The sequence below is a fragment of the Enterobacter cloacae complex sp. S1 genome (genome assembly GCF_014930525.1).
GTDB classification, from domain to species: domain Bacteria; phylum Pseudomonadota; class Gammaproteobacteria; order Enterobacterales; family Enterobacteriaceae; genus Enterobacter; species Enterobacter hormaechei_C.
Map to the genome: position 1 here is coordinate 1 of NZ_JADBRE010000034.1, position 43,236 is coordinate 43,236.

At 54.8% G+C, this 43,236-nt stretch carries 40 protein-coding genes and 4 pseudogenes; 33 read left to right on the plus strand and 11 right to left on the minus strand.

Features of this window, described 5'->3' with window-relative positions; genetic code table 11:
- Window positions 1–127: 127 nt before the first annotated feature.
- Together fabI and IM290_RS19340 are read right to left on the minus strand one after the other, a co-directional pair.
- Complete coding sequence (fabI, locus tag IM290_RS19335) at window positions 128–916, minus strand: enoyl-ACP reductase FabI (RefSeq protein ID WP_003856831.1); 789 nt, start codon at window positions 914–916, stop codon at window positions 128–130.
- A gap of 280 nt (window positions 917–1,196) precedes the next feature.
- A complete protein-coding gene (locus IM290_RS19340; protein WP_062938837.1) occupies window positions 1,197–1,598 on the minus strand; it encodes a RidA family protein in 402 nt (133 codons plus the stop codon).
- A 132-nt stretch (window positions 1,599–1,730) separates the two neighbouring features.
- Here IM290_RS19340 and IM290_RS19345 point away from each other — a divergent pair, with 132 nt between their 5' ends.
- Window positions 1,731–2,321: a TetR/AcrR family transcriptional regulator gene (locus IM290_RS19345; RefSeq protein WP_015570397.1), complete on the plus strand. Its 591-nt coding sequence runs from the start codon at window positions 1,731–1,733 to the stop codon at window positions 2,319–2,321.
- On the opposite strand, the gene sapF is transcribed toward IM290_RS19345, so the two are convergent.
- From sapF to pspF, 6 genes are all read right to left on the minus strand, one after another.
- Entirely contained in the window at window positions 2,318–3,124 is an 807-nt protein-coding gene (sapF, locus tag IM290_RS19350) for a putrescine export ABC transporter ATP-binding protein SapF (protein ID WP_193042495.1), read from the minus strand. The two genes, IM290_RS19345 and sapF, sit on opposite strands and share 4 nt — an antisense overlap.
- A 1-nt stretch (window position 3,125) precedes the next feature.
- A complete protein-coding gene (sapD, locus tag IM290_RS19355) occupies window positions 3,126–4,118 on the minus strand; it encodes a putrescine export ABC transporter ATP-binding protein SapD (protein ID WP_193042494.1) in 993 nt (330 codons plus the stop codon).
- A complete protein-coding gene (gene sapC, locus IM290_RS19360; RefSeq protein WP_003856843.1) occupies window positions 4,118–5,008 on the minus strand; it encodes a putrescine export ABC transporter permease SapC in 891 nt (296 codons plus the stop codon). Before sapC ends, sapD begins: the two co-directional genes overlap by 1 nt.
- Window positions 4,995–5,960, minus strand: coding sequence for a putrescine export ABC transporter permease SapB (gene sapB / locus IM290_RS19365; RefSeq protein WP_033486861.1), 966 nt, complete (start codon window positions 5,958–5,960; stop codon window positions 4,995–4,997). The genes sapC and sapB overlap by 14 nt, the downstream gene beginning before the upstream one ends.
- Window positions 5,957–7,597 (minus strand): ABC transporter substrate-binding protein SapA, encoded by a 1,641-nt coding sequence (gene sapA, locus IM290_RS19370; protein WP_193042493.1) that lies wholly within the window; start codon window positions 7,595–7,597, stop codon window positions 5,957–5,959. The genes sapB and sapA overlap by 4 nt, the downstream gene beginning before the upstream one ends.
- A gap of 88 nt (window positions 7,598–7,685) precedes the next feature.
- Complete coding sequence (pspF, locus tag IM290_RS19375) at window positions 7,686–8,678, minus strand: phage shock protein operon transcriptional activator (RefSeq protein WP_193042492.1); 993 nt, start codon at window positions 8,676–8,678, stop codon at window positions 7,686–7,688.
- Window positions 8,679–8,829: 151 nt separating this feature from the next.
- Here pspF and pspA point away from each other — a divergent pair, with 151 nt between their 5' ends.
- The 15 genes from pspA (at window position 8,830) to IM290_RS19450 (ending at window position 23,260) form a co-directional block, all read left to right on the plus strand.
- Window positions 8,830–9,498, plus strand: coding sequence for a phage shock protein PspA (gene pspA / locus IM290_RS19380; RefSeq protein ID WP_022651342.1), 669 nt, complete (start codon window positions 8,830–8,832; stop codon window positions 9,496–9,498).
- A 49-nt stretch (window positions 9,499–9,547) separates the two neighbouring features.
- The gene (gene pspB, locus IM290_RS19385; RefSeq protein ID WP_003856853.1) at window positions 9,548–9,772 is read left to right on the plus strand and encodes an envelope stress response membrane protein PspB; all 225 of its coding nucleotides are present in this window, start codon (window positions 9,548–9,550) and stop codon (window positions 9,770–9,772) included.
- Window positions 9,772–10,131, plus strand: coding sequence for an envelope stress response membrane protein PspC (gene pspC, locus IM290_RS19390; protein ID WP_006810819.1), 360 nt, complete (start codon window positions 9,772–9,774; stop codon window positions 10,129–10,131). The genes pspB and pspC overlap by 1 nt, the downstream gene beginning before the upstream one ends.
- 12 nt (window positions 10,132–10,143) lie before the next feature.
- Window positions 10,144–10,368, plus strand: coding sequence for a phage shock protein PspD (gene pspD / locus IM290_RS19395; protein WP_003856857.1), 225 nt, complete (start codon window positions 10,144–10,146; stop codon window positions 10,366–10,368).
- A gap of 195 nt (window positions 10,369–10,563) precedes the next feature.
- Window positions 10,564–12,261: a sugar phosphorylase gene (locus IM290_RS19400; RefSeq protein ID WP_193042491.1), complete on the plus strand. Its 1,698-nt coding sequence runs from the start codon at window positions 10,564–10,566 to the stop codon at window positions 12,259–12,261.
- Between the two features lie 13 nt (window positions 12,262–12,274).
- Window positions 12,275–13,567 carry an ABC transporter substrate-binding protein gene (locus tag IM290_RS19405; RefSeq protein ID WP_193042490.1) on the plus strand — a complete coding sequence of 431 codons (1,293 nt, stop codon included), beginning with the start codon at window positions 12,275–12,277 and terminating at the stop codon, window positions 13,565–13,567.
- Window positions 13,568–13,588: 21 nt separating this feature from the next.
- Complete coding sequence (locus tag IM290_RS19410; RefSeq protein WP_003856862.1) at window positions 13,589–14,470, plus strand: carbohydrate ABC transporter permease; 882 nt, start codon at window positions 13,589–13,591, stop codon at window positions 14,468–14,470.
- The gene (locus tag IM290_RS19415; protein ID WP_015570402.1) at window positions 14,457–15,299 is read left to right on the plus strand and encodes a carbohydrate ABC transporter permease; all 843 of its coding nucleotides are present in this window, start codon (window positions 14,457–14,459) and stop codon (window positions 15,297–15,299) included. Before IM290_RS19410 ends, IM290_RS19415 begins: the two co-directional genes overlap by 14 nt.
- A 28-nt stretch (window positions 15,300–15,327) precedes the next feature.
- Entirely contained in the window at window positions 15,328–16,380 is a 1,053-nt protein-coding gene (locus IM290_RS19420) for a zinc-binding alcohol dehydrogenase (RefSeq protein ID WP_193042489.1), read from the plus strand.
- A gap of 17 nt (window positions 16,381–16,397) precedes the next feature.
- Window positions 16,398–17,186: a sugar phosphate isomerase/epimerase gene (locus IM290_RS19425; RefSeq protein ID WP_032669698.1), complete on the plus strand. Its 789-nt coding sequence runs from the start codon at window positions 16,398–16,400 to the stop codon at window positions 17,184–17,186.
- Between the two features lie 11 nt (window positions 17,187–17,197).
- Window positions 17,198–18,256: a Gfo/Idh/MocA family protein gene (locus tag IM290_RS19430; protein ID WP_193042488.1), complete on the plus strand. Its 1,059-nt coding sequence runs from the start codon at window positions 17,198–17,200 to the stop codon at window positions 18,254–18,256.
- Entirely contained in the window at window positions 18,250–20,529 is a 2,280-nt protein-coding gene (locus IM290_RS19435) for a glycoside hydrolase family 65 protein (protein WP_193042487.1), read from the plus strand. The genes IM290_RS19430 and IM290_RS19435 overlap by 7 nt, the downstream gene beginning before the upstream one ends.
- Entirely contained in the window at window positions 20,519–21,184 is a 666-nt protein-coding gene (pgmB, locus tag IM290_RS19440) for a beta-phosphoglucomutase (protein WP_193042486.1), read from the plus strand. The genes IM290_RS19435 and pgmB overlap by 11 nt, the downstream gene beginning before the upstream one ends.
- A 13-nt stretch (window positions 21,185–21,197) precedes the next feature.
- Entirely contained in the window at window positions 21,198–22,280 is a 1,083-nt protein-coding gene (locus IM290_RS19445) for an ABC transporter ATP-binding protein (RefSeq protein WP_017383091.1), read from the plus strand.
- Window positions 22,281–22,345: 65 nt separating this feature from the next.
- Window positions 22,346–23,260 carry an OmpG family monomeric porin gene (locus IM290_RS19450; RefSeq protein ID WP_023303821.1) on the plus strand — a complete coding sequence of 305 codons (915 nt, stop codon included), beginning with the start codon at window positions 22,346–22,348 and terminating at the stop codon, window positions 23,258–23,260.
- Between the two features lie 33 nt (window positions 23,261–23,293).
- On the opposite strand, the gene IM290_RS19455 is transcribed toward IM290_RS19450, so the two are convergent.
- On the minus strand, window positions 23,294–24,304 hold the full coding sequence (locus IM290_RS19455; RefSeq protein ID WP_193042485.1) for a LacI family DNA-binding transcriptional regulator: 1,011 nt from the start codon (window positions 24,302–24,304) through the stop codon (window positions 23,294–23,296).
- A gap of 155 nt (window positions 24,305–24,459) precedes the next feature.
- Here IM290_RS19455 and IM290_RS19460 point away from each other — a divergent pair, with 155 nt between their 5' ends.
- From IM290_RS19460 to tyrR, 3 genes are all read left to right on the plus strand, one after another.
- Window positions 24,460–25,857: a YcjX family protein gene (locus IM290_RS19460; protein ID WP_023296695.1), complete on the plus strand. Its 1,398-nt coding sequence runs from the start codon at window positions 24,460–24,462 to the stop codon at window positions 25,855–25,857.
- Window positions 25,854–26,906 (plus strand): YcjF family protein, encoded by a 1,053-nt coding sequence (locus IM290_RS19465; protein ID WP_193042484.1) that lies wholly within the window; start codon window positions 25,854–25,856, stop codon window positions 26,904–26,906. Before IM290_RS19460 ends, IM290_RS19465 begins: the two co-directional genes overlap by 4 nt.
- 111 nt (window positions 26,907–27,017) lie before the next feature.
- Window positions 27,018–28,559 (plus strand): transcriptional regulator TyrR, encoded by a 1,542-nt coding sequence (tyrR, locus tag IM290_RS19470; protein ID WP_023303818.1) that lies wholly within the window; start codon window positions 27,018–27,020, stop codon window positions 28,557–28,559.
- Between the two features lie 34 nt (window positions 28,560–28,593).
- Here tyrR and tpx read toward each other — a convergent pair whose 3' ends face one another.
- On the minus strand, window positions 28,594–29,100 hold the full coding sequence (tpx, locus tag IM290_RS19475; RefSeq protein WP_003856889.1) for a thiol peroxidase: 507 nt from the start codon (window positions 29,098–29,100) through the stop codon (window positions 28,594–28,596).
- Between the two features lie 106 nt (window positions 29,101–29,206).
- On the opposite strand from tpx, the gene ycjG reads away from it, so the two are divergent.
- The gene (ycjG, locus tag IM290_RS19480) at window positions 29,207–30,172 is read left to right on the plus strand and encodes an L-Ala-D/L-Glu epimerase (RefSeq protein WP_193042483.1); all 966 of its coding nucleotides are present in this window, start codon (window positions 29,207–29,209) and stop codon (window positions 30,170–30,172) included.
- On the opposite strand, the gene mpaA is transcribed toward ycjG, so the two are convergent.
- On the minus strand, window positions 30,163–30,876 hold the full coding sequence (mpaA, locus tag IM290_RS19485) for a murein tripeptide amidase MpaA (protein ID WP_193042482.1): 714 nt from the start codon (window positions 30,874–30,876) through the stop codon (window positions 30,163–30,165). The two genes, ycjG and mpaA, sit on opposite strands and share 10 nt — an antisense overlap.
- A 183-nt stretch (window positions 30,877–31,059) precedes the next feature.
- Between mpaA and IM290_RS19490 the strand changes: the two genes are divergently transcribed.
- The 13 genes and pseudogenes from IM290_RS19490 to IM290_RS19550 all read left to right on the plus strand — a co-directional run.
- The gene (locus IM290_RS19490; RefSeq protein ID WP_193042481.1) at window positions 31,060–32,676 is read left to right on the plus strand and encodes an ABC transporter substrate-binding protein; all 1,617 of its coding nucleotides are present in this window, start codon (window positions 31,060–31,062) and stop codon (window positions 32,674–32,676) included.
- A 613-nt stretch (window positions 32,677–33,289) separates the two neighbouring features.
- The gene (gene tssB / locus IM290_RS19495; protein ID WP_193042647.1) at window positions 33,290–33,781 is read left to right on the plus strand and encodes a type VI secretion system contractile sheath small subunit; all 492 of its coding nucleotides are present in this window, start codon (window positions 33,290–33,292) and stop codon (window positions 33,779–33,781) included.
- Between the two features lie 40 nt (window positions 33,782–33,821).
- Entirely contained in the window at window positions 33,822–35,357 is a 1,536-nt protein-coding gene (tssC, locus tag IM290_RS19500) for a type VI secretion system contractile sheath large subunit (protein ID WP_023324775.1), read from the plus strand.
- 13 nt (window positions 35,358–35,370) lie between these two features.
- Window positions 35,371–36,714: a type VI secretion system baseplate subunit TssK gene (gene tssK / locus IM290_RS19505; protein WP_163293764.1), complete on the plus strand. Its 1,344-nt coding sequence runs from the start codon at window positions 35,371–35,373 to the stop codon at window positions 36,712–36,714.
- Window positions 36,711–37,385 (plus strand): type VI secretion system protein TssL, short form, encoded by a 675-nt coding sequence (gene tssL / locus IM290_RS19510; RefSeq protein WP_040117720.1) that lies wholly within the window; start codon window positions 36,711–36,713, stop codon window positions 37,383–37,385. The genes tssK and tssL overlap by 4 nt, the downstream gene beginning before the upstream one ends.
- Window positions 37,385–39,055: an OmpA family protein gene (locus IM290_RS19515; protein ID WP_193042648.1), complete on the plus strand. Its 1,671-nt coding sequence runs from the start codon at window positions 37,385–37,387 to the stop codon at window positions 39,053–39,055. Before tssL ends, IM290_RS19515 begins: the two co-directional genes overlap by 1 nt.
- A gap of 5 nt (window positions 39,056–39,060) precedes the next feature.
- Entirely contained in the window at window positions 39,061–39,552 is a 492-nt protein-coding gene (gene hcp / locus IM290_RS19520) for a type VI secretion system effector Hcp (RefSeq protein WP_193042649.1), read from the plus strand.
- A gap of 19 nt (window positions 39,553–39,571) precedes the next feature.
- Window positions 39,572–39,772 (plus strand): annotated as a pseudogene (locus IM290_RS19525) (hypothetical protein); the annotation flags it as partial.
- Window positions 39,772–39,990: pseudogene (locus tag IM290_RS19530) on the plus strand (hypothetical protein); the annotation flags it as partial. The pseudogenes IM290_RS19525 and IM290_RS19530, both read left to right, overlap by 1 nt.
- Window positions 39,987–41,480, plus strand: a pseudogene (locus tag IM290_RS19535) (type VI secretion system Vgr family protein); the annotation flags it as partial. The pseudogenes IM290_RS19530 and IM290_RS19535, both read left to right, overlap by 4 nt.
- A pseudogene (gene tssG / locus IM290_RS19540) lies at window positions 41,462–42,259 on the plus strand (type VI secretion system baseplate subunit TssG); the annotation flags it as partial. The pseudogenes IM290_RS19535 and tssG, both read left to right, overlap by 19 nt.
- A 35-nt stretch (window positions 42,260–42,294) precedes the next feature.
- Window positions 42,295–42,819 (plus strand): type VI secretion system lipoprotein TssJ, encoded by a 525-nt coding sequence (tssJ, locus tag IM290_RS19545; RefSeq protein ID WP_048974000.1) that lies wholly within the window; start codon window positions 42,295–42,297, stop codon window positions 42,817–42,819.
- Between the two features lie 4 nt (window positions 42,820–42,823).
- The coding region (locus tag IM290_RS19550) for a contractile injection system protein, VgrG/Pvc8 family (RefSeq protein ID WP_255517539.1) at window positions 42,824–43,236 on the plus strand (413 nt) is incomplete at its 3' end.

A 43,236-nucleotide genomic window follows, 5' to 3' on the forward strand; every position in this document is an offset into this window, starting at 1 on the left:
TCAATATCCTGGCGTAAGGCGGATGAGGGGAAAAATATTGTTAGGTGATAACAAATAGCAGAACGGAATAACGAGGGGCGGGGTGGGGGGGAACTCTCTTCCCTGGCGGGAAGAGAGAGTGACAAGCTTATTTGATTTCCAGCTCGTTCATTGCAGCGATGTTGAAGCCGCCGTCAACGTGAACCACTTCGCCGGAGATGCCCGCGGAAAGGTCAGAGCACAGGAATGCCGCAGAGTTACCCACATCTTCGATGGTAACGGTACGACGAATCGGGGTAACCGCTTCGCAGTGTGCCAGCATTTTACGGAAATCTTTGATACCGGAAGCGGCCAGGGTACGGATTGGACCCGCAGAAATAGCGTTAACACGCACGCCTTCAGGACCCATCGCGTTCGCCATGTAGCGCACGTTGGCTTCCAGAGACGCTTTCGCCAGACCCATAACGTTGTAGTTAGGGATAGCACGTTCTGCGCCGAGGTAGGACAGAGTCAGCAGGGCTGCGCCCGGGTTCAGCATCGCGCGGCAGGATTTTGCCATTGCAACGAAGCTGTAGGAGCTGATGTCGTGGGCGATTTTGAAGCCATCACGGGTAACCGCGTTCACGTAGTCGCCGTCCAGCTGGTCGCCAGGAGCGAAGCCGATGGAGTGAACAAAACCGTCGAATTTCGGCCATGCTTTTGCCAGTTCAGCAAACATGCCATCAATGCTTTCGTCTTGTGCAACGTCACATTCCAGAACAATGCTGGAACCCAGCTGCGCGGCAAATTCTTCAACACGGCCTTTCAGCTTGTCGTTCTGGTAGGTGAACGCCAGCTCAGCGCCTTCGCGATGCATTGCCTGTGCGATGCCGTATGCGATGGACAGTTTGCTGGCAACGCCAGTCACCAGAATGCGCTTACCGGAAAGAAAACCCATAGCTTTAATCCTTATATTCATTGCTTATTTTGCCTTGTAATTCATAGCGTTACAGGCAGTATTTCAAAATCATTCGAAATTAGCTCGAAATTATAGCCCACTCACAGCCCCTTGTGTCACGATATTTCTCGCTCATGCGCCGTGAATGGGCTCACGGAAGAGGTTGAACTGACTCTTCATCAGGCTGTTTCGTGTGTATCCCAGCAGTATATCACCGCACGCGGGGTTCGCCTCATCCAACCAGAGACTGCCCGGAGCTTCACGCTTATACAGCCGGATCTTAATTCGCTGACGAGGGGATTCTGGCGATAACCTTAATTTCGAAATCAAAACCCGCAAGCCAGTTAACGCCTATTGCTGTCCAGTTTGGGTAAGGAGCGTGGGGAAATGCCAGTTTTTTCGCCTCCATGATAACGGGGAACTGGTTTTCAGGATCGGTATGAAACGTCGTGACATCAATCAGATCGTCAAAAGTACAACCCGCGGCTGCCAGGGTCGCCCGTAAATTATCGAACGCCAGCTGCACCTGAGCGGGGAAGTCGGGTTCAGGTGTGCCATCGCTGCGGCTGCCAACCTGACCGGAAACAAATAACAGATCGCCAGAGCGGATTGCAGCTGAATAGCCATGCTCTTCATAGAGGGCATGGCGATTAGCCGGGAAAACGGGATCACGTGGATGCATGGCTTTTCCTTTTCTGTCAGGGGTATTGTTGTGCTTACGCGGTAGAAGTAACATACGCGATGTATGTGAAAAATGTAATTCACATACATCGCGTATGTCAAATTATAGTTATCGCTTAATTAAGGAAGTCCCATGGCTACAAAACGTCGCGCTGAAACGGCCCAGGAAAATCGCGAGAAAATGATTCAGGCGGCGCGAAAGGCATTTGCTGAAAAAGGCTATGCCGCAGCGTCAATGGATGAACTCACGGCAAGCGTGGGGTTAACACGCGGCGCGCTATATCATAATTTCAACGACAAGAAGGGACTACTGGCGGCGGTGGTCGCGCAGATAGACAGCGAAATGGCAGCAAACGCAAAAGCGATTGCCGCCGCCGCCGAAGATGACTGGGAGCGACTGCTGGCGGAGGGCATCGCCTATATCAAAATGGCGCTCGTTCCGGAAGTTCAGCGTATCGTCCTCCTTGACGGCCCGGCTGTTCTGGGCGACCCGGCGCAATGGCCCAGCCAGAACAGCTGCCTTGAGTCGACCCGTCAGACCATCGAAAAAATGATGGAGTGCAACGTAATCAAAAAGATGGATGCCAGAGTCGCAGCCCATCTGCTGAATGGCGCTGCTCTGAATGCGGCTCTGCTGATTGCCGCGAGTGATGAACCGCAGAAGACCCTCCCGCATGCCATAGAGGTGTTTACTCTGCTGGCAAGCGGGTTACGCAGCGGCTAACGATCTTTACGCCACGCGTCCGCCGTCAACGCTTCACCAAAGTGGCCGGCAATCAGGCGTTTTGTCAGATCGTGGAGCGGGGAGGCCAGCACGTCAGCGGTACTGCCGCGCTCAACAACTTCTCCCTGGTGCATTACCAGCACCTGATCGCTGATGTGCTTCATCATGCCCAGGTGCTGAGTCACGTAGATATACGAGATCCCCTGCTTTTCCTGTAACTCCAGCATCAGGTTAATGAGCTGCGAACGCATCGACATATCCAGCGACGCCAGCGCTTCGTCGGCGATGATGACCTTCGGGCGCAGGATCAGCGCGCGGGCCAGACCGAGACGCTGTTTTTGGCCCGGGGCCAGCATGTGTGGGTAATAGCTGACATGGTCGGGCAGGAGGCCTACCAGACGCAGGGTTTCGACAATCCGTTTGCGACGCGCTTCCGGCTCCAGGTCGGTATTCAACCGCAGCGGGAAATCCAGGATCTGGGAAATACGCTGGCGCGGGTTCAGGGACGTCGACGGATCCTGAAAAATCATCCGGATGCGCTGACTGCGAAAAGAGTAGTCCCCAAATTCCAGAGGATGATCGTCAATCAGTATTTCACCGCCGCTTGGCTCGACCATGCCCGCGAGCATTTTTGCCAGGGTCGATTTGCCCGAGCCGTTTTCACCGATAATCGCCAGCGTCTGCTTTTCGCGCAGCGTAAAGCTCAGCGGTTTTACCGCCTCGACGGTCTGACGGTGAAACAGGCCGGTACGATAGCGAAAGGTCTTACTCAGGTTACGTACTTCCAGTAAGATTTCGACCATTTCACTCTCTCTCCATGTTCAGCGGGAAATGACAGGCAAACAGATGGTTTTTCGGCCCTGTCAGGCGCGGTGTTTCAATGCATTTACGCTGAGCATACGGGCAACGCGGTCCCAGACGGCAGCCAATGGGCAGCGATTCCAGCAGCGGTATCGCGCCAGGCAGCGTATTCAGACGGCTTTTGTGCGGCATCGCGCTGCCAAAGTCCGGTATCGCCCTGATCAGCGCCTGCGTATAGGGATGATGTGGCGTCGTCACCAGGTCTTCACTTGGCGCGGTTTCTACCGTCTGGCCGCAATACATTACATCAATTTTATCCGCCCACTTGCTCAGCATTTGCAGGTCGTGGCTGATCAGCAAAATGGTGGTGTTGTTATTCTGGTTCAGACGCGTGAGCAGGCGGAAAATCTGGGCCTGGGTGGTTGGCTCCATCGCGTTCGTTGGTTCGTCCGCAATCAGCAGACGCGGCTGATTCGCCAGGGCGATGGCAATCATCACTTTCTGGCATTCACCGTCGGTCAGTTCGTAGGGGAAACTGCGCATCGCGTCTTTATGGTCTTTGATCCCGACACGGTGCAACAGCTCAATGGCACGGCGTTTACGCCAGCCGAGACGTTGCCACCAGCGGCCTTTATAGGTCCAGCCGGGGATGTTCTGCATCAGCTGTTTACCGACGCGCTCGGACGGGTCGAGACAGGATTGCGGCTCCTGGAAAATCATCGAGACGTTATGGCCCACCAGTTTACGGCGTTCGCGCGGGGAGAGACGCAACAGATCGATGTCGTCGAAACGCATACGGTCGGCGGTCACCCGCCAGTTGTCCTTTGACACGCCGCAAATGGCCTTGGCGATCAGACTTTTCCCTGAACCCGATTCGCCCACCAGCCCGCGGATTTCGCCCTCTGCGAGCGTAATACTGATGCGATCCACGGCCTTGACCCAGCCTTCGCCCGTTTTAATTTCGATCGTGAGGTTGCGGATATCGAGTAACGGCATTATTGCACCCCCGCATTGATTGCGCGGCGGATCCCGTCGCCCAGCAGGTTAACGAGCAGCACGCTCACCATGATGGCCGCGCCCGGCAGCATGACCGTCCACGGCGCAACGTAAATCAGCTCCAGCGCATCGCCGAGCATAGCGCCCCATTCCGGAGAGGGGAGCTGCGCGCCCAGGTCCAGGAAGCCCAGCGCTGCAATATCCAGAATCGCCATCGACAGGGCGCGGGTGATCTCGGTCACCAGCCCAGCGGCAATGTTAGGCAGCACGGCAAACCACAAAATATTAAACGTGGTGGCGCCATCCAGACGGGCGGCGACGACATACTCTTTCTCCAGCTCGTCGTGAACCAGGCTGTAAACCGAGCGCACCATGCGCGGCAGAATGGCCAGCCAGACGGCGAACATCGCATGTGTGAGGTGCGGCCCCGCGAAGGCCACGACGATAATCGCCAGCAGCAGCGAAGGAATAGAGAGCAGGGTATCAAGAATATGGTTAAGCACGGCCGACCGCAATCCGTGGGTTGAGCCGGCAAAAATGCCCAGCGCCAGGCCGCAGATCGCGGCAGCCAGGGTGACCACGAACGCGCCGCCTACCGTAGGTGCGGCGCCGCTAAGTAAACGACTTAGCACGTCGCGTCCGAGATCGTCAGTCCCCAGGAAGAACGAAACCTCCCCGTAGCGCGACCACGACGGCGGTAACAGCTGATAGCCAAGGAACTGCTGATCGATGCCATACGGTGCAAACCACGAACCTAAAACGCACAGCAACACGAGGCCAATGCAGCCGTAAAAGCCGATCATCGCCGTGGTGTCGCCGTAAAAATTACGCCACACGGTGCGTAGCGCACCGGGCGTGCGCTTTTCGCTGTAGACGTTATCGTAAGGCATACCATTCCTTATGCTTCAATGGGTTGGCCATGGCACCCAAAATATCGGAAATAACGTTAACAATAATGACCAGAGAGCCAATCACCATCACGCCGGCGGAGATCGCCGCGTAATCCTGCTGGCGAATGGCGTTGATCATCCAGCGCCCAAGGCCCGGCCAGCTGAAAACCATCTCGGTGATCATCGCCAGCGTCAGCATGGTTGAGAATTGCAGCCCAAGACGTGGGATTACGGGGGGCAACGCATTGTGCAGCACATGGCGACGTAGAATCGTCAGGCGAGACAGTCCGCGCGTGGCGGCGGCTTTCACATAGTTTTGATCGAAGACTTCGATAGTGCTGATGCGCATCAGGCGAATCACTTCGGTCGTCGGCGCGACGGCCAGCGTAAGCACCGGCAGCACCATGTGGCGCAGCGCGCTCACGATCATTTCGTCGCGCCAGACTGAATCAGAAAGCCAGGCGTCAACGATGGCGAAGCCGCTCACCGTTTGCACGTTATACAGCAGGTCAAAACGGCCAGATACCGGCAGCCAGCCTAACGTCAGTGAAAAGAAGAGGGTAAGCAGTAGCGCCAGCCAGAAAACAGGGATGGAAAAGCCAATTAAGGCAAGCGCGCTGATAAATTTATCCTGCCATTTATTACGATAAATTCCCGCCAGCATTCCCACCGGGATCCCCACCATGAGGGCAAAGCCAAAGGCGAGTATACACAGCTCCATGGTGGCCGGGAAAACCACTTTCAGCTGTTCGGAGATGAGCTGTCCGTTGATGCTGGACACGCCAAAATCCCAGTGCAGCAGGCCATTAAACCAGAACAGCCAGGCATCCCAGAGAGATGAGCCCTGAAGCGGGGCGTGTGGGGTAAAGTAGCTCAGGCTAAAGCCGACAAAAGTCAGGAAGAACAGGGTGACCAGCAGTAACAGCAGCCGACGCAAGGTAAATATAATCATGGTTTTTTCACCTCTTGTTCTTTCTCACGGGTCACGCCCGCGAAGGAGGCGTTACCAAACGGGCTGAGTACCAGCCCTTTAATATCGTAACGGTAGGCCTGGAGGCGCAGGGAAGAGGCAAGCGGCAACACGGGAAGTTCTCTGGCCAGAATATTTTGCGCTTCATCGTAGGCCTCAATACGTGAGGCAAGCTGTTGAGACGCCAGCGCTTTTTGCAGCACGGCATCAAATTCCCGGTTACACCAGTGGGCGTAGTTGGTCTGGGAGTTGATTGCCGCACAGCTCAGCAGCGGACGGAAGAAGCTGTCCGGGTCGTTACTGTCGGTGGACCAGCCAGCCAGCGTTAAGTCGTGATTCATGTCCATCAGACGCGCCTCCTGGAAACGGCCTTCGACAGGCACGATGATCACCTTAACGCCCACCTGCGCCATATCAGCCTGCAACAGCTCCGCCGTTTTCAGTGGGCTGGGATTCCACGCCTGAGAGCTGGTGGGCACCCACAGCTGTAGCGTCAGGTTTTCTGCCCCCAGCGCTTTAAGCTGTTCGCGCGCTTTCGCCGGATTATATTCCGTAATCTTCGCCTCGCCGTCATAGGCCCAGGAGGCGCGCGGCAGAATAGAGGCGGCGGTTTCCGCGGTACCGTAGTAAATCGACTGCATCAGACGCTGGTTGTTGATCGCTAACGCCAGCGCATGGCGCACGGCCGGATTATTCAGCGGCGGCTTATCGGTGTTAAACGCCAGATAAGCGATGTTCATGCCCGGGCGCAGGGTCAGGCGCAGGCGTGGGTCGTCGCGCAAAATGGTCAACTGGCTGGCCGCAGGCCAGGCAAGCACGTCGCACTCGCCGGTCAGCAGTTTGGAGAGTCGGCCTGTTCCTCCTGAACCCAGATCAACAATAACCTGCGGCATCAGCGGCTTGCCGCGCCAGAAACGATCGTGGCGTTGCAGGCGAATGTATTGTCCGGCGCGGTACTCTGCTAACTGGAACGGACCGGTGCCTACAGGCTCACGATCGAGACGTTCCTGACGATCCTTTTTCGTCAGCTGATCCGCGTATTCGGCTGACATGACCGAGGCGTAGTGCGTCGCCAGATGCCAGAGGAAGGAGGCATCCGGACGCGTCAGGCGAAACTCAACCGTACGGTTATCCAGTTTGCGAACGCTTTTGACCGAGTCCGCGAATTGCAGGCTATCGAAATAGGGAAAGTTCCCGCCATTAACGTTATGCCACGGATGATTACGGTTGAATATGCGCTGGAAGGTGAAAACCACGTCATCCGCGTTGAGCTTACGGGTTGGGGTAAACCACGGGGTGTGCTGAAATGCGACATCATCGCGTAGACGAAAGCGGTATGTGGCGCCGTTATCAAGCACTTCCCAACTTTCAGCAAGCTCCGGAACCAGCCGATAGGTATAAGGATCGACGTCGAGCAGGCGATCGTAGAGCTGTGCGGCCAGCGTATCGACAATCAGGCCGCTCCCCGCTTTTTGCGGATTAAAAATATCAACTTGCCCGCTGACGCAGTAGACGAAACCACTATCACGGATATCAGGAGGCACAGCGCGATCGGGCGCAGCAAAGGCCAGATTGCTGAACAAACCGAGTGCAAACAGGGACGATAAAACCAGGCGCATAGTTTTTAAGGTTTTTAGATTCGATCTGCAAAGTGTATCGCACTTACGCCTGCTTCGTAAAAATGTCTGGGGGTAAGTGCTGATAATGTCAGCGCATTTGATGTTTTTTGAGCAATGCCCTTAACTGATGGTAGGTCAGGCCCAGCAGTTCAGCCGCCCGTTTCTGATTATATTTCGCCTCTTTCAGGCTCTGCTCAAGCAGCTGTTGCTCCTGCTGATGCTGGAACTGGCGTAAATCGAGCGGCAACGTCGGAGCCTGCTGGCGCGTCGCCGGAGCCGGGGGCTGTTTATCCTCACGCCGAAACGGATCGAGAATAATGTTGTCAAGTTCGGTCTCGCTGCTGCCATGCCGGTAAACGGACCGTTCCACCACGTTTTTCAGTTCACGAATATTGCCCGGCCAGTGGTAACCGAGCAGGGTCCCGGTGGCCCGTTCGCTGAAGCCCGGAAAGAGAGGCAGACCCAGTTCCCGGCACATCTGAATGGCAAATTGATCGGCCAGCAGCATGATATCGCTGCGCCGCTCCCGCAGCGGCGGCAGCTGTACAACATCGAAAGCCAGCCTGTCCAGCAGGTCGGCGCGGAATTTGTCCTCAGCCACCATCGCGGGCAGGTCGGCGTTGGTGGCGCATACTAGGCGAACGTTGACCTGGAGGGGCTGACTGCCGCCAACGCGTTCCAGTTCACCGTACTCAATGACGCGCAGCAGTTTTTCCTGCACCAGCATCGGCGCGGTCGCCAGCTCGTCGAGAAAGAGCGTTCCGCCATCGGCGCGCTCAAAGCGTCCGGGATGGCGTTTTTGTGCGCCGGTGAAGGCGCCAGCTTCATGACCAAACAGCTCGGTGTCGAGCAGGTTTTCATTCAGCGCCGCGCAGTTAAGGGAAATAAAAGGGCCGTCCCAGCGGCCAGACAGAAAGTGCAGGCGGTTAGCGATAAGTTCTTTACCCGTTCCGCGCTCACCGATAATCAGCACCGGTTTATTCAGTGGCGCGAGGCGCGATACCTGTTCAAGCACTTCCAGGAAGCTGTTGGCCTCGCCAAGCAAATTATCTTTATATTCAGCCATGATGAAATTAACCACTCCTTAGTGATATTCACCAGGTAAGAATAGCCGCTGGCTGGATAAATATCAATCACACTCAGTAAAATCAATAAGATAAAAAGTTGGCATGGGATTTGTATTAACTACTCAGCAGGGCATCGCCCGATAACAGAACTATGAGGATTGAATTATGGGTATTTTTTCTCGTTTTGCCGACATCGTGAACGCCAACATCAACTCGCTGCTGGAGAAAGCGGAAGATCCGCAGAAGCTGGTGCGCCTGATGATTCAGGAGATGGAAGACACGCTGGTTGAAGTACGCTCCACCTCCGCCCGCGCGCTGGCAGAGAAAAAGCAGTTAACGCGTCGTATCGAGCAGGCAACTGCCCAGCTTAACGAGTGGCAGGAAAAAGCGGAACTGGCGCTGCGCAAAGATAAAGAAGATCTGGCCCGCGCTGCGCTGATTGAGAAGCAGAAGCTGACCGACATGGTTGCCACGCTCGAACACGAAGTGACGCTGGTGGATGATACTCTGACGCGTATGAAGAAAGAGATTGGTGAGCTTGAAAACAAACTCAGCGAAACCCGTGCACGTCAACAGGCGCTGGCGCTGCGCCACCAGGCTGCAAGCTCGTCCCGCGACGTGCGTCGCCAGCTGGACAGCGGCAAACTGGATGAAGCGATGGCCCGTTTCGAATCGTTTGAACGCCGTATCGACCACATGGAAGCGGAAGCCGAGAGCCACAGCATCGGTAAACAGAAAACCCTCGATCAGCAGTTTGCTGACCTGAAAGCCGATGATGAAATTAGCGAGCAACTGGCTGCGCTGAAAGCCAAAATGAAACAAGACAACCAATAATAATTCCTGCGGCACCTGAGCGTGCCGCATCGTAAGACAAGGAGTACACATGAGCGCGCTTTTTCTGGCTATACCCCTGACCATTTTCGTGCTGTTTGTTCTGCCCATCTGGTTATGGCTGCACTACAGCAACCGCTCTTCACGCGGTGAGCTGTCGCAGAGTGAACAACAGCGGCTGGCGCAGCTCTCTGCCGAGGCAAATAAAATGCGCGAACGTATTCAGGCGCTGGAAGCGATCCTGGACGCGGAACACCCGAACTGGAGGGAACGGTAATGGCTGGACTGAATCTGAATAAAAAACTGTGGCGGATCCCACAGCAGGGCATGGTTCGGGGCGTTTGCGCCGGGCTGGCGCACTATCTGGATGTTCCGGTAAAACTGGTGCGTGTGGTCACGGTATTGTCGATTTTCTTCGGCCTGGCCTTTATTACACTGGTGGCATACATCATTCTGTCGTTTGTACTCGATCCTATGCCGGAAGGTGAGCTGGATGCGGAGAACACGCCAACCAGCAGCGATCTCCTGAACGCGGTGGATGAACAACTGAGCGCAGGGGAGAAGCGATTGCGCGAGATGGAACGTTATGTCACCTCCGATACCTTTACGCTGAGAAGTCGTTTTCGTCAGCTTTAAGAGAGAACTTACATGAAACAAAACTGGCAACAGGCCGGTCAGAAGGTAAAACCCGGCCTGAAAATCGCAGGTAAACTGGTTCTGATGACGGCGTTACGTTATGGCCCGGCCGGTGTGGCGGGTTGGGCGATCAAGTCTGTTGCCCGCAAGCCGGTCAGAATGATGCTGGCGGTCGCTCTGGAGCCGCTGTTACAGAAGCTGGCAAAACGCGTTTCCCGGCGCTACCTGTCACGCTAGTTCCTCCCGCATAAGCCCTTTCTCGCCCAGAGAAGGGGCATGACTTTCCCTTCTGCGTTTCTTCTGCTTTTCTGCTTTCTTTGCGGCAGCTCACAATAATGCGTTGCGCTGCGCTGAGATTGCTGCTTTCTGCCCCCGGGTCCGTTGACAGATATTTTTCATGAGAGTAGATTGCCAATCCGTGGGACCGCTACCATGGAAAATAATGTGAACGCAAAAATTAAAAAACTTATCAATCATATTTACGGTGAATCATTTTCAGATGCACACCTTAACGTGTTATTAACTAAGCTTGAAAAGGAGGCGGTTAATATTACGGAAAAGCGTAAGTCAGGCTGGGATGAAAAAGACGTTGTGCTGATTACCTATGCCGATCAGTTCTCCGCGAAAGGGGAGAAAGCGTTGCCGGTATTTACCCGGTTCTATAAAGAATGGCTTTCTCGCACGTTTTCTCATGTCCATCTGTTACCGTTTTATCCGTGGTCGTCGGATGATGGATTTTCCGTTATTGATTATCACGAAGTTGCACCTGAAACCGGAACCTGGCGAGATGTCGCGGAATTAAAACAGTCTGCCAGCTTAATGTTTGACTTCGTTTGCAACCATATGTCAGCGAAAAGCGAATGGTTTGCTAATTATCTGGCGCAGAAGCCGGGCTACGAAGATTTCTTTATTTCTGTCGATCCCGAAACCGATTTATCGGCGGTGACGCGTCCCCGCGCATTACCGCTGCTGACGCCGTTCACGCTTAATGATGGCAGCGTTCGTCATCTGTGGACCACATTCAGCGATGACCAGATCGATCTCAATTTCGCCTCGCCGCAGGTGCTGATTGCCATGGTTGACGTTCTGCTCCATTACCTCATGGAAGGGGCGCGTTATATCCGTCTGGATGCGGTCGGGTTTATGTGGAAGATCCCGGGAACCACCTGTATCCATCTGGAACAAACCCATTGCCTTATCCAGCTGTTCCGCGCCATTACGGACGCCGTGGCGCCTGGAACGGTGATCATCACTGAGACAAATGTTCCCCACAAAGACAATATCTCTTACTTCGGTGATGGTGAAAATGAAGCCCAGATGGTCTATCAGTTTTCCTTACCACCGCTGGTGCTGCACGCCGTTCATCGTCAGGATGTTAAAGCCCTGTGCCGGTGGGCGGGCTCGCTGGCGCTGCCTTCAACTTACACCACCTGGTTTAATTTCCTGGCTTCACATGATGGTATCGGATTGAACCCATTACGCGGCATCCTTCCGGAATCAGAGATCCTTTCGCTGGTCGAAAAGCTTCAGCAGGAAGGCGCGCTGGTCAACTGGAAAAATAATCCTGACGGAACGCGAAGCCCCTATGAAATTAATGTCACCTATCTTGATGCGCTGAGTTTGCGAGACAGCTCAGATGATGAGCGCATTGCGCGGTTCATCCTGGCGCATGCTGTGTTGTTAAGTTTTCCTGGCGTACCGGCTGTATATATTCAAAGCATTCTTGGTTCGCGTAACGATTATGAAGGTGTCGAACGTCTCGGATATAATCGCGCGATAAACAGGAAGAAATACACCGCAGGTCAGGTTGATCGGGAGCTTAATAATAATAAGAGTATACGTTATCAGATTTATTCTCGTTTGAGTGAGCTTATTGCTATTCGTCGCGGCGAGAGTGCGTTCCATCCGGATAGTCAGGCTATTTTTGACGCAATCGGTGAACATATTCTTAAAATTGTTCGTATTGCTGAAAATGGCGAGCGAATGACAGCATTATTTAATTTTAGCAATACAATGCAGACCGTTTATGAACAACCGCTCTTTGGTACGGAATTACTCTCAGGACAAGATATTAGCGGTACGGAACTGACCCTCAATCCATGGCAGGTAATGTGGATTAAAGAAAACTAAAAAGGACCCTAAAATGAAAATGCCCAAAATTGTGCTGTTATCAGCACTGGTTTCGTGCGCCCTGTTATCAGGCTGTAAGGACGATAAAGCATCTCAGGTCACCATTGAGTTTATGCACTCGTCGGTAGAACAGGAGCGTCAGGCAGTTATTACGAAACTGATCGAAAAATTCGAGAAAGAGAACCCGACTATTACGGTGAAACAGGTCCCCGTTGAGGAAGATGCCTATAACACCAAGGTCATTACGTTGGCCCGTACCGGCGCGCTGCCGGAAGTGATTGAAGTCAGCCATGACTACGCCAAAGTCATGGATAAAGAGCAACTACTGGACCGTGACGCGATCGGCAACGCGATTAACGCCGTCGGTGAAGATACCTTTTATGACGGCATATTACGCGTTGTTCGCACCGAAGATGGCAAGGCATGGACGGGGGTGCCGGTTAGCGCCTGGCTGTCCGGCGTCTGGTATCACAAAGATGCGCTCGCGGCTGCGGGGATCGAAGAACCGCACAACTGGGAGCAACTGCTGAAGGCCAGTCAGGCGCTCAACGATCCGGCGAAAAAACATTACGGTATCGCGCTTCCAACCGCAGAAAGCGTCATGACCGAGCAGGCCTTCTCGCAGTTTGCGTTGTCAGGCGGAGCCAACGTCTTTGATGCAAACGGCAACGTGAAAATCGATACCCCTGAAATGTCGAAAGCGCTGGCGTTTTATCGGGCACTGGCCGCGAACACCATGCCGGGCTCCAATGATGTCATGGAGATCAAAGACGCCTTCATGAACGGCTCAGCGCCTATGGCCGTTTACTCCACCTATATCCTGCCCGCGGTCTACAAAGATGGCAATCCGGCCAACCTGGGGTTCGTGGTCCCGACGGAAAAATCATCAGCCGTGTACGGCATGATCACCTCGTTGACGATCACGACTGGCCAGACCGAAGAGGAAACGCAGGCGGCAGAAAAGTTCGTGACCTGGATGGAGCAGGCTCAAAACGCGTCTGACTGGGTGATGATGTCCCCTGGCGCGGCGCTGCCGGTGAACAAACTCGTGGTGGGCACTGAGAGCTGGAAAAACAACGACGTGATCAAAGCCTTTGGCAAACTGCCTTACGAGCTGATTGCGCAGTTCCCGAACGTCCAGGTATTTGGCGCCGTAGGCGACAAAAACTTTACCCGCATGGGAGACGTTACCGGCTCCGGCATTATCAGTTCCATGGTGCATAACGTGACGGTGGGACAAAAAGATCTCAGTGCGACGTTAAGCAACAGCCAGAAGAAACTGACTGACCTGATATCACAACGATAGGAGCGCTTTGCGAAGGGAATTATGAAGACGTTGTTTTCTGGTCGTTCAGATATGCCTTTCGCCATGCTGCTGTTGGCCCCCAGCCTGATTTTGCTGGGGGGCCTGGTGGCCTGGCCAATGATTTCCAACATTGAAATCAGTTTTTTACGTTTACCGCTGAACCCGCGTATTGATGCGGTGTTTGTCGGCCTGGATAACTACATTCGCATTCTGGGCGATGCTGCATTCTGGCACTCCCTGTGGATGACGTTCTGGTACACGGCGCTGGTCGTGCTCGGCAGCACCGGGCTGGGACTGGCAGTAGCGATCTTCTTTAACCGTGAATTCCGCATGCGGAAAACGGCACGTTCACTGGTGATTCTGTCCTACGTGACGCCGTCTATTTCACTGGTATTTGCCTGGAAATACATGTTCAACAACGGCTACGGGATTGTGAACTACCTGGGCGTTGATCTGCTGCATCTCTACGATCAGGCGCCGCTATGGTTCGATAATCCTGGCAGCAGTTTTGTCCTGGTTGTGCTGTTCGCCATCTGGCGTTACTTCCCGTACGCCTTTATCTCGTTCCTCGCGATTTTACAGACCATTGATAAATCATTGTACGAAGCGGCAGAGATGGACGGAGCAAATGCCTGGCAGCGTTTTCGTATCGTGACGTTGCCCGCCATCATGCCGGTGCTGGCCACGGTGGTCACGCTGCGAACCATCTGGATGTTCTACATGTTTGCGGATGTTTATCTGCTCACCACCAAGGTCGACATTCTGGGCGTATATCTCTACAAAACCGCCTTTGCGTTCAATGACCTGGGTAAAGCAGCCGCCATTTCCGTTGTGCTGTTTGTGATCATCTTCGCTGTCATTCTGCTGACCAGAAAAAGGGTAAACCTCAATGGCAACAAATAAACGCGTTCTGGGCCGTATCGGTTTTTATCTGGGACTGGCGCTATTTCTGATTATCACGCTGTTCCCATTTTTTGTGATGTTAATGACGTCGTTCAAAAGCGCGAAAGAGGCGATCTCGCTGCACCCGACCATTCTGCCGCAGGAGTGGACGCTACAGCACTACATCGACATCTTTAACCCGCTGATTTTCCCGTTTGTGGATTACTTTCGTAACAGCATGGTGGTGTCGCTGACCTCCTCGGTCATTGCGGTGTTTCTCGGCACGCTGGGCGCGTATGCGTTATCCAAACTGCGCTTTAAAGGGCGCACGACGATCAATGCGAGCTTCTACACCGTCTATATGTTCTCCGGGATCCTGCTGGTGGTGCCGCTGTTCAAAATCATCACCGCGCTCGGCATTTATGACACCGAACTGGCGCTGATCATCACCATGGTGACGCAGACGTTGCCTACCGCGGTCTTTATGCTGCGCAGCTATTTCGACACCATCCCGGACGAAATCGAAGAAGCCGCGATGATGGACGGCCTGAACCGCCTGCAAATCATCTTCCGCATCACCGTGCCGCTGGCGATCTCGGGTCTGGTGTCGGTCTTTGTCTACTGCTTCATGGTGGCGTGGAATGACTATCTGTTCGCCTCCATTTTCCTGTCCAGCGCCAGCAACTTCACGTTGCCGGTCGGGCTGAACACGCTCTTCAGTACGCCAGATTACATCTGGGGTCGCATGATGGCGGCATCGCTGGTGACGGCACTTCCGGTCGTCATTATGTATGCCCTGTCTGAACGTTTTATCAAAAGTGGTTTGACCGCCGGCGGCGTGAAGGGCTGAGGCGGCCGATTTTAACAAGGAGTCAGTCATGAAAAAATTAGTTGCGACAGCGCCTCGTGTAGCGGCGCTGGTGGAATACGAAGATCGTCCTGTTGCAGCACACGAGGTGAAGATTCGTGCCCGTTATGGCGCCCCAAAACACGGCACTGAAGTCGTGGATTTCCGCGCGGCAAGCCCGTTCATCGATAAAGAGTTCAACGCGGAGTGGCAGATGTTTACCCCGCGTGAAGAAGGTGCAGCGCGCGGCATCGAATTTGGTAAATTCCAGCTGGGGAACATGATCGTCGGCGACATCATCGAATGTGGTGCGGACGTGACGGAATACCAGATCGGCGACAGCGTCTGCTGCTACGGCCCGTTGCAGGAAACGGTCATTGTTAACGCGGTGAACAACTATAAGCTGCGCAAAATGCCGCAGGGCGCATCCTGGAAAAATGCCGTTTGTTACGATCCGGCGCAGTTCGCCATGAGCGGCGTGCGTGATGCTAACGTCCGCGTAGGGGATTTCGTCGTGGTTGTGGGGCTGGGCGCGATTGGCCAGATTGCGATTCAGCTGGCGAAAAAAGCCGGCGCGTCAGTGGTTATTGGTGTCGATCCTATCGAACATCGCTGTGAGATCGCCCGTCGTCACGGTGCAGACCACTGCCTGAACCCAATCGGTACCGATGTTGGTCTGGAAATTAAGAAACTGACCGGCAAGCAGGGCGCGGATGTGATCATCGAAACCAGCGGATTTGCAGATGCGCTGCAATCTGCGCTGCGCGGTCTCGCCTACGGCGGAACGATCTCCTACGTGGCCTTCGCCAAGCCGTTTGCGGCGGGCTTCAACCTTGGTCGCGAGGCACACTTCAACAACGCCAAAATTGTCTTCTCCCGCGCATGCAGTGAACCCAACCCGGATTATCCGCGCTGGAGCCGCAAGCGTATTGAAGAGACCTGCTGGGAATTGCTGATGAACGGTTATCTCAATTGCGAAGATCTGATCGACCCGGTCGTCACCTTCACCACCAGCCCGGAAAGCTATATGAAGTATGTCGATCAGCACCCGGAACTCAGTATCAAAATGGGCGTCACTTTTTAAGCTAAGGACAGCAAATCATGAAAATCGCAACACAAAACCAGGCCTTTTTCCCGACCGCTATCATGGAAAAATTCGAATACATCAAAGCGATGGGATTTGATGGCTACGAAATTGATGGCCGGCTGCTGGTGGAAAACCTCGACGAAGTAAAAGCGGCTATCAAAGCCACCGGCCTGCCGGTCACGACGGCCTGTGGCGGATACGATGGCTGGATCGGGGATTTTATCGAAGAACGCCGCCTGAACGGTCTACAGCAGATTGAACGCATTCTGGAAGCGCTGGCAGAAGTGGGCGGAAAGGGGATTATCGTTCCGGCTGCCTGGGGGATGTTTACTTTCCGTCTGCCGCCAATGACTTCGCCACGTAGCCTGGACGGCGATCGCAAAGCGGTCAGCGCTTCCCTGCGCTGGCTGGATGAGGTGGCAGCGCGCACCGGTACTACCGTCTACCTGGAGCCGCTGAACCGCTATCAGGATCATATGATCAACACCCTGGCCGATGCGCGTCGTTATATCGAAGAGAACGGCCTGAAGCACGTGCAGATCATCGGTGATTTCTACCACATGAATATTGAAGAAGACTCCCTGACGGAAGCGCTGCATCACAACCGCGACCTGCTGGGTCATGTGCACATTGCTGACAACCACCGCTATCAGCCGGGCAGCGGCAGCCTCGATTTCGCCAGCCTGTTCGATCAGCTGCGTGCCGATAACTATCAGGGTTATGTCGTGTACGAGTGCCGGGTGCGTGCCGACGATCCGGCTCAGGCCTATAAGGACTCTCTCACTTACTTGCGTGATTGCTAAGGATGACGAGCGTGATGAGTGCTTCTACACCTTTGCCTCTGCGCGTCGCCATCATTGGCGCCGGGCAGGTTGCAGACAAAGTGCATGCCTCGTATTACGCCACGCGCAGTGATGTTCAAATGGTGGCTGTCATGGACAGCCGCCTTGAGCAGGCACAGGCGTTCGCGGAACGTTATGCTATTCCATCGGCATGGCAGGACGCTCACGAGATGTTGCAGGAAGTAAAACCGGATGTGGTGAGCGTCTGTTCGCCTAACCGGTTCCATTTTGAACATGTGATGGCGGCTCTCGAAGCAGGCTGTCATGTGATGTGTGAAAAGCCGCCGGCGATGACGCCGCACCAGGCGGATGAGATGCGTCTCGTGGCGCGCAAGGCTGGAAAAGTCCTCGCGTACGATTTTCACCATCGCTTTGCCCTGGATACCCAGCTCCTGCGCGATGCGGTTATGAACGGAACGCTCGGTGAAATTTACTTCACCTCCGCGCAGGCGCTGCGTCGTTGCGGTGTGCCGGGGTGGGGCGTGTTCACCAATAAATCGCTTCAGGGCGGTGGGCCGCTGATCGATATCGGCATTCATATGCTGGATGCCGCGATGTATGTGCTGGGCTTCCCGGCCGTGAAGCGGGTAACCGCGCACAGCTTCCAGAGACTGGGGAACCGGAAACACATCGGCCAGTTTGGCGAATGGGATCCTGCGCAGTTTACCGTGGAAGATGCCCTGTTTGGCACGATTGAGTTCTGCAACGGTGGCATTCTGCGTCTGGACACCTCTTTTGCGCTTAATATCCGCGAGCAGTCGATCATGAACGTCTCTTTCTGCGGTGAGAAGGCGGGTGCAACGCTGTTCCCGGCACACATTTATAACGACGAAGCCGGTGTTTTGCAGACGCTGATCCAGCGTGAAGAAGCTGACGATCGGAGACATCTGCGCAGTATGGACGCGTTTGTTCGCCACGTATTGGGCGAGCCGGTCATGATTGCCGATGCGGAGCAGGGGCTGGTGATCCAGCAATTAGTCGCGGCGTTATATGAAGCCGCGGAAACAGGGGAAAGCGTGACGTTATGCTGAACCAGTCTGTATTAACCGATCCGGGCTTTTGCCCGCATAGTCTGAATAAGTACGCGTCCATTATGGCCTGCGGCAATGGCTACATGGGCATGCGCGCCACGCATGAAGAAGATTACACCCAGCAGACCAGAGGCATGTATCTCGCGGGGCTGTATCATCGCGCGGGACGCAACGAAACCACTGAGCTGATCAATCTGCCGGATGTCACCGGGATTGAAGTTGAGCTGGACGGCGTCAATTTCACGCTACTTTCAGGCGAAATTCTTGAGTGGCAACGCGAGCTGGCCTTTGCTAACGGCGAACTGCATCGTAACGTTGTCTGGCGTTCGCCGGACGGAAAACGCTATCGCCTCGAGAGCCGTCGTTTTGTTTCGCTGGACCAGTTGCCCTTAGTGGCAATGCAGCTCTCGATCACACCGCTTGACGGCGCCGCTCAGGCCGTGCTGAAAACCGGCATAGATGCGACACAAACAAACAGCGGCAGGCAGCATCTGGATGAAATCTCGGTCAGGGTCTTTGACCAGCACTACATGCAGGGTGTGTATGAAACGCAGGACCGGGCGTCTGAAGTTGTTGTTTCGGCGTTTTGTCAGCTCTCCGCTAAGAGCGACAGCTGTTTCACCGCCAAAAATCGTCGCCTCAGCGTTCATCATTCTCTGACTATCTTGCAAGGTGACACTGTCACGCTTGAAAAAATCGTCTGGCTGACGAATCGCTGCGATAAATCGCTCTCGCAGGAGTCTTTCGCCCGCAACGCGCTGGCCGATCTCAAAGTCTGCGCGGCAAGAGGCTACGATACGTTGCTTGAGAGCTCAGCGTACGCCTGGGAAGCGGTCTGGCGTGATGCTCGGGTGGAAGTGACTTGTGCAGAACAGCAGGATCAGCTGGCGCTGGATTACGCCGTCTGGCATCTGACGACAATGACGCCTGCTCATGATGAGCGAAGCAGTATTGCGGCGAAAGGGCTGACGGGTGAGGGGTATAAGGGACACGTCTTCTGGGATACCGAAATTTTCCTGCTGCCGTTCCATCTGTTTACCCGTCCACAGATTGCCCGCAGTCTGCTGCGCTATCGCTGGCTCAATCTTTCGGGCGCGCGTGAAAAAGCACGCCGTAACGGTTGGCCGGGCGCGTTGTTCCCGTGGGAAAGCGCCGCCAGCGGACAGGAAGAGACGCCAGAATTCGCGGCCATTAACATCCGCACCGGGGTTCGCCAGAAGATCGCCTCCGCACTCGCTGAACACCACATCGTGGCAGATATTGCCTGGGCCGTTGTCGCTTACTGGCAGGCAACACACGACGATGCCTTTATGCGCAATGAGGGCCTGACGCTGCTGATGGAAACCGCTTCGTTCTGGATGGGACGCGCGACGGAAATTAATGGTCGTCTTGAGATCCATGACGTGATCGGACCGGATGAATACACCGAGCATGTCAACAACAACGCCTACACCAACTATCTGGCCTGGCACAACGTTGCCTGCGCGCGTCAGTTTATGGCGATGTTTGGGCGTGAAGATGCGCGTTTTACGGAGAATGCCGGGACGTTTCTGGCGCGCCTGTGGCTGCCAGAGGCCGACGCAGAGGGTGTGATCCCGCAGGATGATACCTTCATGGCAAAACCTGCCATCGATCTGAGCCGCTATAAAGCCAAAGCGGGTAAGCAAACCATTCTGCTTGATTACTCTCGCGCGGAAGTGAACGAGATGCAGATCCTGAAGCAGGCCGACGTGGTGATGCTTAACTACCTGCTGCCGGAACGGTTTACGCCGCAGCAATGTGCCGCCAATCTGGCGTTCTACGAGCCACGCACGATCCATGATTCATCCCTGAGTAAAGCCATTCACGGCATTGTGCTCGCACGCTGCGGTGACACTGACGGGGCGTATGCCTTCTGGCGCGATGGTATCGCCATTGACCTGGGAGACGACCCGCACAGCAGCGATGATGGTATTCATGCCGCCGCCACCGGTGCGATCTGGTTGGGTGCCATTCAGGGATTTGCTGGCCTGCACATTAGCGAAGGGGAGCTGCATCTTGCGCCGAAGCTGCCTGTTCACTGGCAGAAACTCGCCTTCCCGCTGCGGTGGCGGAACGCAACAATGCACGTTACCTGTGAAGATGACCAGTTAACCATTGAAACTACAGCACCTGTCACGTTGACGCTGTGGGGTAAAACGCTGCACGTATCAGGGCGAAAGGTCTGTGCGCGTAAGGACTTTCTTGCATCTGTTAATGGGACCGCTACCACGGAGGGGCGCCATGACGCTTAACGCTGTTGTATTCGATCTGGACGGGGTGATCACCGATACCGCGCATCTTCACTTTCTGGCCTGGCGCGCCGTGGCGGAGGAGATTGGTATCACCTTCGATGAAGTATTTAACGAACAGCTGAAGGGAATAAGCCGTATGGACTCCCTCCAGCGCATTCTGAAACATGGCGGGAAAGAGGGGATGTTCAGTGACGAGCAGCGCCTGGCGCTGGCGACGAAGAAAAACGCGCTTTACGTCCAGTCGCTGGCATCACTGACGCAGGATTCACTGCTGCCGGGTATTTGCGACGTGCTGGCGGATATTCGCGCCGCGAAGGTCAAAATTGGCCTGGCATCCGTATCGCTTAATGCCCCTGGGATTTTGCACGCGTTGGGTATTCATCAGGCTTTCGATTTTTGCGCCGATGCTTCGCGCATTAGCCGCTCAAAGCCAGACCCGGAAATCTTCCTTGCGGCCTGTAAAGGACTGAACGTGCGTCCTGAAGAGGCCATTGGTATCGAAGATGCCGCCGCAGGGGTAGATGCGATTAACGCCGCAGGAATGCTGTCGGTCGGGATTGGGCCTGGCCTGAACCATGCGGGATTACAACTTCATTCAACGCAGGAGCTGACCTGGGAACGTCTGACGGCGTTCTGGGCATCCCGGGCGTATTGATAAGGAATTAATAATGGCTCAACTGTCTCTGAAACACATTCAGAAAATCTATGATAACCAGGTCCACGTGGTGAAGGATTTCAACCTCGAAATTGAAGACAAAGAATTTATCGTCTTCGTCGGTCCATCGGGCTGTGGGAAATCCACGACGCTGCGAATGATTGCCGGCCTCGAGGAGATCAGCGCGGGTGAACTGATTATTGACGGGGTTTGCATGAATGATGTTCCCGCCAAATCCCGTGATATCGCGATGGTCTTCCAGAACTATGCGCTCTATCCGCATATGACGGTCTACGACAACATGGCGTTTGGCCTGAAAATGCAAAAAATTGCGCCCTCCGTCATTGAAGAACGCGTTACCTGGGCGGCACAGATCCTGGGCTTGCGCGACTATCTCCAGCGTAAACCTGGCGCGTTGTCCGGCGGTCAGCGCCAGCGCGTGGCGTTAGGCAGGGCGATAGTGCGCGAAGCGGGGGTCTTCCTGATGGATGAGCCTTTATCCAACCTCGATGCCAAACTTCGTGTGCAGATGCGCGCTGAAATCAGCAAGCTGCACCAGAAGCTTAATACCACCATGATTTACGTAACGCACGATCAGACGGAAGCCATGACGATGGCAACCCGCATCGTGATTTTAAAAGACGGCATCATTCAGCAGGTGGGCGCGCCGAAGCAGGTCTACAACGAGCCGGCGAATATGTTCGTTGCAGGGTTTATTGGCTCACCGGCGATGAACTTCATTCGTGGCGCGATCGACGACCGCTACTTTGTGACCGAAACGCTGCATCTGGAGATCCCGGAGGACAAGCTGGCCGTGCTTAATGCGCAAGGTTACCAGCGTAAAGCGGTCGTCTTTGGGATCCGTCCGGAAGATATTCTCACCCCGCAGCGAACTGGTGAAAACATCACAGCGAAGATCAGCGTTGCTGAGCTGACCGGGGCTGAATTTATGCTTTATGCCACCGTGGGTGGGCATGAACTGGTTGTCCGTGCGGGAGCGGCGGATGATTACGTTGCCGGAGAGAATATCGGCATCCAGTTCGATATGAATAAGTGCCATTTCTTCGATGCTGATACTGAAACAGCTATTAGATAAGAAAGGTGTTCGCCGGAAATGAAAGTTTCCGGTTTTTTGTGTGTTAATTATAAAGGAATATTTTAATGAGTACTCTACTAAGAAGTGCTGCGCTCGTCCTGTGCGCAGGGGTGAGCTGCGCGCAAGCAACAGAATCAGCCAAACAGTGGGAATTTAATATTGGCGCCATGTATGAAATTGAAAACGTAGAAGGTCAGGCTGACGATAAAGATGGATTATATGAACCCTCCGTGTGGTTTAATGCCACATGGGATGCCTGGACCATTTCGCTGGCTATGTATCAGGAAGGGCCGGTCGATTACAGTAGCATGACGCGCGGCACCTATTTCGATCGTCCTGAAGTAGAATTACGCTATCGTTTTATCGGCACCGATGATTTTACGTTCGGCCTGACCGGTGGCTTCCGTAATTATGGCTATCACTTTAAGGATGAGCATGGTGCTAAAGACGGTAGTGCTAATATGCAGCGCTACAAAGTTCAGCCTGACTGGGATATTAAACTAACCGACGACTGGCGTTTTGGCGGCTGGTTTGCCATGTATCAGTTTGCCAACGATCTGGAAAAAACCGGCTATTCTGACAGCCGCGTCGAGACCGAAACCGGTTTTACCTGGACAATTAACGAAACGGTCTCGGCAAAAGTTAATTACTATTTAGAGCGCGGTTTTAATATGGACGGTTCACGTAATAACGGTGAATTCTCCACTCAGGAAATTCGCGCCTATCTGCCGATTTCATTGGGTCAGACGACGTTAACGCCTTATACCCGTCTGGGACTCGATCGCTGGTCAAACTGGGACTGGCAAGACGATCCTGAGCGTGAAGGACATGATTTCAACCGTTTGGGTATGCTGTACGCCTATGATTTTAACAATGGTTTATCCATGACGCTGGAATATGCCTACGAATGGGAAAACCATGACGAAGGGGAAAGTGACCGTTTCCACTATGCTGGTATCGGCGTGAATTACGCGTTTTGATAACACTTCACCAGGGGCGTTTGCCCCTGGTTTTTAGCGTAATGAAGCTGCATCTGAAAAATGCGTTTCAACCAATATCTTATGCGGGGCCGGTTTACCCGCAATGCACCTGAACAACACATCGCAGCTCTCTTCGCCCAGCTTTCTGGTGGGGATATCAAAGCCGCCAGGCGCAGGGGTTAAAATGAGAGATAGCATTGGGTCGCTGTATCCTGCCATTGCGACCTGTTCCGGGATCGTCAGGTTTAGCTCATCCGCGGCACGATAAAGACTCAGCAATTTCATGCTGTCCGTCGCAAAAACCGCATCGGGGGGGTTGTCTGAAGAGAGTAGCTGACAGGCCGCCTGAAGCGCGCTTTCATGGGTATATCCGCCATCAATAACCCAGTCCGGATTAATTGCAATACCCTGCTTCTTAAGGCTCGATTTATAGCCCGCCAGGCGATCGATAGAAACGTGATAATCGAGCGGGGCATGCAGGCAGGCAATTTTAGTGCGACCATGTGTGATAAATGAGTCGGTTAATATGGCGCTGTCGCGGAAATTATCCGTGTCGACAGAATAGATATTCTGGTAATTGCCTTCCACTTTACCAATAACGACCACGGGCACGCCGTATTCGTCCAGCGTCGCGAAAAAAGACTCGTTCGCCGGCGAGCTTAGCATGATGATCCCCTTGATCATCTTCTGCTTTATTTTACCTACGCATTTTTGCAGATCATCTTCGCTGCTTTTGGACGTTTGTAAAATAACATCAAAACCCTCTTCTTCTGCTTTTGCCGTAATGGCATGCAGTACATCAGAGAAAAAAGGATTGCCTGCGGTGGTTTTGGTTGAACGGGTCGAAATAACCATAATGGCATCGAAGCCAGAAGAGGTGAGTGCGCGGGCAAGTTTATTCGGTTGATAATTTAATTCTTCTATCGCCTTCAACACCTTTTCGCGCGCTTCAGGAGAAATATTCGTTTGTTTATTCAGAACGCGCGACACGGTTGATTTCGAAACGCCAGCAACGCGGGCAATATCATAGATGGTGGGTGACATACACCTTACTCACTCCAGACGGACAGCAATTGCGCCCATCTTACTGGAGAGAAAACGGCAATAGCAATAATTAAGAATTGATAATCAACGATCTGCCCCAATTTACTGTATTCTGAAGTGACTTTTTTCAGGGTTCCAGGCAATGAAGGACGGCGATGAAGCGACTTAAAAACGAATTCAATTCTCTGGTGAACCGTGGCGTTGATCGCCATCTGCGTCTTGCCGTGACGGGGCTGAGCCGCAGCGGTAAGACAGCATTCATTACGGCGATGGTCAATCAGCTGTTGAACCTGCATGCAGGGGCGCGCCTGCCACTGCTTAGCGCAGTGCGCGAGGAGCGGTTGCTTGGGGTGAAACGCGTACCGCAACGTGATTTTGGCATACCCCGTTTCACCTATGATGAAGGTCTGGCGCAGTTATACGGGGAGCCTCCCGCCTGGCCCACCCCGACGCGTGGCGTGAGCGAAATCCGTCTTGCGCTTCGTTTCCGCTCGAATGAATCCCTGATGCGTCACTTCAAAGAAACGTCCACGCTCTATCTCGAAATTGTGGATTACCCGGGAGAATGGCTGCTCGATTTACCGATGCTGGCGCAGGATTACCTGAGCTGGTCCCGACAGATGACCGGTCTGTTGCAGGGGCAGCGGGCAGAGTGGTCGACCAAATGGCGCCAGCTTTGCGAAGGGCTGGATCCGCTGGCACCGGCGGATGAAAACCGTCTGGCCGTCATAGCCGAAGCCTGGACGGATTACCTGCATCAGTGCAAGCAGGAGGGGTTGCATTTTATTCAGCCGGGCCGCTTTGTTCTGCCGGGTGATTTAGCCGGTGCTCCCGCGCTACAGTTTTTCCCGTGGCCGGACGTTGACAGCATCGGTGAATCGAAACTGGCGCAGGCGGACAAGACCACCAACGCCGGTATGCTCCGCGAGCGATACAATTATTACTGTGAAAAGGTGGTTAAGGGCTTTTATAAAAATCACTTTTTACGCTTTGACCGCCAGATCGTACTGGTGGACTGCCTGCAACCGCTTAACAGCGGGCCGCAGGCGTTCAATGATATGCGGCTGGCACTTACGCAGCTGATGCAAAGCTTTCATTATGGCCAGCGTACGCTGTTTCGCCGTTTGTTCTCGCCGGTCATCGACAAGCTGCTGTTTGCCGCCACAAAAGCTGACCATGTGACGGTCGATCAGCACGCCAACATGGTATCCCTGCTACAACAGCTGGTGCAGGATGCCTGGCAGAATGCGGCCTTCGAAGGGATCAGCATGGACTGTCTGGGGCTGGCGTCCGTACAGGCTACGCAGAGTGGGTTGATTGACCTGAATGGCGAGAAAATTCCGGCCCTGCGGGGCAACCGTCTCAGCGACGGTGCGCCGCTCACGGTCTATCCGGGGGAAGTCCCGGCGCGTCTGCCGGGCCAGGCTTTCTGGCAAAGCCAGGGTTTTCAGTTCGAAGCCTTCCGTCCGCAGAGCATGAACGTTGACCAGCCATTGCCGCATATCCGTCTGGATGCCGCGCTGGAGTTTTTAATTGGAGATAAATTGCGATGACGGAACCGTTAAAACCACGCATTGATTTTACCGGCCAGCTTGAGCAGTCCCCGCATGAGGCGTTTAAAACGGCGCAAACCTTCAGCGGGCCGCAGGCCGACAACTTTGCTCCCGTGCTGGCAGACGAACCGATGGTTGAAGAGGGGCAGGCGGAAGCGGTTGTTGATGCGGCACTGCGCCCGAAACGCAGCCTGTGGCGCAAGATGGTGACCGCCGGGTTAGCCCTTTTTGGTGTGAGCGTAATCGGCCAGGGCGTGCAGTGGGGCGTCAATGCCTGGCAAACGCAGGACTGGGTGGCGCTGGGGGGATGCGCCGCCGGGGCGTTGATTGTTGGTGCGGGCGTTGGCTCAGTCGTCACCGAGTGGCGTCGCCTCTGGCGTTTGCGTCAGCGTGCGCACGAACGCGATGAAGCGCGGGATCTGCTGCACAGTCACGGCACAGGAAAAGGGCGTGCTTTTTGTGAAAAGCTTGCGGCTCAGGCCGGGATAGATCACTCTCACCCGGCGCTTCAGCGCTGGTATGCGGCGATCCACGAAACCCAGAATGACCAGGAAGTGGTCACGCTCTATGCCCACATTGTTCAGCCGGTGCTGGATGCGCAGGCTCGTCGTGAGATCAGCCGCTCGGCGGCGGAATCTACCCTGATGATCGCCGTCAGTCCGCTGGCGACGGTGGACATGGCCTTTATCGCCTGGCGCAACCTGCGCCTGATCAACCGCATCGCCAGACTGTATGGCATCGAGCTTGGCTATTACAGCCGGCTGCGCCTGTTCAAACTGGTATTGCTGAATATCGCCTTCGCCGGGGCAAGCGAACTGGTACGGGAGGTCGGGATGGACTGGATGTCGCAGGATCTTGCGGCCCGTCTCTCTGCCCGGGCGGCGCAGGGGATTGGTGCCGGTCTGCTGACGGCACGTCTGGGTATCAAAGCGATGGAGGTTTGTCGTCCACTCCCCTGGATCGATGGCGATAAGCCGCGGCTGGGGGATTTCCGTCGCGAATTGATTGGCCAGCTTAAAGAGACGCTCAATAAAAAACCTGCTCAGTGAGGTTTTGTTTACTAATCGTGCGGGCTGTCAATATTTGTTGACAGCCACCTTCCCGAATACCGTGATCTGACATATCATTTTACTGTTATTGGCTTAAACGGTGAATTTCCCATGCGTCTGGAAGTCTTTTGTGAGGACCGTCTCGGTCTGACCCGCGAGTTACTCGATCTTCTTGTTTTACGTAGCATTGATTTACGTGGCATAGAGATCGACCCTGTCGGGCGAATTTACCTCAATTTTGCCGAAATTGAATTTAATACCTTCAGTAGCCTGATGGCGGAAATCCGCCGTATCGATGGCGTTACGGATGTACGCACCATCCCCTGGATGCCGTCCGAGCGGGAACATCTTGCGCTGAGCGCGCTGCTGGAAGCAATGCCGGAGCCGTTTCTCTCTCTCGATCTGAAAAATAAAGTCGAGCGCGTTAACCAGGCCAGCTGCCAGCTGTTTGCGCAGACTCAGGAAAAACTTATCGGGCACCACGCCACGCAACTGATCACCGGTTTTAATTTCCAGCGCTGGCTGGACAGCAACCCGCAAAATACCCATAGCGAGCATGTCGTTATCAACGGACAGAATTTCCTGATGGAGATCACGCCGGTCTACCTGAAAGGGGAAAATGCCGCGCGGGTGCTCACCGGCGCGGTGATCATGCTGCGCTCCACGGTGCGGATGGGACGCCAGTTACAGAATCTTTCCAGCCAGGACGTCGGCGCATTCAGCCAGATTATTGCGGTGAGCCCGAAGATGCGTCATGTAATCGACCAGGCGCGCAAGCTGGCAAATCTTACGGCGCCGCTGCTGATTACCGGGGATACCGGTACGGGGAAAGATCTGCTGGCGCATGCTGTGCACATGGCCAGCCCGCGTGCGGCAAAACCGTATCTGGCGCTGAACTGCGCGTCTATTCCTGAAGATGCCGTTGAAAGTGAGCTGTTCGGGCATGCGCCGGAAGGTAAAAAAGGCTTCTTTGAACAGGCGAATGGCGGCTCGGTGCTGCTGGACGAGATTGGCGAAATGTCGCCACGGATGCAGGCTAAACTGCTGCGTTTTCTCAATGACGGCACGTTCCGCCGTGTGGGGGAAGATCATGAAGTGCACGTGGACGTGCGCGTCATCTGCGCCACCCAGAAAAACCTGGTGGAGCTGGTGCAGAAAGGGGTATTCCGCGAAGATCTCTACTATCGTCTCAACGTTCTGACGCTCAATATACCGCCGCTGCGTGATTGCCCGCAGGACATCATGCCGTTGACGGAACTGTTCGTGGCCCGTTTTGCCGACGAGCAGGGCGTGCCGCGTCCGAAGCTCTCTGCCGACCTGGGCACCGTGCTGACGCGTTACGGCTGGCCGGGCAATATTCGTCAGCTTAAAAATGCGGTCTATCGCGCATTAACTCAGCTTGAAGGGTATGAACTGCGTCCTCAGGATATTCTGTTGCCGGATTACGATGCCGGGACGGTCTCGGTAGGCGAAGAGGCAATGGAAGGCTCGCTGGATGACATCACCAGCCGTTTCGAGCGTTCGGTGTTAACGCAGCTTTATCGCAGCTATCCGAGCACGCGCAAGCTGGCTAAACGTCTTGGGGTGTCACATACCGCGATTGCGAATAAGCTGCGCGAGTATGGGTTAAATCAGAAGAAGGGTGACGAATAAATAAAAAAGCCTCTTTGCAGAGGCTTTTTTACGTTTAGGCTTTAAGCGCCTCAAGTGCAGCGGTGTAATCCGGTTCGGTAGTGATTTCGTTAACCAGCTCACTGAAAACAACGTTGTCGTTTTCGTCGATCACCAGTACCGCACGAGCAGCCAGACCTTTCAGCGCGCCTTCGGAAATGGCAACACCGTATTTTTCCAGGAAATCCGGGCTGCGCAGAGTGGAAAGGGTGATGACGTTGCTCAGGCCTTCAGCGCCGCAGAAGCGGGACTGGGCAAACGGCAGGTCAGCAGAAATGCACAGCACTACGGTGTTGTCCATTTCGGTCGCCAGCTGGTTGAATTTACGCACTGATGCAGCACAAACGCCAGTATCGATGCTTGGGAAAATGTTCAGGACTTTACGTTTGCCAGCAAACTGGCTCAGCGTGACGTCAGACAGATCTTTAGCCACCAGAGTAAAAGGCTGTGCTTTGCTGCCAGACTGTGGGATGGAACCTGCAACAGCAACCGGGTTGCCCTGGAAATGAACGAGTTGTGACATAGATATCTTCCTGTTTACAAATAGTTAACGTCGTGGCTAGTGTATGTCATCCGCAGTTAGCACGGCAAACCAATTTTCTGTCTTTCCGGCCTGCAAGGAGTCAGTGATGAGAAGCGTTAAGGTCTATGAAGAAGCCTGGCCATTGCACACCCCGTTTGTGATCTCGCGTGGCAGCCGTAATGAGGCCTGTGTGGTCGTGGTTGAATGTGAAGAGGACGGCGTAAAAGGCGTCGGGGAATGTACCCCTTATCCTCGCTACGGAGAAAGCCTGGCGTCAGTCATGGCGCAAATTATGACGGTAGTGCCCGAGTTGCAGGCGGGCCTGACGCGTGAGGATCTTCAGCTTCGGTTGCCGGCCGGCGCGGCACGCAACGCGATTGACTGCGCACTCTGGAGTCTGGAAGCGGCGAAACAACAAAAACCGCTGCCTGCGCTGCTGGACGTTACGCTGCCGCAATCGATCGTCACCGCGCAAACGGTGGTCATCGGTGAACCAGAGCAAATGGCCGCCAGCGCTCAGGCGTTGTATGCCACCGGTGCAACATTATTAAAGGTGAAGCTCGACGATCGTCTGATTAGCGAACGCATGGTCGCCATTCGTGCGGCGGTGCCTGATGCCACTCTTATCGTCGATGCGAACGAATCATGGCACAGCGAAGGGCTGGCAGCCCGTTGTCAGCTGCTTGCCGATCTGGGCGTTGCCATGCTGGAGCAACCCCTCCCGGCAGAAGACGATGCCGCGCTGGCGAATTTTATTCATCCGCTTCCCGTCTGTGCAGATGAAAGCTGTCATACCCGTGAGAGCCTGTCAGCTCTCGAGGGACGCTACGAAATGGTGAACATTAAGCTGGATAAAACAGGTGGGTTAACCGAGGCCCTGGCACTGGCACAAGATGCACAGGCGCAAGGCTTTACTCTGATGCTGGGCTGTATGTTGTGCACGTCCAGAGCGATCGGCGCTGCACTCCCGCTGGTGAACAGCGTGCGTTTTGCCGATCTTGACGGCCCAACCTGGCTGGCGGTTGACGTATCACCCGCCCTGAATTTTACCTCCGGCGTACTTCATCTTTGAGGCTGCCGGCGCAGGAGATCTGTCATCGCCCGCAGGTATTTTTCGCTCGCTTCATCCGAGGAGATGGGCGGAAACTCTGCGGTGATACAGTGAAGGCTAAGGTCCGCGCACCAGCTGCCAAACGACCCGGGTGTTTCATAGCCAACGCTGCTCACCATAGGTAGAGCAAACGCATCCGCCAGCCACTGCCCGAGCGCCGTATGACGAGGATCTTCAATACAGGCGAGGGGATCGTGGAAAGAGACAACCCAGGCCGGATGGATCTTATGAATAAGCTGGCACAGCGCCTGAGTCTCCGGTTCGGAACCGGGTTTGTCTCCCGTGAGCAGGACCACATCTCGCTCCTGCGCTGAACTGTTCCAGCGATACACCGTTTCACCGGCGCGCCAGTTTGCCGCCGGGAAGTTCCTGTTCAGGTCAACGCCGCGTGCATTCGCCCGTAATCCAAGCTGACAACCGTCCGGGTTGACGGTCAAAATCACATGATGACGTCGTAAATCGGGGGCCAGCGTACGTAGCGCGCACGAGAGCGTCACGACAGACGAGTTTTCATCGCCATGCGTGCCCGCAATGATTAAGCCGCTATTGCGATCGGCCTCGGGTGCCGGAAACCAGATCAGCGGCGCGCCTAAAAACGAGCGTCCATAATGTTCAGTCCCGGGCGGGAAGGCGCCGCGTTCCGTTCTTGGTCGGGTAGTTGCCATAGTAAACCCTGATGATAAAGTCACTTCTGGCAGTGTTGTGCAAAAGCCGCGCTTAATCAAATAGTTTCCGTGTGTGTGGAAAATTGCCTGACATCAACTTTCCGGAGGAAGCATTTGCATTTCTCCGTTTCGAAACAAATAATTACGCATCTGCCTGTTACCTGACATCATTAAGGGGATCGTATGAAGCATCCTGTTTCGCTTCTTTGTACTGCGCTGTGGCTGTGCGGGCTTTCTTCACTTTCATATGCCGCGGAGGTTCCCGAAGGAACGGTTCTGGCGCAAAAGCAGGAGCTGGTTCGACATATTAAAGATGAGCCCGCTTCGCTCGATCCGGCAAAAGCGGTGGGGTTGCCCGAGATACAGGTGATCCGCGACCTCTATGAAGGGCTGGTAAATCAGAACGAAAAAGGGGAGTTAGTTCCCGGCGTGGCGACGCGCTGGCAGAGCAATGACAACCGCGTCTGGACGTTCACGTTGCGGGATAACGCTAAGTGGTCTGACGGAACCCCGGTGACGGCACAAGATTTTGTCTATAGCTGGCGTCGTCTGGTTGATCCTAAAACAACGTCACCTTTCGCCTGGTTTGCGGCGCTGGCGGGCATTAACAATGCCCAGTCCATCATCGATGGCAAAGCTGCTCCGGATACGCTCGGCGTGACGGCGGTCGATGCTAAAACGCTGCGCGTGCAGCTGGACAAACCGCTACCCTGGTTCAGTAATCTGACGGCTAATTTCGCGTTTTATCCTGTTCAAAAGGCCAATGTGGAGAGCGGTAAGGAATGGACCCGCCCTGGCGCGCTCATTGGCAACGGTGCGTATGTGCTGAAAGATCGCGTGGTGAATGAAAAACTGGTGGTTGAGCCGAATTCTCATTACTGGGATAACGCCAGGACGGTGCTTAAAAAAGTCACCTTTGTGCCGATCAACCAGGAGTCCTCAGCGACCAAACGCTATCTGGCGGGCGATATCGATATTACAGAATCGTTTCCGAAAAACATGTACCAGAAGCTGCTTAAAGATATTCCGGGTCAGGTATATACACCGCCACAGCTTGGGACCTATTACTACGCGTTTAACACGCAAAAAGGCCCAACCGCGGATGCCCGCGTACGTCTCGCGCTCAGCATGACTATCGACAGACGTATCATGGCGGAGAAAGTCCTGGGGACCGGTGAGAAACCGGCCTGGCATTTTACTCCCGATGTCACTGCGGGTTTTACGCCGGAAGCCTCGCCATTTGAGCAGATGTCGCAACAGGAGCTGAATGCGCAGGCGAAAACGTTGTTGCAGGCGGCAGGCTATGGCCCACAGCGCCCGCTAAAATTAACGCTGCTGTACAACACGTCTGAAAACCATCAGAAAATTGCGATTGCCGTCGCATCCATGTGGAAGAAAAATCTGGGTGTTGACGTTAAGTTGCAGAATCAGGAGTGGAAAACCTACATCGACAGCCGCAATACCGGGAATTTTGACGTCATCCGTGCATCGTGGGTAGGGGACTACAATGAGCCGTCAACATTCCTGTCGCTGCTGACATCCTCCCATAGCGGGAATATCTCACGATTCAACGATCCTGCTTACGATAAGATTATTCATCAGGCGACGCTCGAAACTACTGAAAAAGCGCGTAATGCCGACTACAACATGGCCGAGAAGATCCTCACCGAGAAAGCACCGATTGCCCCTATTTATCAGTACACCAATGGCCGTCTCATCAAGCCATGGGTTAAAGGTTATCCGATAAATAACCCAGAGGATGTTGCGTACAGCCGTACAATGTATATTGAAAAGCACTAAAAAGAGCTCAGGGCGCTACGTGATTATGGTTAACATCCATTAACCGCATAAGCGCCCGCTCTCAGGGTTGATTGTTTTACAGCCTGGTTATTTCCGAATATTCCCTTCATATCAGCCCATCACTCATTGTCATGATGAATATCTTCAGAGACATTCTTCCTCCCGTTTATCGAAAAACGCGTAGTCATTTATTCGCCATTCCTGTAGCAGTGTAGTCATTACTGTTTTTAAGATTAAATTTGTCCGATACAGGATTTTTCATATTCATGTCGTTTATTGAATTAAAACCTTATTTCTCTGCGCTGTTACGGGCCATGTTAATAAATACATTGATGTAAATCAATTATTCAACCTCATGTAACGATAAGTTCAATATTTCCAATCAAAGCAGTCATTCCTGCCAAATTAATGTGAATAAATAGTTAATTTTTGCTGTGTGTCACATATGTATGGCATTTATGTTTGCACGAATTTAGTGGAATATTCTTAAGAAAAGTCCAATGGTAGATCTTTGATCTGATAAGTTGATTTTAAATGGTCTTTTGCTCTAATATGGTTTTGTAAAGAAACGTCACTCACTTAACATTTATTTCTTTTAAAGAAAGGGACTGCTATGGCCGATTCATTCCAGAATGAGGTGCCCAAGGCACGCATAAACTTAAAGCTGGCTCTGCATACAGGTGGCGCGCAGAAGAAAATCGAACTGCCGCTTAAACTCCTCACCGTCGGTGATTTCAGTAATGGAAAAGAGAATCGTCCATTATCGGAAAGGGAGAAAATTAACGTCAATAAAAATAACTTCAACAGCGTACTTTCGGAATTTAACCCGGAAGTGAATCTGACGATTCCTAACACAATGGCCGGGGATGGTTCGGAAGAAAGCATAAAACTGAATTTCTCCGATATTAAGGATTTCGAACCTGAACAGGTTGCCCGCCAGATCCCCCAGCTCCGCGCCATGCTGGCCATGCGTAATTTATTACGCGACCTCAAATCCAATCTCCTTGATAACGCCACTTTCAGAAAAGAACTCGAGAAAATTCTTAAAGACCCGGCGCTGTCTCAGGAATTACGCGACGAAATGAGTGCACTGGCCCCGAAATAAGCGGCATGTGTAATTTAATGGATTAACCGGGAATATGCTGATGTCTGTGAATACTGAAACCGCCTCCGCGCAGGGGCAGACCACCGTACTGGAAAAAGAGGGCGTTTACGCCTCCCTGTTTGAAAAAATCAACCTGACCCCGGCCTCCAGCCTGGGTGATATCAATGCGTTTCTGGATGACGCCGCGCTTTCTGACGCTCCGGCGGGTGAACGCCTGACGGCGGCGATGCAGGTGTTTATGGACTGCATCCGCAAATCCGGTCAGCCGGTGGAGAAGCTCGACAAAACGCTGATTGACCACCATATCGCTGAGCTGGATTTCCAGATCAGCCGTCAGCTGGATGCCGTAATGCATCACCAAGAGTTCCAGAAGGTGGAGTCCCTGTGGCGCGGCCTGAAGCAGCTGGTGGATAGCACCGACTACCGCCAGAACGTGAAAACCGAAATTCTGGATGTGTCGAAAGAAGATCTGCGTCAGGACTTTGAAGACGCGCCGGAACTTATCCAGAGCGGCCTCTACTGGCACACCTATACCGCCGAATACGACACTCCGGGCGGCGAGCCGATTGGCTCCGTGATTTCATCCTATGAATTTGACGCCAGCCCGCAGGATGTGGCGCTGCTGCGCAACATCTCTAAAGTGTCAGCTGCCGCACATATGCCGTTTATTGGCTCTGTCGGGCCGAAATTCTTCCTGAAAGACTCCATGGAAGAGGTGGCTGCAATTAAGGATATCGGCAACTACTTCGACCGCGCGGAATACATCAAGTGGAAATCGTTCCGCGACACCGACGACGCCCGCTACATCGGCCTCGTGATGCCGCGCGTGCTGGGGCGTCTGCCGTATGGCCCGGACACCGTACCTGTACGCAGCTTTAACTACGTTGAGCAGGTGAAAGGCCCGGATCACGAGAAATACCTGTGGACCAGCGCGTCGTTCTCCTTCGCGTCAAACATGGTGAAGAGCTTCATCAATAACGGCTGGTGCGTGCAGATCCGTGGCCCGCAGGCGGGCGGGGCGGTGAAAGACCTGCCTATTCATTTGTACGATCTGGGTACCGGCAATCAGGTGAAAATCCCGTCTGAGGTGATGATCCCGGAGACCCGCGAGTTTGAGTTTGCCAACCTCGGCTTTATTCCGCTCTCGTATTACAAAAACCGCGACTATGCCTGCTTCTTCTCGGCGAACTCCGCGCAGAAACCGGCGCTTTACGACACCGCAGATGCCACGGCCAACAGCCGCATCAACGCCCGTCTGCCGTACATCTTCCTGCTGTCGCGTATTGCGCACTATCTGAAGCTCATCCAGCGCGAGAACATCGGCACCACCAAGGACCGCCGTCTGCTGGAGCTGGAGCTGAATACCTGGGTGCGTAGTCTGGTGACGGAAATGACCGATCCGGGCGATGAGTTGCAGGCATCTCATCCGCTGCGTGACGCGAAGGTGGTGGTGGAAGATATCGAAGACAACCCGGGTTTCTTCCGCGTGAAGCTGTTTGCGGTGCCGCACTTCCAGGTGGAAGGCATGGATGTGAACCTGTCTCTGGTGAGCCAGATGCCGAAAGCGAAAGCGTAAGGCGGTAACAGGGATGAAAATTTATCGTCCGCTGTGGAACGAGGGGGCGTTGCTGTCCCCTCAACAATTCCAGCAACAGTCCGACTGGGAAACGTTTCGCAGCACAGGCGTGGCGGCGCTCTCCTCGCCGTTTGCGTGGGGCGTTGAGCAGGTGGAATTTGATGAAAGGCTGCTGGGTACGGGTCTGATTCAGATTACCCAACTGCGGGTCTGGCTGCCGGATGGCACGCTAGTGGATACGTCAGTCAGCGATCTGCCTCCGGAGCCGCGCGAACTGGATTTATCGCAGCATTCAGACGCGGTCACGGTGGTAATTGCCCTGCCGTTAATGCAGTCCGGACTGAATAACGTGCTTCAGGAAACGGCAGTGGCCGATCGGCCGCTCCGTTACCGTGAAGAGTGGGTGCATGTTCAGGATGCGTTTGGCAGCGAAGAGGAGTCCGTCGCTGTTGCCCGCTTTAATCTGGCGATCCGTTTTGAGCATGAGGATAACGCGTCGTGGCAGTGCTGTCCGGTTGCACGGCTGATCCGGGACGGACAGGGGAGTTGGCGTCATGATCCGGCATTCATTCCGCCTATGGCACTGTTTTCTGCCAGCCCGGCGATGCGGGAAAGGCTGGTGTTACTGAACCGCCAGCTTCGCTCCCGCCGCCAACGGTTGATGGCTATGCGTCGGGAAAGTAATGAGCGCCTGGCGGATTTTGCTGTGGCGGATGTTTCTCTTTTTTGGCTTCTCAATGCGCTTAACTCTCATGCCAGGGTACTGGTGGAGTTTGAACGTTTTCCGGCTCGCCATCCGGAACAGGTGTGGGCAGAGCTTGCGCGGCTTGCGGGCAGTATGCTGACGTTTTCTCTGGACAGCGATCTGGACGCAATCCCTGGCTATGACCACGCCCGGCCTGAAATGACGTTTCCACCGTTGTTTGAACTGATCGCCGGTTTACTGGAAGCCAGCCTGCCGTCCCGTGTGATAGCGCTGGAGATGTCCCGACCTGACGCCCAGACCTGGAAAGCCTCGCTGCACGACATTCGGCTGCGTGAAGAAGCCGATCTCTGGCTCTCTGTCCGGTCTGACGTTCCGGCCTGGCAAGTGGCGGAGAAATTCCCGGCATTATGCAAGGCGGGTTCCCCGGATGATGTGAATGCGATTTCCACCGTTGCGCTGCAGGGGATCCCACTCATTGCCGTGAATCGCGTGCCTGCTGCGTTACCGGTGCGGATGGAGAACCAGTACTTCGCGCTGGACATGGAAAGTGCTGCGGCACGGGACATGCTGGAGCAGGGGATCTGTATGTTCTATGTGCCTGCCCTGCTGGGACAGCTTGAACTTGAACTGTTTGCGGTACTGCGATCATGAGAAAAGAAACCGATATCGATGCCCTGATGGCGGAGACCTGGCTCACCGTCGCCCTGCTTAAGCAGGGGGCAACAACGCCTGACGGGAATGTGCTGTACGACACCTGCTGCAAACATGTGGAAAGCGTGCGCGAGGCGCTGGATCGTGCAGGATATGATGAAGCCAGCATCGATCATATCTCTTATGCACAGTGCGCGCTGCTTGACGAAGTGGTGATGAGCAGAAAACTGCATGACGGGGCAGATGCTGATGCGGGCCAGGTGGCCTGGCGAAAAGCGCCGCTACAGGCGCGCTATTTCGGGTCGCTGCACGCAGGTGAAGCCCTGTGGGATCGTATTGCGGAAGTATTGCGCCAGCCAGCGCCAAACATGGCCGTTCTGACCTGCTATCACCGGGTGCTCGCGCTGGGATTCCAGGGGTTGTACAGCATGGGGTCTGTCAGCCAGACCCAGCGTGAAGAGGCAATGAAAGCGCTTGCTGAGCGGGTTCCACCACTTGATGCTGGCCTTTCCCTGGTGGTTCGCAGGACCGGAAAACACCGTTACAGCCTGCTGCGCTCTGTCTGGTTCTGGATCGCGGCGGCGGTGGTAATTACCGGTGCCGTATGGTGGGGCGGTCATCTCTGGCTCCAGGCTCTGCTGTCCGCGCAGTTACCGGAGTTGCCCCATTAATGCGTAAATCGGTCATGGTTTCTCTGATATTCCACATACTGGCGGGTGCCGCGGCGCTTTTATGGCTTCTGTGGGGCTTCATTCCGGCAGGTACGCTGTTTAAAGGCGTGATGACGCTGTGCATTGTTGCGCTGGCCGTCTGGCAGATCCGGCAAAAAAGCCGTTTCAGCCAGGTTCAGGGCAATGGCGGGTCTGGTTTTGATCTGCCCGTACTTGCTGATGCGGGTCCGGTTGTTCTTGTCTGCGGAGACAGACTGGATGCCCTGTTCGGGGAGCATACTCTGCGTAAAACAGCGCAGGGCTGGTGGCTGCGGGTGAATGACGTCAGCAGGCTCACTGATATCGTGCGCGATATTCAGGAGCGGCAGCCGCGCCAGGCCGGACAGATCGCCGTTATGTATGCCTCTCACCCCGACGGGCACCAGGATGAAGCGGTGCTGCGCGCGACCCTGAAAGCGTTGCGCCAGCAGATGAAACAGCTGAGCCTGATCGCCGGATTCACACCGCCGGTGATCCTGAGCGGTGAGTTTTCCGGCCCTGAAACCCCGTGGGTTATTGTCCATGATGACAAACCGGTTGTTTACCCTGTTGATGAGACGCCACAGGCTACGGACGACTGGCAACAGGCAAATCGTCTGGCGCTGATGCCTGTACTGCGGGAAGGCTTTGCTTTTATGCGCACCCTTCTTATGGATGAACTGGCGAAAGAGGATCGGTTATTTCCGCCGGTCCACACGTTTGCTGTGGCTCTGAAAAGCGGCGGCGCTTCAGCCAGCAATACGTCTTTATGGGCACTCTGGCTTTGTCGCCTGACACACCTGCTTCTGCCGCAGACAGACGAAATGGCGGAGGCATCCGGTCGTTTTCCTGATGCGGTACTACCGTTGCTCAAGCCTTACTGTGCACCTGTTCAGGGCGGGAAGCGCACCCGCCGTCTCATTGTGTGGGTCCTGGCCTGCGTTCTTGCTGCCCTTGGTGTTTCTGCCATGAATAACGCGGCGCTGATCCGCCAGGTGGGAATGGATCTGCAGCGCTGGTATGCCATCCCTATGAACCATTATGAGCCTAAGGCGCAGTCACTTGCCGCACTGAAACAGGACGCCCTTCTGCTGGAGCGCTGGCAGCGGCAGGGGGAACCGCTCAGGTATGCGCTGGGCTATTACCCTGGTCAGAGTCTTTGGCTGGCGTTACAGAAGGCGATTGACACGTATGTGCCGCCACCGGCTCCCGCCATGGAACCGGTACCGAAAATCATCCGCCTCGACAGCATGTCGCTGTTCGATACCGGAAAGTGGGCGCTTAAACCCGCCTCAACAAAGCTGCTGGTGAACTCACTGGTGGGGATCAAGGCGAAGCCCGGCTGGCTGATTGTGGTGGCGGGCCATACCGACAGCACCGGGGATGACCAGTCCAACCAGGTGCTGTCGCTTAAGCGCGCGGAGTCGGTGCGCGACTGGATGCGGGATACCGGCGACGTGCCGGAAAGCTGTTTTGCGGTGCAGGGCTATGGTGAAAGCCGTCCTGTCGCCACCAACGACACGGCTGAAGGCCGGGCGCTGAACCGCCGTGTCGAAATCAGTCTGGTGCCGCAGGCGAATGCCTGTCAGGCGCCGGGCACGACCCATGCGTCATCGCAGGATGATGGCGCTGATAACAATGTAACGGAGTAATTAACATGGCAATTCCAGTCTATCTGTGGCTGAAGGACGACGGCGGCGCGGACATCAAAGGGTCCGTGGACGTGAAAGATCGTGAAGGCAGTATCGAAGTGGTGGCCCAGGAGCACAACCTGTACATCCCGACCGATAACAATACCGGCAAGCTGACCGGCACCCGTATCCACACCCCGTTCCTGTTCACCAAGGAAATCGACTCCTCCAGCCCGTACCTGTACAAGGCGGTGACGACCGGCCAGACCCTGAAATCGGCCGAGTTCAAATGGTACAGAATCAATGACGCAGGCCAGGAAGTGGAGTACTTCAACACGAAGCTTGAGAACGTGAAGCTGGTGAAAGTGAATCCGAAGATGCATGACATCAAGGACCCTGCTTTCGAGAAGCACAACCACCTCGAGCAGATTGAACTGCGTTACGAAAAAATCACCTGGACCTACAAAGACGGCAACATCATTCATTCCGATTCCTGGAACGAACGTCCCACTGCGTAAGTGCCCCGAGCAGACGGTCACCGCCTCTGCCCGTATCCGTATGAGCCTGGATACGGTGCCGGAGACGCTGACCCGCATGAAGGCGCAGCTCACGGCCCTTGCTATGGAGAAGCAGGCGCTGCTGGAGGATATCGCGGTGGGCAATACCGCCCACGGCGAACGTCTGGCCGCCATCGGAGAGGAAGAAGTCGCCATCATTTTGCAGCTCGACGAACGGGAAGCCTGTACGACGCGTTGACCGATGCCTGCCTGCTGCCGGACACCGGGGCCCGCAATGTTGACAGCCTGCTGAACCAGCAGATTCTGCCGGTGCTGAGCCAGCAGCTGCTGATGCATATGGCGGCGGGGCAGAAGCCGCAGCATCTTACATTGGGTTGGGATGAGGAGGAGGGGATTGTGCTGGCATTTGACGAACAAGCAGAAGGAGAAGCCTCATGAACAGTTCCCTGATCAACCAGGCAACCGATGCGGTACAACAGCTGCTGGGCCAGTCACGTTACCGGGTTGATGTGCATGGATGCGGCGATTTCCTGGATGTTCTGCGTTACAACGCGGTTGAGTCACTCAGCCAGCCATGGCGGTATGATGTGACAGTCACCTGTTCTTCTGCGGATATTGCCTGCGACACGTTACTGCTGAAACCGGCGTCATTTACTTTTCAGACCCCGATGTTTGACGGGGCACCGGCGCTGCCGGTCCGGACGGTTTATGGGGTGGTGGCGTCATTTCGCCGGATTTCCACGTCAAATGACGAGACCCGTTACGCACTGAAGATCGTTCCCCGCATCGCGCTTTTGGGTTTTACAAAGGGCAGTCAGATTTACCTCAACCAGTCGGTAACGGAAGTGGTTGAACAGGTACTGTGTAAACACGGCCTGGAAGGACCTGACTTTGAGTTCCGGCTCTCAAGGGAGTACCCGGCTCGGGAGCTCATCACCCAGTGGCGGGAAACTGACCTTGAATTTATTCAGCGCCTGCTGGCTGAAGTCGGTATTTACTGGCGTTATGAAATGGACAGCCGTCTTGAACAGGATGTGGTAATTTTTCAGGACAGCCAGCAGCAGTATGAATTTGGCCTCACGCTGCCATTGCGCAGCCAGGCCGGGATGAGTGACTGCGGCCAGGAGAGCATCTGGGGTATTCAGACCGCATACAATGTGGTGAGCGGGAGTGTGGTCACCCGTGACTACAACTACCGCGAAGCGCTGATGCCTCAGGACAGCGCCGAAAGTATTTTCAGCAAGGAAGGGATCACCACCGGGGAAACGTACCATTACGCGGAACCCTTCCTGTCAGCAGGTGATACTGAAAGTACAGAGACCGGGGCATACTTCGCTCGTCTGCGTCACGAACGCATTCTGAACGCGCAATATCGCGTCAGCGGGCATTCTTCCAGTCCGCTTCTGGCTCCGGGTCAGGTACTGGAAACGGACGGCACGTTACCCGATGCCGTCAAGGAAGGCATCGTCATCACCACGGTGCGCACTCGCGGTTCACGCAAAAGTAGCTTTACGCTGAGGTTTGAGGGTATCCCCTACAGCGAAACCGTCTGCTGGCGTCCGGCACTGCTCAGTCGTCCGGTGATATCCGGCTCGTTGCCTGCCCGGGTGGAAAGCACACAGAAAGGTGACATCTATTCCTGGCTCGACCCGGACGGGCGATACCGGGTAAAACTTGACTTTGACCGCAGTAGCACTGAACACGGTTATGCCTATTTGTGGCTGCGGCTGGCTAAACCGTATGCCGGTGATACGTACGGATTCCACTCCCCGCTTATCGACGGAACTGAAGTGGCCGTCGTTTTTGACGGTGGAGACCCGGATCGTCCCTACATCGCTTATGCCCTGCATGATTCAGAGCATCCAGATCATGTCACCAGTGACAATCATACGCGGAACGTGTGGCGTACTCCCCTCTGCCGACGTCTTATCTGGATGACATTGCGCAGCGCCGGGAAGGCTATGAGGCGGTCACCTCGTTTCTGGATATCTTCAGCCACCGCATCACCACGCAGTATTACCGGATCTGGCGAAAATACGCGTATCCGGCCACTTTCGAGGCGGGGGCGCGCGATGCCACATCGCAATGTCTGCTGGGTCTGGTGGGACTCGGTATACCGGGCACGGCTGATCAGGTGGCAACACCGGTTTCCCGTTTCCTGGCCTTGCTGGGTACCATGCGATTGCCCACCCGCAATGCTGAAGGCATCCAGGCTCTGGTGAGCCTGCTGGCACCGAATACCCGGGTATTTATCACCGAACCGGATCCGGTAAAGGTCCATATCGATAATCGCAGTGGGTTGGGTACCGGAAACCGCGTTCATCTTTCACAGCGGGCCACGCTGGGTAAAACGGGCAGGGAAGCCTGTAGCAGAGTGCTGGTGACACTGGCCACGGAAGATCCCGGCGAAGCCGAAGGCTGGTTACCCGGTGGCATCCTCCATACCGATTTGCTGGTCCTGATGCGCGTCTATCTTGGTTACCGCAGCAATGCCCGACTGCGCCTCACTGTACCTGTGTGGTTGTTGCCTGAGCCGCGCCTTGGCAAAGGCAGGCGTATTCAGCTCGGGCGTACCGGCCTGCTCGGACTGAAGGACGGCAGACTCAGCGATAACCGGGAAACACTGACCGTCAGTCTGGGCTGCTATGAAGGACTCCGGTGTTCAGCGTTCCCTCCCGCTGAAGACGGGCATTACCGCTTCGACTAAATACGTATTCACATTCTCAATAAAGGAACTTTTGAATGGCAATAGTAACCCGCTGGTGGGCGCTGACGCTTATTGCCTGTGGTCTGCTCACAGGCTGCGGTCTGACACAGACCGTCACGGACGGTACGGTTAGCATCACGAAATCCATCTTCTACAAGAAAATTAAAACGCTGCATCTGGATTTTACCCCGCGCACGGCCATAAACGCCGATGGCGCACAGACGCCGCTGGCGACGATGGTGCGGGTCTACCAGCTTAAAGACCGTAAGAATATTGATGCAGCAGACTACCAGACGCTGCTGCGTAAGGCCGATACGGTACTTAAGGACGATATGCTGGCGTCAAAAGAGCTGCTGGTGATGCCCGGGGGCAGCGTGACGCTCAATATGCCCATGGATGAAGACGCTGAGTTCGTGGCGGTGGTGGGGCTGTTTAACCGTCCCGACATGCAGGACAACCGCTGGCGGCTGGTACTGACCCGTGACGACCTCGACCCGGACAAACCCCGTACGATTGAACTGGGTGATGGCTGGCTCAGCCTCGTTCCGGTAAAGGAGTGATGTAATGGATAACTGGCTGGCGCTTTTTGACGGACAGACGCGTTATTTTCTGGATATTAATGACAGTACCATGACGGCGGATGTTTTACGCTTTCGCGGCAGGGAAGCCCTGAGCGAGCCCTTCCGGTGGGACATTGAGTTCACCTCCGGGCAAGCAAACATTCCCCCGGAACAGGTGCTGATGAAATATGCCACCTTCCGGATGCGCAGCGGCAAAAATGTTCACGGTATGGTGACCCGCCTGCAATGGCTGTCCACATCAAAAGACCAGTCTCACTACCGGCTCACGCTCAGTTCCCGGCTGGCGCTGCTGGGATACACCCGGCAGTGCGCCGTATTTCAGAACCAGTCCGTGCCGGAGGTGGTGGAGCAGGTTCTGCGTCAGCACGGGCTGGAAGGGCCGGACTTTGAGTTTCG

Excerpts from the sequence above, each read along its gene's own strand:
- fabI (WP_003856831.1), bottom strand. The coding sequence starts at position 916 with ATGGGTTTTCTTTCCGGTAAGCGCATTCTGGTGACTGGCGTTGCCAGC.
- IM290_RS19340 (WP_062938837.1), bottom strand. The coding sequence starts at position 1,598 with ATGCATCCACGTGATCCCGTTTTCCCGGCTAATCGCCATGCCCTCTAT.
- IM290_RS19345 (WP_015570397.1), top strand. The coding sequence starts at position 1,731 with ATGGCTACAAAACGTCGCGCTGAAACGGCCCAGGAAAATCGCGAGAAA.
- sapF (WP_193042495.1), bottom strand. The coding sequence starts at position 3,124 with ATGGTCGAAATCTTACTGGAAGTACGTAACCTGAGTAAGACCTTTCGC.
- sapD (WP_193042494.1), bottom strand. The coding sequence starts at position 4,118 with ATGCCGTTACTCGATATCCGCAACCTCACGATCGAAATTAAAACGGGC.
- sapC (WP_003856843.1), bottom strand. The coding sequence starts at position 5,008 with ATGCCTTACGATAACGTCTACAGCGAAAAGCGCACGCCCGGTGCGCTA.
- sapB (WP_033486861.1), bottom strand. The coding sequence starts at position 5,960 with ATGATTATATTTACCTTGCGTCGGCTGCTGTTACTGCTGGTCACCCTG.
- sapA (WP_193042493.1), bottom strand. The coding sequence starts at position 7,597 with ATGCGCCTGGTTTTATCGTCCCTGTTTGCACTCGGTTTGTTCAGCAAT.
- pspA (WP_022651342.1), top strand. The coding sequence starts at position 8,830 with ATGGGTATTTTTTCTCGTTTTGCCGACATCGTGAACGCCAACATCAAC.
- pspB (WP_003856853.1), top strand. The coding sequence starts at position 9,548 with ATGAGCGCGCTTTTTCTGGCTATACCCCTGACCATTTTCGTGCTGTTT.
- pspC (WP_006810819.1), top strand. The coding sequence starts at position 9,772 with ATGGCTGGACTGAATCTGAATAAAAAACTGTGGCGGATCCCACAGCAG.
- pspD (WP_003856857.1), top strand. The coding sequence starts at position 10,144 with ATGAAACAAAACTGGCAACAGGCCGGTCAGAAGGTAAAACCCGGCCTG.
- IM290_RS19400 (WP_193042491.1), top strand. The coding sequence starts at position 10,564 with ATGGAAAATAATGTGAACGCAAAAATTAAAAAACTTATCAATCATATT.
- IM290_RS19405 (WP_193042490.1), top strand. The coding sequence starts at position 12,275 with ATGAAAATGCCCAAAATTGTGCTGTTATCAGCACTGGTTTCGTGCGCC.
- IM290_RS19410 (WP_003856862.1), top strand. The coding sequence starts at position 13,589 with ATGAAGACGTTGTTTTCTGGTCGTTCAGATATGCCTTTCGCCATGCTG.
- IM290_RS19415 (WP_015570402.1), top strand. The coding sequence starts at position 14,457 with ATGGCAACAAATAAACGCGTTCTGGGCCGTATCGGTTTTTATCTGGGA.
- IM290_RS19420 (WP_193042489.1), top strand. The coding sequence starts at position 15,328 with ATGAAAAAATTAGTTGCGACAGCGCCTCGTGTAGCGGCGCTGGTGGAA.
- IM290_RS19425 (WP_032669698.1), top strand. The coding sequence starts at position 16,398 with ATGAAAATCGCAACACAAAACCAGGCCTTTTTCCCGACCGCTATCATG.
- IM290_RS19435 (WP_193042487.1), top strand. The coding sequence starts at position 18,250 with ATGCTGAACCAGTCTGTATTAACCGATCCGGGCTTTTGCCCGCATAGT.
- pgmB (WP_193042486.1), top strand. The coding sequence starts at position 20,519 with ATGACGCTTAACGCTGTTGTATTCGATCTGGACGGGGTGATCACCGAT.
- IM290_RS19445 (WP_017383091.1), top strand. The coding sequence starts at position 21,198 with ATGGCTCAACTGTCTCTGAAACACATTCAGAAAATCTATGATAACCAG.
- IM290_RS19450 (WP_023303821.1), top strand. The coding sequence starts at position 22,346 with ATGAGTACTCTACTAAGAAGTGCTGCGCTCGTCCTGTGCGCAGGGGTG.
- IM290_RS19455 (WP_193042485.1), bottom strand. The coding sequence starts at position 24,304 with ATGTCACCCACCATCTATGATATTGCCCGCGTTGCTGGCGTTTCGAAA.
- IM290_RS19460 (WP_023296695.1), top strand. The coding sequence starts at position 24,460 with ATGAAGCGACTTAAAAACGAATTCAATTCTCTGGTGAACCGTGGCGTT.
- IM290_RS19465 (WP_193042484.1), top strand. The coding sequence starts at position 25,854 with ATGACGGAACCGTTAAAACCACGCATTGATTTTACCGGCCAGCTTGAG.
- tyrR (WP_023303818.1), top strand. The coding sequence starts at position 27,018 with ATGCGTCTGGAAGTCTTTTGTGAGGACCGTCTCGGTCTGACCCGCGAG.
- tpx (WP_003856889.1), bottom strand. The coding sequence starts at position 29,100 with ATGTCACAACTCGTTCATTTCCAGGGCAACCCGGTTGCTGTTGCAGGT.
- ycjG (WP_193042483.1), top strand. The coding sequence starts at position 29,207 with ATGAGAAGCGTTAAGGTCTATGAAGAAGCCTGGCCATTGCACACCCCG.
- mpaA (WP_193042482.1), bottom strand. The coding sequence starts at position 30,876 with ATGGCAACTACCCGACCAAGAACGGAACGCGGCGCCTTCCCGCCCGGG.
- IM290_RS19490 (WP_193042481.1), top strand. The coding sequence starts at position 31,060 with ATGAAGCATCCTGTTTCGCTTCTTTGTACTGCGCTGTGGCTGTGCGGG.
- tssB (WP_193042647.1), top strand. The coding sequence starts at position 33,290 with ATGGCCGATTCATTCCAGAATGAGGTGCCCAAGGCACGCATAAACTTA.
- tssC (WP_023324775.1), top strand. The coding sequence starts at position 33,822 with ATGTCTGTGAATACTGAAACCGCCTCCGCGCAGGGGCAGACCACCGTA.
- tssK (WP_163293764.1), top strand. The coding sequence starts at position 35,371 with ATGAAAATTTATCGTCCGCTGTGGAACGAGGGGGCGTTGCTGTCCCCT.
- tssL (WP_040117720.1), top strand. The coding sequence starts at position 36,711 with ATGAGAAAAGAAACCGATATCGATGCCCTGATGGCGGAGACCTGGCTC.
- IM290_RS19515 (WP_193042648.1), top strand. The coding sequence starts at position 37,385 with ATGCGTAAATCGGTCATGGTTTCTCTGATATTCCACATACTGGCGGGT.
- hcp (WP_193042649.1), top strand. The coding sequence starts at position 39,061 with ATGGCAATTCCAGTCTATCTGTGGCTGAAGGACGACGGCGGCGCGGAC.
- tssJ (WP_048974000.1), top strand. The coding sequence starts at position 42,295 with ATGGCAATAGTAACCCGCTGGTGGGCGCTGACGCTTATTGCCTGTGGT.